At 60.9% G+C, this 56,255-nt stretch carries 57 protein-coding genes and 2 pseudogenes (1 of these 59 running past the window's edge); 46 read left to right on the forward strand and 13 right to left on the reverse strand.

The genetic code is table 11. The features are described 5' to 3' along the window. The first annotated feature begins 247 nt into the window (after positions 1-247). Entirely contained in the window at positions 248-559 is a 312-nt protein-coding gene (rpsJ, locus tag WM40_RS18095) for a 30S ribosomal protein S10 (protein WP_024902011.1), read from the forward strand. Between the two features lie 148 nt (positions 560-707). On the opposite strand, the gene WM40_RS18100 is transcribed toward rpsJ, so the two are convergent. Next, positions 708-1,436 carry a porin family protein gene (locus WM40_RS18100; RefSeq protein WP_046153585.1) on the reverse strand — a complete coding sequence of 243 codons (729 nt, stop codon included), beginning with the start codon at positions 1,434-1,436 and terminating at the stop codon, positions 708-710. Between the two features lie 266 nt (positions 1,437-1,702). Here WM40_RS18100 and WM40_RS18105 point away from each other — a divergent pair, with 266 nt between their 5' ends. The 29 genes from WM40_RS18105 to rplQ all read left to right on the forward strand — a co-directional run bounded on the left by WM40_RS18105 (position 1,703) and on the right by rplQ (position 18,256). Continuing rightward, positions 1,703-3,319, forward strand: coding sequence for an NAD(P)/FAD-dependent oxidoreductase (locus WM40_RS18105; protein ID WP_024902009.1), 1,617 nt, complete (start codon positions 1,703-1,705; stop codon positions 3,317-3,319). A 383-nt stretch (positions 3,320-3,702) separates the two neighbouring features. After that, entirely contained in the window at positions 3,703-4,365 is a 663-nt protein-coding gene (gene rplC, locus WM40_RS18110) for a 50S ribosomal protein L3 (protein ID WP_052738401.1), read from the forward strand. A 2-nt stretch (positions 4,366-4,367) separates the two neighbouring features. Next, positions 4,368-4,988: a 50S ribosomal protein L4 gene (rplD, locus tag WM40_RS18115; RefSeq protein ID WP_046153587.1), complete on the forward strand. Its 621-nt coding sequence runs from the start codon at positions 4,368-4,370 to the stop codon at positions 4,986-4,988. Continuing rightward, entirely contained in the window at positions 4,985-5,302 is a 318-nt protein-coding gene (gene rplW, locus WM40_RS18120) for a 50S ribosomal protein L23 (RefSeq protein ID WP_024902006.1), read from the forward strand. The genes rplD and rplW overlap by 4 nt, the downstream gene beginning before the upstream one ends. 2 nt (positions 5,303-5,304) lie before the next feature. Then, positions 5,305-6,135, forward strand: a complete 831-nt coding sequence (rplB, locus tag WM40_RS18125) for a 50S ribosomal protein L2 (RefSeq protein WP_024902005.1) — start codon at positions 5,305-5,307, stop codon at positions 6,133-6,135. A 9-nt stretch (positions 6,136-6,144) separates the two neighbouring features. Continuing rightward, entirely contained in the window at positions 6,145-6,420 is a 276-nt protein-coding gene (gene rpsS / locus WM40_RS18130; RefSeq protein ID WP_024902004.1) for a 30S ribosomal protein S19, read from the forward strand. 12 nt (positions 6,421-6,432) lie between these two features. After that, complete coding sequence (gene rplV / locus WM40_RS18135; RefSeq protein WP_024902003.1) at positions 6,433-6,762, forward strand: 50S ribosomal protein L22; 330 nt, start codon at positions 6,433-6,435, stop codon at positions 6,760-6,762. Between the two features lie 10 nt (positions 6,763-6,772). Then, positions 6,773-7,549 (forward strand): 30S ribosomal protein S3, encoded by a 777-nt coding sequence (rpsC, locus tag WM40_RS18140; RefSeq protein WP_024902002.1) that lies wholly within the window; start codon positions 6,773-6,775, stop codon positions 7,547-7,549. A gap of 2 nt (positions 7,550-7,551) precedes the next feature. Beyond that, positions 7,552-7,968, forward strand: coding sequence for a 50S ribosomal protein L16 (rplP, locus tag WM40_RS18145; protein ID WP_024902001.1), 417 nt, complete (start codon positions 7,552-7,554; stop codon positions 7,966-7,968). A 12-nt stretch (positions 7,969-7,980) separates the two neighbouring features. Then, complete coding sequence (rpmC, locus tag WM40_RS18150; RefSeq protein ID WP_024902000.1) at positions 7,981-8,175, forward strand: 50S ribosomal protein L29; 195 nt, start codon at positions 7,981-7,983, stop codon at positions 8,173-8,175. Continuing rightward, the gene (gene rpsQ / locus WM40_RS18155; protein WP_024901999.1) at positions 8,172-8,444 is read left to right on the forward strand and encodes a 30S ribosomal protein S17; all 273 of its coding nucleotides are present in this window, start codon (positions 8,172-8,174) and stop codon (positions 8,442-8,444) included. Before rpmC ends, rpsQ begins: the two co-directional genes overlap by 4 nt. 403 nt (positions 8,445-8,847) lie before the next feature. After that, positions 8,848-9,216 carry a 50S ribosomal protein L14 gene (gene rplN, locus WM40_RS18160; protein WP_024901998.1) on the forward strand — a complete coding sequence of 123 codons (369 nt, stop codon included), beginning with the start codon at positions 8,848-8,850 and terminating at the stop codon, positions 9,214-9,216. A gap of 9 nt (positions 9,217-9,225) precedes the next feature. Then, entirely contained in the window at positions 9,226-9,534 is a 309-nt protein-coding gene (rplX, locus tag WM40_RS18165; RefSeq protein ID WP_024901997.1) for a 50S ribosomal protein L24, read from the forward strand. 15 nt (positions 9,535-9,549) lie between these two features. After that, positions 9,550-10,089 carry a 50S ribosomal protein L5 gene (gene rplE / locus WM40_RS18170; RefSeq protein WP_024901996.1) on the forward strand — a complete coding sequence of 180 codons (540 nt, stop codon included), beginning with the start codon at positions 9,550-9,552 and terminating at the stop codon, positions 10,087-10,089. A gap of 7 nt (positions 10,090-10,096) precedes the next feature. Then, the gene (rpsN, locus tag WM40_RS18175; RefSeq protein ID WP_024901995.1) at positions 10,097-10,402 is read left to right on the forward strand and encodes a 30S ribosomal protein S14; all 306 of its coding nucleotides are present in this window, start codon (positions 10,097-10,099) and stop codon (positions 10,400-10,402) included. A 13-nt stretch (positions 10,403-10,415) separates the two neighbouring features. After that, positions 10,416-10,811, forward strand: a complete 396-nt coding sequence (gene rpsH / locus WM40_RS18180) for a 30S ribosomal protein S8 (protein WP_024901994.1) — start codon at positions 10,416-10,418, stop codon at positions 10,809-10,811. Positions 10,812-10,827: 16 nt separating this feature from the next. Further along, positions 10,828-11,361, forward strand: a complete 534-nt coding sequence (gene rplF / locus WM40_RS18185; RefSeq protein WP_024901993.1) for a 50S ribosomal protein L6 — start codon at positions 10,828-10,830, stop codon at positions 11,359-11,361. A 10-nt stretch (positions 11,362-11,371) separates the two neighbouring features. Continuing rightward, positions 11,372-11,737: a 50S ribosomal protein L18 gene (gene rplR / locus WM40_RS18190; protein WP_024901992.1), complete on the forward strand. Its 366-nt coding sequence runs from the start codon at positions 11,372-11,374 to the stop codon at positions 11,735-11,737. 9 nt (positions 11,738-11,746) lie between these two features. Further along, a complete protein-coding gene (rpsE, locus tag WM40_RS18195; protein ID WP_024901991.1) occupies positions 11,747-12,262 on the forward strand; it encodes a 30S ribosomal protein S5 in 516 nt (171 codons plus the stop codon). Between the two features lie 11 nt (positions 12,263-12,273). After that, positions 12,274-12,459 (forward strand): 50S ribosomal protein L30, encoded by a 186-nt coding sequence (gene rpmD / locus WM40_RS18200; protein ID WP_024901990.1) that lies wholly within the window; start codon positions 12,274-12,276, stop codon positions 12,457-12,459. 15 nt (positions 12,460-12,474) lie between these two features. Continuing rightward, the gene (gene rplO / locus WM40_RS18205) at positions 12,475-12,909 is read left to right on the forward strand and encodes a 50S ribosomal protein L15 (RefSeq protein WP_024901989.1); all 435 of its coding nucleotides are present in this window, start codon (positions 12,475-12,477) and stop codon (positions 12,907-12,909) included. A 120-nt stretch (positions 12,910-13,029) separates the two neighbouring features. Further along, on the forward strand, positions 13,030-14,358 hold the full coding sequence (gene secY, locus WM40_RS18210; protein WP_024901988.1) for a preprotein translocase subunit SecY: 1,329 nt from the start codon (positions 13,030-13,032) through the stop codon (positions 14,356-14,358). 10 nt (positions 14,359-14,368) lie between these two features. Beyond that, positions 14,369-14,587: a translation initiation factor IF-1 gene (infA, locus tag WM40_RS18215; protein ID WP_003264140.1), complete on the forward strand. Its 219-nt coding sequence runs from the start codon at positions 14,369-14,371 to the stop codon at positions 14,585-14,587. Positions 14,588-14,605: 18 nt separating this feature from the next. Continuing rightward, positions 14,606-14,722: a 50S ribosomal protein L36 gene (gene rpmJ / locus WM40_RS18220; RefSeq protein ID WP_024901987.1), complete on the forward strand. Its 117-nt coding sequence runs from the start codon at positions 14,606-14,608 to the stop codon at positions 14,720-14,722. A 40-nt stretch (positions 14,723-14,762) separates the two neighbouring features. After that, a complete protein-coding gene (gene rpsM / locus WM40_RS18225; protein WP_024901986.1) occupies positions 14,763-15,128 on the forward strand; it encodes a 30S ribosomal protein S13 in 366 nt (121 codons plus the stop codon). A 27-nt stretch (positions 15,129-15,155) separates the two neighbouring features. Then, positions 15,156-15,560, forward strand: a complete 405-nt coding sequence (gene rpsK, locus WM40_RS18230) for a 30S ribosomal protein S11 (RefSeq protein WP_024901985.1) — start codon at positions 15,156-15,158, stop codon at positions 15,558-15,560. 232 nt (positions 15,561-15,792) lie between these two features. Further along, entirely contained in the window at positions 15,793-16,416 is a 624-nt protein-coding gene (gene rpsD, locus WM40_RS18235) for a 30S ribosomal protein S4 (protein WP_024901984.1), read from the forward strand. A 201-nt stretch (positions 16,417-16,617) separates the two neighbouring features. Then, positions 16,618-17,595, forward strand: coding sequence for a DNA-directed RNA polymerase subunit alpha (locus WM40_RS18240; RefSeq protein WP_024901983.1), 978 nt, complete (start codon positions 16,618-16,620; stop codon positions 17,593-17,595). A gap of 262 nt (positions 17,596-17,857) precedes the next feature. Continuing rightward, on the forward strand, positions 17,858-18,256 hold the full coding sequence (gene rplQ, locus WM40_RS18245) for a 50S ribosomal protein L17 (protein ID WP_024901982.1): 399 nt from the start codon (positions 17,858-17,860) through the stop codon (positions 18,254-18,256). 115 nt (positions 18,257-18,371) lie between these two features. Here rplQ and WM40_RS18250 read toward each other — a convergent pair whose 3' ends face one another. From WM40_RS18250 to WM40_RS18280, 7 genes are all read right to left on the reverse strand, one after another. Further along, a complete protein-coding gene (locus WM40_RS18250) occupies positions 18,372-19,922 on the reverse strand; it encodes a hypothetical protein (protein WP_046153588.1) in 1,551 nt (516 codons plus the stop codon). Between the two features lie 288 nt (positions 19,923-20,210). After that, positions 20,211-21,773 (reverse strand): hypothetical protein, encoded by a 1,563-nt coding sequence (locus WM40_RS18255; RefSeq protein WP_024901980.1) that lies wholly within the window; start codon positions 21,771-21,773, stop codon positions 20,211-20,213. An 81-nt stretch (positions 21,774-21,854) separates the two neighbouring features. Next, positions 21,855-23,390: a hypothetical protein gene (locus WM40_RS18260; RefSeq protein WP_046153589.1), complete on the reverse strand. Its 1,536-nt coding sequence runs from the start codon at positions 23,388-23,390 to the stop codon at positions 21,855-21,857. Between the two features lie 108 nt (positions 23,391-23,498). After that, positions 23,499-23,957: a type III secretion system chaperone gene (locus WM40_RS18265; protein WP_024901978.1), complete on the reverse strand. Its 459-nt coding sequence runs from the start codon at positions 23,955-23,957 to the stop codon at positions 23,499-23,501. Between the two features lie 24 nt (positions 23,958-23,981). Further along, on the reverse strand, positions 23,982-24,494 hold the full coding sequence (locus tag WM40_RS18270) for a hypothetical protein (RefSeq protein WP_024901977.1): 513 nt from the start codon (positions 24,492-24,494) through the stop codon (positions 23,982-23,984). After that, positions 24,476-24,817, reverse strand: coding sequence for a hypothetical protein (locus WM40_RS18275; RefSeq protein ID WP_046153590.1), 342 nt, complete (start codon positions 24,815-24,817; stop codon positions 24,476-24,478). Before WM40_RS18275 ends, WM40_RS18270 begins: the two co-directional genes overlap by 19 nt. A 65-nt stretch (positions 24,818-24,882) precedes the next feature. Next, positions 24,883-25,347: a type III secretion system chaperone gene (locus WM40_RS18280; protein WP_024901975.1), complete on the reverse strand. Its 465-nt coding sequence runs from the start codon at positions 25,345-25,347 to the stop codon at positions 24,883-24,885. Positions 25,348-25,667: 320 nt separating this feature from the next. Here WM40_RS18280 and dsbD point away from each other — a divergent pair, with 320 nt between their 5' ends. Then, positions 25,668-27,890 carry a protein-disulfide reductase DsbD gene (dsbD, locus tag WM40_RS18285; protein ID WP_082102927.1) on the forward strand — a complete coding sequence of 741 codons (2,223 nt, stop codon included), beginning with the start codon at positions 25,668-25,670 and terminating at the stop codon, positions 27,888-27,890. Here the strand turns inward: dsbD and yihA are convergent. Continuing rightward, on the reverse strand, positions 27,864-28,538 hold the full coding sequence (gene yihA, locus WM40_RS18290) for a ribosome biogenesis GTP-binding protein YihA/YsxC (RefSeq protein ID WP_046153591.1): 675 nt from the start codon (positions 28,536-28,538) through the stop codon (positions 27,864-27,866). The two genes, dsbD and yihA, sit on opposite strands and share 27 nt — an antisense overlap. 738 nt (positions 28,539-29,276) lie before the next feature. Here yihA and WM40_RS18300 point away from each other — a divergent pair. From WM40_RS18300 to WM40_RS18315, 4 genes are all read left to right on the forward strand, one after another. Next, a complete protein-coding gene (locus WM40_RS18300; RefSeq protein WP_046153593.1) occupies positions 29,277-31,538 on the forward strand; it encodes a cytochrome c biogenesis protein ResB in 2,262 nt (753 codons plus the stop codon). A gap of 17 nt (positions 31,539-31,555) precedes the next feature. Further along, positions 31,556-32,782, forward strand: coding sequence for a c-type cytochrome biogenesis protein CcsB (ccsB, locus tag WM40_RS18305; RefSeq protein WP_036007533.1), 1,227 nt, complete (start codon positions 31,556-31,558; stop codon positions 32,780-32,782). A 183-nt stretch (positions 32,783-32,965) separates the two neighbouring features. Then, positions 32,966-33,979, forward strand: a complete 1,014-nt coding sequence (gene msrP / locus WM40_RS18310; RefSeq protein ID WP_024901969.1) for a protein-methionine-sulfoxide reductase catalytic subunit MsrP — start codon at positions 32,966-32,968, stop codon at positions 33,977-33,979. A 13-nt stretch (positions 33,980-33,992) separates the two neighbouring features. Continuing rightward, entirely contained in the window at positions 33,993-34,721 is a 729-nt protein-coding gene (locus WM40_RS18315) for a protein-methionine-sulfoxide reductase heme-binding subunit MsrQ (protein WP_024901968.1), read from the forward strand. Positions 34,722-34,779: 58 nt separating this feature from the next. On the opposite strand, the gene lysA is transcribed toward WM40_RS18315, so the two are convergent. Continuing rightward, positions 34,780-36,054 carry a diaminopimelate decarboxylase gene (lysA, locus tag WM40_RS18320; protein WP_024901967.1) on the reverse strand — a complete coding sequence of 425 codons (1,275 nt, stop codon included), beginning with the start codon at positions 36,052-36,054 and terminating at the stop codon, positions 34,780-34,782. Further along, complete coding sequence (gene lptM / locus WM40_RS32540) at positions 36,054-36,284, reverse strand: LPS translocon maturation chaperone LptM (RefSeq protein WP_046153610.1); 231 nt, start codon at positions 36,282-36,284, stop codon at positions 36,054-36,056. The genes lysA and lptM overlap by 1 nt, the downstream gene beginning before the upstream one ends. Positions 36,285-36,420: 136 nt before the next feature. Between lptM and cyaY the strand changes: the two genes are divergently transcribed. Continuing rightward, positions 36,421-36,744 (forward strand): iron donor protein CyaY, encoded by a 324-nt coding sequence (gene cyaY / locus WM40_RS18330; RefSeq protein WP_024901965.1) that lies wholly within the window; start codon positions 36,421-36,423, stop codon positions 36,742-36,744. An 86-nt stretch (positions 36,745-36,830) separates the two neighbouring features. On the opposite strand, the gene WM40_RS18335 is transcribed toward cyaY, so the two are convergent. Next, entirely contained in the window at positions 36,831-39,053 is a 2,223-nt protein-coding gene (locus WM40_RS18335) for a penicillin-binding protein 1A (RefSeq protein ID WP_052738397.1), read from the reverse strand. Between the two features lie 278 nt (positions 39,054-39,331). Between WM40_RS18335 and WM40_RS18340 the strand changes: the two genes are divergently transcribed. The 7 genes and pseudogenes from WM40_RS18340 to WM40_RS18370 all read left to right on the forward strand — a co-directional run bounded on the left by WM40_RS18340 (position 39,332) and on the right by WM40_RS18370 (position 47,742). Beyond that, positions 39,332-40,510: a type IV pilus biogenesis protein PilM gene (locus WM40_RS18340; RefSeq protein ID WP_157684913.1), complete on the forward strand. Its 1,179-nt coding sequence runs from the start codon at positions 39,332-39,334 to the stop codon at positions 40,508-40,510. After that, a complete protein-coding gene (locus WM40_RS18345) occupies positions 40,507-41,373 on the forward strand; it encodes a hypothetical protein (RefSeq protein WP_046153594.1) in 867 nt (288 codons plus the stop codon). Before WM40_RS18340 ends, WM40_RS18345 begins: the two co-directional genes overlap by 4 nt. Next, a complete protein-coding gene (locus WM40_RS18350; RefSeq protein ID WP_046153595.1) occupies positions 41,370-42,971 on the forward strand; it encodes a hypothetical protein in 1,602 nt (533 codons plus the stop codon). Before WM40_RS18345 ends, WM40_RS18350 begins: the two co-directional genes overlap by 4 nt. An 8-nt stretch (positions 42,972-42,979) precedes the next feature. Next, positions 42,980-44,446, forward strand: a complete 1,467-nt coding sequence (locus WM40_RS18355; RefSeq protein ID WP_236693584.1) for a type IV pilus secretin PilQ — start codon at positions 42,980-42,982, stop codon at positions 44,444-44,446. Between the two features lie 185 nt (positions 44,447-44,631). Next, positions 44,632-45,153 (forward strand): annotated as a pseudogene (locus tag WM40_RS18360) (shikimate kinase); the annotation flags it as partial. 223 nt (positions 45,154-45,376) lie between these two features. Further along, complete coding sequence (gene aroB / locus WM40_RS18365) at positions 45,377-46,576, forward strand: 3-dehydroquinate synthase (RefSeq protein WP_046153596.1); 1,200 nt, start codon at positions 45,377-45,379, stop codon at positions 46,574-46,576. Beyond that, the gene (locus WM40_RS18370) at positions 46,576-47,742 is read left to right on the forward strand and encodes a deoxyguanosinetriphosphate triphosphohydrolase (protein ID WP_046153597.1); all 1,167 of its coding nucleotides are present in this window, start codon (positions 46,576-46,578) and stop codon (positions 47,740-47,742) included. The genes aroB and WM40_RS18370 overlap by 1 nt, the downstream gene beginning before the upstream one ends. Before the next feature lie 100 nt (positions 47,743-47,842). Here WM40_RS18370 and WM40_RS18375 read toward each other — a convergent pair whose 3' ends face one another. Continuing rightward, a complete protein-coding gene (locus tag WM40_RS18375) occupies positions 47,843-48,742 on the reverse strand; it encodes an OmpW/AlkL family protein (protein ID WP_082102936.1) in 900 nt (299 codons plus the stop codon). Positions 48,743-48,906: 164 nt separating this feature from the next. On the opposite strand from WM40_RS18375, the gene WM40_RS18380 reads away from it, so the two are divergent. The 3 genes and pseudogenes from WM40_RS18380 to WM40_RS18390 form a co-directional block, all read left to right on the forward strand. Continuing rightward, positions 48,907-49,707, forward strand: a complete 801-nt coding sequence (locus WM40_RS18380; protein WP_046153598.1) for a transposase — start codon at positions 48,907-48,909, stop codon at positions 49,705-49,707. A 205-nt stretch (positions 49,708-49,912) separates the two neighbouring features. Beyond that, positions 49,913-54,598 (forward strand): annotated as a pseudogene (locus WM40_RS18385) (glutamate synthase-related protein); the annotation flags it as partial. 337 nt (positions 54,599-54,935) lie between these two features. Continuing rightward, a protein-coding gene (locus tag WM40_RS18390; RefSeq protein ID WP_046153599.1) for a glutamate synthase subunit beta crosses the window boundary here: on the forward strand, positions 54,936-56,255 show its 5' portion. 156 nt of this gene lie beyond the right edge of the window; the window shows 1,320 of its 1,476 coding nt (coding positions 1-1,320); its start codon is at positions 54,936-54,938; the stop codon falls past the right edge of the window.

A 56,255-nucleotide genomic window follows, 5' to 3' on the forward strand; every position in this document is an offset into this window, starting at 1 on the left:
TTGCCTCGGCGGTGTCGGGCCTGCTTCATGCTGGTTCGGCACCGCAAGCCCATTGTCGCGCGGGTGTGCCGCATGCGCCCCGGTGTTGTTTCAATACCGATTTCACGCATTACGGTGCAGGGAAGCGGCGCGACGATGGGGGCTGTTGTATATTCCGGTTTGCGTTGATACTTTGCAGGGCAATCGCGCAACCCCTCGCTCTTTATTTGATGGCGGACCCAGCCGCCTCGCTCTTTAAGGAAACATCATGGCAAGCCAAAACATCCGTATTCGCCTGAAGGCATTTGATTATCGCTTGATCGATCAATCGGCAATCGAAATCGTTGAGACAGCGAAGCGGACGGGCGCCATCGTGCGCGGTCCGGTACCGCTGCCGACGAGTATTGAACGCTTCGACGTGCTGCGCTCGCCGCACGTGAACAAGACATCGCGTGACCAGTTCGAAATCCGTACGCACCAACGCCTGGTCGACATCATCGATCCGACCGAAAAGACGGTTGACGCGTTGATGAAGCTGGATCTGGCCGCTGGCGTCGACGTGAAGATCAAACTGGCCTAAGCCATTCGATGGACGCGGGCGGTTGGCGGGTATCGCCGCCACCAATGAAAAAAACCGACCTTTCGAGGTCGGTTTTTTTTTGCGCAACAGGGCGACGAGCGAACGTGCGCCTTAGGGCGAGATGATCGAGGCGACCTGCACAGGTGCCCTAGAACGTATAAGCGATGCCTGCGGATATGACCGTCTGGCCATTGTTGTACAGCCCGCGCGAGCGCAGGCCACTTTGAAAAGGTGTCAGACGCGTAATGTCGATGTTTCCGGTGATCTGTCGGAGCAGCGCGACGCGCAGACCTACTCCCAATGACAGGGCGGGCTCGAACTGGGTAGCCTTGCCGGGCCGTGGGGCCTTTTCGGCGTTCGGGTGCGACGCGCCGGGAAACGGTACCGATGATCGCAGCACACCCGCACCGCCGCTTAGCACGAGATCCACGCGACGCGGGATCAGTGGCACCAGGTAAAGGCCTTCGACACCCATAAAATGAGACGTCAGGCCTCCGCGGCTGCCGGTCGTCTTTCCGTTGATCGAAAGCGTGGGTTGCGTACCCAGATACAGATATCGCACCCGTATGCCAGTGCGGTCATGAATGTAGCCAACCGCGGCGCCGAAGCCGAAGCGTCCGTCGTTGGCCAATCCATAAAGCGTATGTCCGTCCCCGCCGCCGAGTTTGCTATTGGCGGCGGATAGGCGACCTGGGCCGATGGACAGCAAGCCATCGGCTTGTACAAAAACACCATTGGTCGCCGCGACCGCCTCGGAGGAGGCGACGAGTGGTGCGACGCTCAGTACTGCGCACGTCAGGACGTGCGCGATTTTTCGACAAGGCGTGCGCCGCGTCCCGTTGCTTTTAGCAAGGTGTGGATAGGCAGGAAGTCGCATGAAGTCGCTCCAAAAGCTATTGCGCGAACAGGGGGCGAGACGGGCATGCCGCGCTATCACTGACCCGTTTGGCAACGATAGAGCGTGGTCGTGGTGAGAGCGATTGGACTGGCCTCAAAGACTGCGTGGACTCGTCCTTGTTTGGTTGGGGGGCTTGTTGGGCCGATGCGACGCCTGCGCCCCCGCGGTCCTGGGGACGCAGGGGCGATTGCGCGGTAGAATCCGCGCATTGGCGGATAGATAGCGCCCTTTGCACACGGATCACCATGTTACGAATCAGTGAAATCAAGCTGTCGCTTGACCACACGGAAGACGCGCTCGCGTCGGCCATCCATGCTCGCTTGGCGCAACTGCACGTTCCTGCTGAAGATTTGCTGCGCTACAGCGTGTACAGAAGGGCCCACGATGCCCGCAAGCGTTCCGATATCAAGCTCACGTATATCGTCGATGTCGATATCAAGGATGAAGCCAAGGCGCTCGCGCATCTGAAGGGCCAGCCTCACGTCGCAGTCACTCCGGACATGCGGTACAAATTTGTTGCGCGGGCGCGGGAAGACTCGCCGGCGACATCGCGGCCGGTGGTCATCGGTATGGGGCCATGTGGTCTTTTTGCGGGGCTGATCCTGGCGCAGATGGGGTTCCGCCCGATTATTCTGGAGCGCGGGAAGGCCGTTCGTGAGCGCACCAAGGACACCTGGGGGCTGTGGCGCAAGAATGTCCTGCAGCCTGAATCCAACGTGCAGTTTGGCGAGGGAGGCGCAGGGACTTTCTCCGATGGCAAGCTGTACAGCCAGATCAAGGACCCGAAGTTTTATGGGCGGAAGGTGCTTGAGGAGTTTGTTCTGGCGGGTGCACCGGACGATATCCTCTACCTGAGCCGGCCGCATATCGGCACGTTCCGCCTGGTCAGTATGGTCGAGAAAATGCGTGCCACGATCCATTCGCTCGGCGGCGAAGTGCGGTTTGAGTCACGTGTCGACGACATTCATATCGAAGATGGGGCAGTCCGTGCCCTGGCTCTCTCGACTGGCGAGACGTTGCGCTGCGATCATGTCGTGCTATCGGTGGGACATAGTGCACGCGATACGTTCGAGATGCTCCACAACCGTGGCGTGTTCATGGAAGCGAAACCGTTTTCCCTGGGTTTTCGTATCGAACATCCGCAAGGTGTGATTGATCGTAGTCAGTTCGGGCGCTTTGCCGGACACAAGCTTCTCGGCGCGGCGGACTACAAGGTCGTCCATCATTGCAGCAACGGTCGCGCCGTCTACAGCTTCTGCATGTGCCCCGGCGGGACCGTGGTCGCCGCCGCGTCGGAGCCGGGGCGCGTGGTGACCAACGGGATGAGCCAATACTCCCGTAACGAGCGCAATGCGAATGCAGGAATCGTGGTTGGCATTACGCCGGACGATTTTCCCGGTGGTCCGCTGGCGGGCATTGCCTTTCAGCGTCACTGGGAGGCACGGGCGTTTGAATTAGGCGGGTGCGACTATCGTGCCCCGGCGCAACGGGTTGGTGACTTCCTTGCGAAGCGGTCGAGTACGCAGTTGGGAAGCGTGGAGCCGTCATACAAGCCCGGCGTCAATCTAACCGATTTGAGTACGGCGCTGCCCGACTACGTCATTGACGCCATCCGCGAGGCCTTGCCCCAGATCGATAAGAAATTACCGGGTTTCGCGATGGCCGATGCGATATTGACGGGAGTGGAAACGCGAACCTCATCACCCGTTCGTGTCCGCCGGAACGACAACTACCAGAGTATCAATGTCAAAGGCTTGTACCCCGCCGGTGAGGGCGCCGGGTACGCCGGAGGCATTTATTCGGCGGCGATCGACGGCATCAAGGTTGCCGAGGCGCTCGCGTTACAGTTAGTGCGCTGTTGATCCTACGCGAGCGGCGCTTTGTCGCAACACGGACGCGCCGTCGGCAGGGGATGCGCGGCGGTTGCGCGGTGAGTGCCGCCGGTGCGCCATGCCCTCGCCGTTTCTCCTTCGCCGATGCCGTCCCGCAACGCCTACGGTATTTCCCCTTGCTGATCAGATAGATGCCTTGCGCGCCCCGGTTACCTAAGGTATAGTGATGAGCTTTTCGTCGCTAAGACGATTTGATTTCCCGTTCAAACGCCGCTTCCCGCGGAAAGTGATCAGGAAATTTGCGCCAAGCCTGCCGCCTGATTAAGGGGTGTGTGGGCGTTTTCCGCTGAGATTTCGCACCCTTTCGGGTGTATTTAAGCCCCGGCCAATCGCAGTCGGGAATGGAGAAAACAATGAGCCTTGGACTCGTGGGTCGCAAGGTTGGGATGACCCGTATCTTTACGGCTGATGGGGATTCGATTCCTGTCACCGTGTTGGACGTGTCGAACAACCGTGTAACGCAGATCAAGACGCTGGAAACCGACGGCTATGCCGCGGTCCAGTTGGCATACGGCGAGCGTCGCCGCTCGCGCGTTACGAAGCCGGAAGCTGGTCATCTGGCCAAAGCCGGTGTCGAGCCGGGTGTCGTCCTGAAGGAATTCCGTGTCGACGCGGAGCGTGCAGCTTCGCTGGCACTGGGTGCCGTGGTGGATGTCGATCTGTTCGCGGATGGCCAAAAGGTCGACGTGCAGGGCGTGTCGATCGGTAAGGGTTATGCCGGTACCATCAAGCGCTATAACTTCGCATCCGGTCGTGCTTCGCACGGTAACTCGCGCTCGCACAATGTGCCGGGCTCGATCGGTATGGCGCAGGATCCGGGTCGCGTTTTCCCCGGTAAGCGCATGACGGGTCACATGGGTGACGTCACCACCACCACGCAAAATCTGCAGATTGCGCGTATCGACGCGGATCGCAAGCTGATCTTCGTTCGCGGCGCGGTGCCGGGCGCGAAGAACGGCGTCGTGTTCGTGACGCCGGCAGTGAAGGCGCACGTTACTGTCGCGCAAGGAGCCTGATCATGGAACTGAAGCTCCTGAATGAGCAAGGTCAAGCGGGCGAGGCAGTCATTGCGTCGGACGCCGTTTTTGGTCGCGATTACAACGAAGCGCTGATTCACCAGATCGTCGTCGCCTATCAGGCGAACGCACGTAGCGGTAACCGCGCGCAGAAGGATCGTGAGCAAGTCAACCACTCCACGAAGAAGCCGTGGCGCCAGAAGGGTACGGGTAACGCTCGTGCCGGTATGCGCTCCAGCCCGCTGTGGCGTGGGGGTGGTCGGATTTTCCCGAATTCGCCTGAAGAAAACTTCACGCAGAAGGTCAACAAGAAGATGTTCCGTGCGGGCATCTCGTCGATCTACTCGCAATTGGTTCGTGAAGGCCGTCTGTCCGTGATCGAGCCGATCACGTTGCAAGCGCCGAAGACCAAGCTGCTCGCGCAGAAGTTCAAGAGCCTGGGCCTCGAGTCCGTGCTGATCATCACCGATGAGCTCGACGAGAACCTGTATCTGGCATCGCGCAACCTGCCTGGCGTCGCTATTGTCGAGCCGCGTTATGCTGACCCGCTGTCGCTGATCCATTTCAAGAACGTTCTGGTCACGAAGGCGGCGGTTGCCCAGATCGAGGAGTTGCTGTCATGACGGACGTTCGCAAAAAGGATCATCGTTTGCTGCAGGTCCTGCTCGCGCCGGTAGTCTCCGAAAAGGCGACGTTCGTGGCGGAAAAGAACGAGCAGGTCGTGTTCGAGGTCGCGAAGACCGCGACGAAGCCTGAAATCAAGGCGGCTGTTGAGCTGCTGTTCAAGGTTGAAGTCGAGTCGGTCCAGGTCCTGAACCGTAAAGGCAAGGAAAAGCGTTTTGGCCGTTTCATGGGCCGCCGCGCACACGTGCGCCGCGCTTATGTCTCGCTGAAGCCGGGCCAGGAAATCAACTTTGAATCGACGGAGGCCAAGTAATCATGGCGCTCGTTAAAGTCAAACCAACCTCCCCGGGGCGCCGCGGGATGGTCAAGGTCGTCAATGCCGACCTCTACAAGGGGCGTCCGTTCGCGGCGCTCGTGGAGAGTGAAAGCAAGACAGCCGGCCGTAACAACAACGGTCGCATCACGACGCGCCATAAGGGCGGTGGGCATAAGCAGCAATATCGTCTCATCGACTTCAAGCGCACCAAGGATGGCATCCCGGCGAAGGTCGAGCGTATCGAATACGACCCGAACCGTAGCGCGAACATCGCGCTGGTGCTGTACGCGGATGGTGAGCGTCGTTATATCGTCGCCACGAAGGGCATGGTTGTCGGCCAAGCGCTGATGTCCGGTTCCGAAGCCCCGATCCGTCCGGGTAATACGTTGCCGATTCGGAATATTCCGGTTGGTACGACGATCCACTGCATCGAAATGTTGCCGGGCAAGGGCGCGCAGATCGCGCGGTCGGCCGGCACCTCGGCGATGTTGCTGGCGCGTGAAGGCATCTACGCGCAGGTTCGTCTGCGTTCGGGCGAAATCCGTCGCGTGCACATCGAATGCCGTGCAACGGTCGGCGAAGTCGGCAACGAAGAGCATAGCCTCCGTCAAATCGGTAAGGCCGGTGCAATGCGTTGGCGTGGTGTTCGTCCGACGGTTCGCGGTGTTGCAATGAACCCGGTGGATCACCCGCACGGTGGTGGTGAAGGTAAGACCGCAGCTGGTCGCGATCCGGTCTCCCCGTGGGGCCAGAAGACCAAGGGCTTCCGCACCCGTCGCAACAAGCGCACGACCAGTATGATCGTGCAGCGCCGCAACAAGAAGCGTTAAGGAGCCGACATGGCACGTTCTCTTAAGAAAGGTCCGTTCTGCGACGCCCACTTGCTGAAGAAGGTTGAAGCGGCGGCGTCCTCGCGTGACAAGAAGCCGATCAAGACTTGGTCGCGTCGTTCCACGATCCTGCCCGATTTTATCGGTCTGACGATCGCGGTCCACAACGGTCGCCAACACGTTCCGGTGTACATCTCGGACAACATGGTAGGCCACAAGCTTGGCGAATTCGCTCTGACCCGGACGTTCAAGGGTCATGCAGCGGACAAAAAGGCCAAGCGGTAAGGGGCGATAGAGATGGAAGCTAAAGCAATTCATCGCGGGGCCCGTATGTCGGCCCAGAAGACCCGGTTGGTCGCTGATCAGATCCGCGGCCTGCCTGTTGCTCGTGCGTTGGACGTCTTGACGTTCTCGCCGAAGGCTGCAGCCGTGGTTGTTAAGAAGGTTCTGTTGTCGGCTATCGCGAATGCGGAGCACAACGAAGGCGCAGACATCGACGAGTTGAAGATCAAAACGATCTATGTCGACAAAGCGGGTTCGTTGAAGCGCTTCACGCAGCGCGCGAAGGGTCGCGGCAACAAAATCGAAAAGCAGACCTGTCACATCTTTGTGGCAGTCGGGGACTAAGGGGTCGACGATGGGACAAAAAATTCATCCGACCGGCTTCCGGCTGGCCGTGACGCGTGACTGGTCGTCGCGCTGGTACGCAGGCAATGAGAATTTTGCGGGCATGTTGTCCCAAGATATCAAGGTCCGCGAATACCTGAAGAAGAAGCTGAAGAACGCTTCGGTAGGTCGTGTGCTGATCGAACGTCCGGCAAACAATGCCCGGATCACGATTTTCAGTTCGCGTCCTGGCGTCGTGATCGGCAAGAAGGGTGAGGATATCGAGCTGTTGAAGTCGGACCTGCAACGCCTGTTGGGCGTGCCGGTTCACGTCAACATCGAAGAAATCCGCAAGCCGGAAATCGATGCGCAGCTGATCGGTGATTCGATTACGCAGCAGCTCGAGCGCCGTATCGCGTTCCGTCGCGCAATGAAGCGCGCGATGGCCAATGCGATGCGTCTGGGTGCCCAAGGCATCAAGATCATGAGCTCGGGTCGTCTGAACGGTATCGAAATCGCACGTACGGAATGGTATCGCGAAGGCCGTGTGCCACTGCACACGCTGCGTGCCAACATCGACTACGCAACTTCGGAAGCGCAGACGACGTACGGTCGCATCGGTGTCAAGGTGTGGGTCTACAAGGGCGACCACCTGGGCCCGAACGAAGCGCCGGCAGTGGAAGAGGCGCCGGTCGAAGACAAGCGTAATCGTCGCAACGCACGTCCGGGCGATCGCCGCCCGCGCCGTGACGGTGAAGGCGGTGGTCCTGGTGCGCGTCGTGGTGCGCCGCGCCGCACTGGAGGGTAATCATGCTGCAACCGAAGCGTAGAAAGTATCGTAAGGAGCAGAAGGGCCGCAACACCGGTGTAGCGACTCGCGGTAACGCGGTGTCGTTTGGTGAGTTCGGTCTGAAGGCTATTGGTCGTGGTCGTCTGACCGCGCGCCAAATTGAATCTGCGCGTCGTGCCATGACGCGTCACATCAAGCGCGGTGGCCGGATCTGGATTCGAATCTTCCCGGATAAGCCAATCTCGCAAAAGCCGGCGGAAGTGCGGATGGGTAACGGTAAGGGTAACCCGGAGTACTACGTCGCTGAGATTCAACCAGGCAAGATGCTGTACGAAATGGACGGCGTTACCGAAGAATTGGCGCGCGAAGCGTTCCGTCTGGCCCAGGCAAAACTGCCGATCCAGACGACCTTCGTTGTTCGTCACATCGGCGCCTGAGGGAGATGAACGATGAAAGCATCTGAACTTCGCAGTAAGGACGAAGCGGCGCTCAACCAGGAACTCAGCGATTTGCTGAAGGCCCAGTTCGGCCTGCGCATGCAGCTGGGTACCCAGCAGCTGAGCAATACCAGCCAAATCAAGAAGGTTCGTCGCGACATCGCACGCGTACGCACCCTCTTGACGGAAAAGGCGAGCCAGAAATGAACGATACCGCTACCAATAGCTTGAAGCGCACGCTGTCCGGCACCGTTACCAGCAACAAGATGGACAAGACGGTGACCGTGCTGGTCGAGCACCGCGTGAAGCACCCGATCTACGGCAAGTATGTCGTACGCTCGAAGAAGTACCACGCGCATGACGAAAGCAACACGTATAACGAAGGTGATCTCGTTGAGATTCAGGAGTCGCGTCCTATCTCGAAGACGAAGGCATGGACGGTGTCCCGCCTGATCACTGCCGCGCGCGTGATCTGATTGCGTACGCCTCCTCGGACTTTGGTTCGGGGCGGTGATCAAAGAGCCGGCTGAAAAAGGCCGGCTTTTTCATCACCGCAACTGTTCGACCTGATGTGGTGAAACGGCGACGTGGCCCGGTTTTTGGCCCTGTCGCCGTGAAGGTATTGCTAAGGAAGAGAAAGCGGGCTATACTCTCGCTCTTTGCTTCAATTTGGATTCGCCCGAAAGGGCGTTTTGGTGCCGATTATCATTCGCCGGGCGGTTTGTGCAGGCTTCGGCGGGTGGCAGTGGCACCAAGGTGATAGTGGTCCTTCAGCTGTCGCCTGCCGTTCACGCCCAAACAGCCGGCTGGCTGACGGGACCAAGACTGACCGATGGCGCCATGGTGGCGTTCTCGGATTAAGTTGGGAAAAGTTAAATCATGATCCAGACCGAATCTCGGCTCGAAGTGGCCGACAACACCGGTGCGCGTGAAGTCATGTGCATCAAGGTGCTAGGCGGCTCCAGGCGGCGTTACGCAGCTATTGGCGACGTCATCAAGGTGACCGTGAAAGAAGCGACACCGCGTGGCCGCGTCAAGAAGGGCGAAATCTACAACGCTGTTGTTGTTCGTACCGCAAAGGGCGTTCGCCGTGCAGACGGCTCGCTGATCAAGTTCGACGGCAATGCCGCCGTGCTTTTGAATAACAAGCTCGAGCCGATCGGCACCCGTATTTTCGGGCCGGTGACGCGTGAGCTGCGCAGCGAACGCTTCATGAAGATCGTTTCGCTGGCGCCGGAAGTGCTGTAAGGAGCCGCGATGGAAAAGATTCGCAAGGGCGATGAGATCATCGTCATTACCGGTAAAGACAAGGGCAAGCGCGGCACCGTGCTGCTGGTGGCAGAAGATCACGTTGTGGTCGAAGGCCTGAATCTGGTGAAGAAGCACGTCAAGCCGAACCCGATGAAGGGTACGACGGGCGGTGTGGAAGCCAAGGCTATGCCGCTGCAGAAGTCGAATGTGGCGCTGGTGGATGCGAACGGCAAGCCGTCGCGTGTGGGCATCAAGGTTGAGGACGGGAAGAAGGTGCGTTTCCTGAAGTCGACCGGTGCGACGATCAGCGCTTGACGCTTGGAGTGACAAATGACTCGTCTGCAAGAGATTTACAAAGAAAAAGTCATCCCTGAGTTGACCGAAAAGTTCGGTTACAAGTCAGTGATGGAAGTGCCGCGTCTGGTCAAGATCACGTTGAACATGGGTCTTGGCGAAGCGGTTGCTGACAAGAAAGTGATCGAACACGCCGTGGGCGACCTGACGAAGATTGCTGGCCAAAAGCCGGTGGTCACGAAGGCACGCAAGGCTATCGCAGGTTTCAAGATCCGTGAGCAGTATCCGGTCGGTGCGATGGTTACGCTGCGTCAAGAACGTATGTGGGAATTCCTGGATCGTTTCATCACCATCGCGTTGCCGCGTGTGCGTGACTTCCGAGGTGTTTCCGGCCGTGCGTTCGATGGTCGTGGTAACTACAACATCGGTGTGAAAGAGCAGATCATTTTCCCCGAAATCGAATACGAGAAGATCGACGCGCTGCGTGGGCTGAACATCAGCATCACGACCACCGCGAAGACCGACGAAGAAGCGAAGGCGCTGCTCGCCAGCTTCAAGTTCCCGTTCAGAAACTGAGGTTAACGTGGCTAAAAAGGCACTGATCGAACGTGAAGACAAGCGGGCGCGCCTGGTTGCAAAGTTCTCGGCCAAGCGCATCGCATTGAAGACGATCATCGACGATTCCAGCAAGACCGACGATGAGCGTTATCAAGCACGCCTGGCGCTGCAACAGCTGCCGCGCAATGCGAATCCTACGCGTCAACGCAATCGTTGTTCCGTCACGGGTCGTCCCCGTGGCACTTTCCGTAAATTTGGCCTCGCCCGTAACAAGCTGCGCGAGATGGCTTTCCGCGGCGAAATCCCGGGCCTGACCAAGGCCAGCTGGTAATAGGAGAAACGATATGAGTATGAGTGATCCTATCGCCGATATGCTGACCCGCGTCCGAAACGGACACCAAGTCGGGAAGACGTCGGTAGTCATGCCGTCGTCGAAGCTGAAGGTTGCGATCTGCAAGGTCCTGAAGGACGAAGGCTATATTGAAACCTACGCCGTGACGACTGACGGTGCGAAGGCATCGCTGGGCATCACGCTGAAGTACTACGCCGGCCGTCCGGTCATCGAGCGCATCGAACGCGTGTCGAAGCCTGGTCTGCGCGTGTACAAGGGTCGTGACGACATTCCGCGCGTGATGAACGGGCTGGGCGTCGCCATTGTTTCCACCCCGCGCGGTGTGATGACCGATCGTGCAGCGCGCGCCGCAGGCGTGGGCGGCGAAGTCATCTGCTACGTCGCCTGACGTCAGGGAGAGAACAATGTCTCGAGTTGGTAAAAGCCCGATCACCGTGCCGGCAGGCGTGGAAGTAACGATTGGCGCGGAACAAATCGTGGTCAAGGGCCCGAGCGGTTCGGTGTCGCTGGCAGCACAACCGCTGGTAAAGGTTGCGCTGGACAGCGGTGTTCTGACCTTCGAAGTCGCGGATGAAAGCCGGGAAGCGAATGCGCTGTCCGGTACGCTGCGCGCACTGACCAATAACGCGGTTATCGGCGTGACGAAGGGTTTCGAGCGCAAGCTGACCCTGGTCGGCGTCGGTTACCGTGCGCAAGTGCAAGGCGACAAGATCAATCTGTCGCTGGGTTTCTCGCATCCGGTCGTGCACCAGTTGCCGGCTGGCGTGACGGCAGTAGCGCCGTCGCAGACCGAGATCGTCATCAAGGGGATCAATAAGCAAGTCGTCGGTCAGGAAGCTGCGAAAGTTCGCGGCTACCGTCCGCCTGAGCCATACAAGGGCAAGGGTGTGCGGTACTCCGACGAGGTTGTGATCCTCAAGGAAACCAAGAAGAAGTAAGGTGCCCACCATGGATAAGAAACAAGCTCGTGCGCGCCGTGCGCGCAAGACGCGGATCCTCATCGCGGACCGCGGCATCCACCGTTTGGCGGTGCACCGTACGAATCTGCACATCTACGCACAAGTGTTCTCGCCGTGCGGCACGCAAGTGCTGGCCAGCGCGTCCACCGTTGAAGCGGAAGTGCGTACGGAATTGGCTGGTAAAACCGGCGTGGGCGGCAACGTTGACGCCGCTACGCTGATCGGTCAACGCATTGCAGCACGCGCCAAGGCAGCAGGCGTCGAGTCGGTGGCGTTCGATCGTTCTGGTTTCCGGTATCACGGTCGGGTCAAGGCGTTGGCCGAAGCCGCCCGTGAAGCCGGTCTCAAGTTCTAAGGGGTCGTGATGGCAAAAACTCAAGTACGCACTCAAACCGAGAGCGAAGACGGCCTGATCGAAAAGCCGATCGCCGTCGTCCGCACCACGAAGGTCGCCAAGGGCGGTCGCGTGATGTCGTTCTCGGTGATTTCCGTGGTTGGCGACGGCGATGGCCGCGTCGGCATGGGTAAGGGCAAAGCGAAGGAAGTCCCGGCTGCGATGCAGAAGGCGATGGAAAGCGCGCGCCGCAATATGTTCAAGGTCGACCTGAAGAAGGGTACGCTGCAACACGAAATCAAGGGCCGTCACGGCGCTTCGAAGGTGTTGCTGGCACCGGCCAAGGAAGGTACCGGCGTGATCGCCGGCGGCCCGATGCGTGCGGTATTCGAAGCGGTTGGCGTGCACAACGTCGTCGCGAAGAGCTTTGGCTCGACGAACCCGTACAACCTGGTCCGTGCGACGCTGGATGGACTGAAAAAGCAAGTGACGCCGGCGGAAGTAGCAGCCAAGCGTGGCTTGTCGGTCGAAGATATTCTCGGCTAAGGATGCTCACCATGTCAGATAAGACCATCAAGGTTCAGCTCGTCAAGAGCTTGATCGGCACGCGTGAATCGCATCGTGATACGGTTCGCGGTCTCGGTCTGCGCCGCATCAACTCGGTCAGCGTGTTGGAAGACACGCCGGCGGTACGCGGCATGATCAACAAGGTTTCGTACCTTGTGAAAGTCATCGGCTCTTAAGCCTGGGGACAGACTATGCAACTCAATACCATCAAGCCCGCGGAAGGCTCGACCCATGCCAAGCGCCGTGTAGGCCGCGGCATCGGCTCTGGCCTGGGCAAGACCGCTGGTCGCGGTCACAAGGGCCAGAAGTCGCGTTCGGGCGGTTTCCACAAGGTTGGCTTCGAAGGCGGTCAGATGCCGCTGCATCGTCGTCTGCCGAAGCGCGGGTTCTCCTCGCTGACGAAGGAATTCGTCGGTGAAGTGCGCTTGAGCGACCTCGAAAAGCTGGGGCTCGACGAAGTCGACCTGCTCGCATTGAAGAAGGCCAAGCTGGTCGGTCAGATGATCGAGCGTGTGAAGGTCATCGCAACGGGCGAACTGAAGCGCAAGGTTGTGCTGAAAGGCATGACGGCGACGAAGGGTGCGCGTGCGGCGATCGAAGCGGCAGGCGGCTCGCTGAGCGAGTAAGCAGTGAACGGCGGGCCTGCCGAGAGACAGGCCCGCCGCAGCGGCAATGAGCGATTAATTAGCGCAGAACGTGGCGATACGTGGCGAAGCAGGATGGCCACGGCTGCATCGGAGAAGGTTTTGGCTACCAGCCCAAGTCTTGCGAAATCCGGAAAGACGGCGCCGAAGTACGGCGACCTGCGCCGGCGGCTGATTTTCCTGCTGCTGGCGTTGATCGTTTATCGGATCGGTGCGCATATTCCGGTGCCGGGGATTGATCCGGACCAACTGGCAAAGCTGTTCCAGAGTCAGGCGGGCGGCATCCTCGGGATGTTCAATATGTTCTCTGGGGGCGCGTTGTCGCGTTTCTCGGTGTTCGCATTGGGGATCATGCCTTACATCTCGGCGTCGATCATCATGCAGTTGCTGGCGATCGTGTCGCCGCAGCTGGAGGCGCTGAAGAAGGAAGGGCAGGCAGGTCAGCGGAAGATCACTCAGTACACGCGGTACTTTACCGTGGTGCTGGCGACCTTCCAGGCGTTCGGGATTGCGGTGGCGTTGAGCGGTCAGCAAGGTCTGGTGATCGATCCGGGCCTTGCATTCCGCCTGACGACGGTGGTGACGTTGGTGACCGGGACAATGTTCCTGATGTGGCTGGGTGAGCAGATCACCGAGCGCGGATTGGGCAACGGCATTTCGATCATTATCTTCGCCGGTATCGCGGCGGGGCTGCCGAATGCGGTGGCAGGGTTGTTCGAACTGGTGCGAACCGGGTCGATGAGCATCATCTCGGCGATTATCATCGTCGCGTTGATCGCAGGGGTCACGTATCTGGTGGTGTTCATCGAACGCGGCCAGCGCAAGATCCTCGTGAACTACGCGAAGCGCCAGGTGGGCAATAAGATTTACGGCGGACAGTCGTCCCATCTGCCGTTGAAGCTGAACATGGCGGGGGTGATTCCGCCCATCTTTGCATCGTCGATCATTCTGTTCCCGGCGACGATCGCAAACTGGTTCAGCACCCGGATGCCGTGGTTGCATAACATCGCGACAACGCTGTCACCCGGACAGCCGCCGTATGTAATTTTGTACGCGTTGGCCATCGTTTTCTTCTGCTTTTTCTACACCGCGTTGGTGTTCAACAGCAGGGAAACGGCGGACAACCTGAAGAAGAGTGGGGCGTTCGTGCCGGGTATTCGACCGGGCGACCAAACCGCGCGCTACATCGACCGGATTCTTACGCGGCTGACGCTGGCGGGTGCGATCTACATCGTGTTCGTTTGTCTGTTGCCGGAATTCCTGGTGTTGCGCTGGAATGTGCCGTTCTACTTCGGCGGTACGTCGCTGTTGATCATCGTGGTGATCACGATGGATTTCATGGCGCAGGTCCAGTCGTACGTGATGTCGCAACAATATGAATCGCTGCTCCGGAAAGCCAATTTCAAGGGCGGCAATACGATGATGCGTTGAGCACGAGAATATGGCCAAAGATGATGTAATCCAGATGCAGGGCGAGGTGCTGGAAAACCTGCCCAACGCGACTTTTCGGGTGAAGCTGGAAAACGGTCATGTCGTGCTCGGGCATATCTCCGGCAAGATGCGGATGCACTATATCCGTATCCTCCCCGGGGACAAAGTGACGGTGGAACTGACGCCCTACGATCTATCGCGGGCGCGGATCGTATTCAGGGCGAAGTGATTTCGAGGGAGTAACATCATGAAGGTAATGGCATCGGTAAAGCGCATGTGCCGGAACTGCAAGGTGATCAAGCGCAATGGCGTTGTGCGGGTGATCTGCAGCTCGGATCAGCGCCATAAGCAACGCCAGGGCTGACGCGTAGCGTCGGTACCAGGCTCTCAGTTGAGGAAGAGTAATGGCTCGTATTGCAGGGGTTAATGTCCCCAATCACAAGCACGCCGAGATCGGTTTGACGGCGATTTTCGGTATCGGCCGTCCGACCGCGCGCAAGATCCTTGAGAAGGTTGGCGTGCCTTTCTCGAAGAAGGTTGGCGAACTGACCGACGACGATCAGGAAAAGATCCGTCTGGAAATCGGGAACTATCCGGTTGAAGGCGATCTGCGTCGTGAAGTCACGATGAACATCAAGCGCTTGATGGACTTGGGTTGCTACCGCGGCGTGCGGCACCGTAAGGGCCTGCCTGTCCACGGTCAACGTACCCGCACGAATGCGCGTACCCGCAAGGGCCCGCGTCGTGCCGCTGCTTCGCTGAAGAAGTAAGCGCAACACTGGTCACAGGAAAAACGAATGGCTAAGGCTCAGAACAATTCCGCCGCTCAGCGCGTCCGGAAAAAGGTGAAGAAGAACGTACCCGAGGGCGTTGCATGCGTCCACGCATCGTTCAACAACACGATCATCACGATCACGGACCGTCAGGGTAATGCCCTGTCGTGGGCGACCTCGGGCGGTCAAGGTTTCAAGGGCTCCCGTAAGTCGACCCCGTTTGCAGCGCAGGTAGCAGCGGAACAAGCTGGCCGCGTGGCGATGGAATACGGCGTGAAGAACTTGGAAGTGCGCATCAAGGGCCCCGGCCCGGGTCGCGAATCCGCGGTTCGTGCGTTGCACAGCCTGGGTATCAAGATCACGTCGATCTGCGACGTGACGCCGATCCCGCATAACGGCTGCCGCCCGCCGAAGCGTCGTCGTATCTGATCGATGCATGCCGGAATGGTGCGAGCCATTCCACCCATAAGCCCACCGTCCAGGTGCGACGCGCGTGGCGACGGTCCAGACATCAAGGACGTCCCCGTGCAGGACATCGGACTCGCCTCAGCGGGTGGGGGTGCGGGGTAAGACGTCTTTTGTGCAGACTTGCACGCCCGATGTCTTGCCGGGACCGTATGCCCAGCCCGTTGTCCGCGATTAATCAAGAAGGAAACTGAAAGTGGCACGTTATACCGGCCCACGAGCCAAACTCTCCCGCCGTGAAGGCACTGACCTGTCGCTGTTGTCGAACCGTCGTTCGCTCGCTGACAAGTGCAAGCTTGACAGCAAGCCGGGTCAACATGGTCGTACCTCGGGTGCGCGGACGTCGGACTACGGTCTGCAACTGCGTGAAAAGCAAAAGGTCAAGCGGATCTACGGTGTGTTGGAGCGTCAGTTCCGCCGTTACTTCGCTGAAGCCGACCGTCGCAAGGGCAACACCGGCGCCACGCTGTTGCAATTGCTGGAAGGCCGTCTGGACAATGTCGTGTACCGGATGGGCTTCGGCTCGACCCGTGCGGAAGCCCGTCAGCTCGTCAGCCACTGTGCAATCACGGTGAATGGCGTGGTGGCGAACATTCCGTCGCAGCAGATTCGCGTCGGTGACGTGATCGCGCTCCGTGAGAAGGCCAAGAAGCAAGCCCGCGTTCTGGAAGCATTGAGCCTGCAAGAGCAGAGCGGCTTCCCGAGCTGGGTTGCGGTTGATTCGAAGGAACTGGTGGGCACATACAAGCAAGTGCCGGATCGTTCGGAAATCACGGGCGACATCAACGAAAGCCTGATCGTCGAATTGTATTCGCGTTGATCGGCCACCTGAATGCGGATCGGTTTCGGGTTTGCATTACGGTAGCGTTGTGGTGAGCAGTGAAGTAGTGCCGGCTGCGTGGCAAGAAACGGCGGCTGACGGTGACGTCGGTGCCGTGGCATGCCACGCGCCGGCTTTTTAGGGTTGTTGCCAGTCAGCCTTATCGGTGTAACGAGCCGAGGGTATTGAAGAGGAAAACCTATGCAAAACAGTTTGTTGAAGCCCAAGATCATCGCAGTGGAGTCGTTGGGTGACAACCACGCCAAAGTCGTGATGGAGCCGTTTGAACGCGGTTATGGTCACACACTCGGCAACGCGTTGCGTCGTGTACTGCTGTCGTCGATGCTGGGTTACGCGCCGACGGAAGTGACGATCGCGGGTGTGGTTCATGAGTACTCGACGCTGGACGGTGTTCAGGAAGACATGGTCAACCTGGCGCTGAACCTGAAGGGCGTGGTTTTCAAGCTTCATAGCCGTGATGAAGTCACGGTCACGTTGCGCAAGGACGGCGAAGGCGTGGTTACGGCGGCGGACATCGAACTGCCCCATGACTGCGAAGTCATCAATCCGAACCATGTGATCGCGCATCTGTCGAAGGGCGGCAAGCTCGACGTGCAGATCAAGGTGGAAAAGGGGCGCGGCTATGTGCCGGGTAACGTACGTCGCTACGGCGAAGACGTCGCCAAGGTCATCGGTCGTATCGTGCTGGACGCGTCGTTCTCGCCGGTCAAGCGCGTGAGCTATGCGGTGGAATCGGCACGGGTGGAGCAACGTACCGATCTGGATAAGCTGGTGATGAACATCGAAACCAACGGCGTCTTGACGCCGGAGGAAGCGATTCGTCAGGCAGCGCGTATCCTGGTTGATCAGTTGAACGTGTTCGCGGCGCTGGAAGGTACCGAAACCACGGCCGAAGCCCCGTCGCGTGCGCCACAGATCGATCCGATCCTGTTGCGTCCGGTTGATGATCTTGAGTTGACGGTCCGTTCGGCAAATTGCCTGAAGGCCGAAAACATCTACTACATCGGCGACCTGATCCAACGTACGGAAAACGAGCTGCTGAAGTGCCCGAACCTCGGTAAGAAGTCGATGACCGAGATCAAGGAAGTGCTGTTCTCGCGTGGCCTGACGCTGGGCATGAAGCTCGAGAACTGGCCGCCGTCAAGCCTCGATAAGTAATAACGCCTGTCGCCTGTCAGGCGACAGCGTGGTGCCGCGACCTTGCACCACGGCGCGGTGCGGCGCGATCTGTTGTTTCGATCGCAGCATGTGCCGCGGGTGGTTGGATCGAAGGGGCATCATGCGGTAAGATGATGCCCCTTCGCGTTGTACGCGGAGTTGCCTTTAAATCAACCCTACCGGACCGCGGTCCGCTGCGCCAGATGGGTGTGGCAGGACGGATAGAAGAGCCGGAGCAAGACTCAATTCAAGGAAAATCATCATGCGTCACCGTAGTGGACTGCGTAAGCTGAACCGTACCAGCGCTCACCGCCTGGCAATGCTGCGCAATATGTCGAATTCGATCATTCATCACGAAGCAATCAAGACCACGGTTCCGAAGGCAAAGGAAGTGCGCCGTGTCGTGGAGCCGCTGATCACGCTGGGCAAGACCGATACGTTGGCAAACCGTCGTCTGGCGTTCAATCGCCTGCGCGACCGTGATTCGGTCACGAAGCTGTTCACCGTGCTGGGCCCGCGTTACGCGAACCGTCCGGGCGGCTATCTGAGCATCCTGAAGTTCGGTTTCCGTCACGGCGACAATGCACCGATGGCGCTGATCCAATTGATGGATCGCCCGGAAGTCACGGAAGCAGTGGAAGACACGAGCGACGCCGAGTAAGCGCCGACGTTGGTTCTCAGTCGGTCTGCGCGAATCGTGGTAGACCGTGTTGGAAGAAAAAAACCGCCCTTTGAGGCGGTTTTTTTTCGCATCCTTTTTGGCTCCGGGTGTTGCGTTATTCGACGTCGGCTTGCTCCGAACCGACTGCGTTGTGGCCGTTATGTGTTTTGTCGGCAAACGCTTCAACGCGTATTGCGTTGAGAAGATGGCACGCCGACACCAGCACGAGGTTGATATGTGTACCAAACGGGCCCTTGATGTGTGGGTGTAATCCGTTAACCAATCCCTTCAACTGGCGCATCATTCCTGCATGATCGTGCGCGACCGGATCGCAGGCCGCCACCGCATCGCTTAAAGTCTGCATCGTTGCTTTTGTCGCTGGTGGCAATAACGCGATAGCGTCCTGCACGCGCTTGAAGCGGACCGAAAAGGTGGGTGGTGCGCCATTCTCGTCTGCCTCCATCTCCAAGACGAATAACTTGCTGAACATGGCGTCGATGGCCTCCGACTTGGCATTGAGCGCAGTGACTTCGGTCATCAGATCTGTCGCGTAGCGACGCATCGTATTCGGGTCCATTAAGAGCGTCGTCTCGGGAACCGGCAGAAACGCTTCCGCACCGCCCGCCTTCAACAGGCGCGCTGACACGCCCGAGCAGTTCCAGTCCGTGCTGAAAATCTTGAACTGCGCCGATTTGTTTCCTTTTATCTCGGTTTCCCAATAGGTCTTGATGGCGCCGCCATCAAGACCGAACGGGGTCCACGTGAACTCCATGTAATTTTCTTCCTTGCCGGCGGCATCGACATACGGTTTTTCGTTGTATCCCGCCATCGGCATTGCAATCGATGCATTCGGTTCCATGCCCCAGGTTGTCGTTGGTAAATTGGTGCTGTCATCGATGTAATTCATCGGCACTTGACCCGGCAATGGCTGCAGCCGCCCCTCTTCCAAACCTTCTCGCGTGCGCTCGGACATCTCCGCGTAGACGTCGTTCGCGTAGTCGCTGGTACGGCCGAGTGCCGTACCCGTAAACGCCAATCTATGGACGATTTTATCCACTACATTGTCGACGAGACTATTGTCGGTTGAGGTGGGCAATTCGTTGCCGGGCCACCAACTGGCATAGGTCTCGGCCTTGTCACCTTTCAATACGGTTCGACCGTGATTGGCGATCGGATGCCGCAGGAGCAGCGATACGTGTCCGACGCGATTCATGTTTTCCCAGTTCCATACCTTGACTTCGACGCGATTCTGGAACCGCTGGTTATGCGTAACCCCTTGGCGCATGGCCGCCACGTCCCGTGCTTCGCGCATCTTCGACAAGGACAGATAGTTTGTCGGCGAAAGGGCTGTTATCGCCACGACCTTGTCGGTAATTTCCGCCCCGTATTGGGAACGCAAGGCACCCACAAATGCCTCGAAGCGCTCCGCGCGCGTCGTATCACTAAATGTGATATCCGCCGCCGCCTGTTTGACGACGTTCGTGTTTCCGATGATCGGCAGGTTGCTTAAAATGCGTACCATGCCACGCCAAAACGGGGAGACGCCATACTCGACGAGGTTCGATCGTCGTTCGGCTTCCGCGAATGGGCGGATGTCCGTGACGGTTGTCGCGTCGGATTGGAAGTCTGTTAATAGACCTCCCTGTGATAAAGAATCGTTTGTCATGATTTTTCCTAAAAGTGTAGTAAGTCTTTGATTGCATGCCGGGTCTATGAAAGCGCCGCCGTTGCGGTCTAGGCAATCGATGCGGTAAGGACGGTCGCTTATCCGTTACACGGCCATGCGACTGCAGTCAAACTAGGGAGGCATGCCGCCACTGGCTTGGCCCGCTTGGCGGCGAATTGGTATTAGCCATCGGGAGCGCTGCCGCCAACGCGCCCGAAGTATCCTTGGACGTCATTCGAAGGGGGTGATCGACTCGGTGTTTGGAAGAAACGTATTCAATACGCATGATCAATTATCAAAAAAATCCGACGGGATATCGGAGTCACTCGCCTCGCGCAGGTAGCCAGCCTCGTGGGCTGCGCCACGGATCGCACTGTACAATTCGTATGCAGACCTTAGCGCCTTATTGATATCCGATCCGAACGGGCCGTTGACGTGGTTGTGCAGGCCGCCCACCATCGCCTTCATTTGTCGCATCATCCCTTCGTAGTCGCCCGCTTCCGTCTTACATTCATTCAAGGCATTGTTTAATGCCTGCATGGACGCTTGTGTCGCCCGTGGCAGTGAAGCGATTGCCTCTTGGGCACGTGCCAGGCGGACTGAATAGGAGGGCGTCACACCGCTTTCATCTGCCCCTTCATCCTCGGTGAACAGCCTGCCGAATGAGGCGTCGACGGTATCCGCTTTTGCATTCAATGCGGTGACCTCCGTCATCAAGTCCGTTGTGTAGCGACGCATTGTATTCGGATCCAGGAAGAGCACCGCTTCGGGAACTGGCAGAAACGCATGCGCGCCGCCGGCCTTCAATAACCGCGCCGCCATGCCCGAGCAGTTCCGGTCCGTGCTGACGAGCTTGAACTGCGCCGCATCATTCCCAATCGCCTCCGTTTCCCAGTATGTCTTGATGGCGTCGACACTGAGGCCGAAAGTGGTCAGGGTTGGAACGACGACCCCGTTGGCATCCGTTCCGGTCCCGCCTGGATGTGGTCTTTCGTTGTAGCCTGCCATCGGCATGGCGATAGACGCGTCGGGTTCTTTTCCCCAGCTCACGTTAGGCGCTTCATCCTCTCCCCCCTGATAGATATTGATGGGAACTTGACCCGGCAATGGCGCAAATCGTCCTGATTCGAGTCCTTCTCGAGCGCGTTGGGACATTTCGCTGTACATATCGGATGTGTATGAGCCAGCGAACCCGCGTTGCGTTTGAATGTCAAACTCCAATCGATCGGATATTTTCGCTTCGAGGCCGGACACTTGCCCCTCGTCGGGCGACGCGTCGAAATCTCCGCCGGGCCACCAACTGGCGTATGTCTCTGCATCCGGGCCCGTTAATTTTGTATCGCCGCCATCTGTCAGCTCATGCCGCATCAGCAGCGCTACGTGGCCGACGCGGCGCATGTTTTCCCAGTTCCACACCTTTACCTCTATACGATTCGTGAATTGCTGGTTATGGGTAAGGCATTCCCGCATGAGCGCCACGTCCCGGGCTTCGCGCATCTTCGACAGGGATAGATAGTTCGCCGGCGACAGCGCCGTCAGGGCAACCACCTCATCGGTAATCTCCGCACTGTATTGGGACCGCAAGGCGCCGACGAACGCCTCGAAGCGCTCCGCGCGTGCCGTATCACTAAACGTGATATCCGCCGCAGCTTGTTTGACGGGATTCGTGTTGCCAATGATCGGCAGGCTGCTCAGAAGACGTACTACGCCACGCCATAACGGTGAAAAGCCATGCTCGATGAGGTTCGACTGCCGTTCCGCTTCTGCGAAAGGGCGCACGTCCGTGACGGCTTCCCAACCGGCCTGCAAGTCCGCAACAGCGCCACCGGGCGCTAAAGGTATGTGTGTCATGACCGTTCCAGATAATGCTTCACGCCCGAGCGGGCCGCCCAGTCACTGAGAAGGGGCGGGCGTCGTATTTAGCGTGCGTGATCAATCATCAAAAAAATCGGACGCGATATCGGACTCCATCGTGTCATGCAGATAGCTAGCCTTGTGCGCTGCGCCACGTATCGTGTCGTACAATTCGTATGCTGCTCTTAAGGCCTTATTGATATCCGATCCGAACGGACCGTTGACATGATCATGCAGCCCACCAACAAGCGCCTTCATCTGTTGCATCATCCCTTCGTAATCCGCAGCTTCTGTCTGGCAGGCATTCAAGACATTGCTTAACGTCTGCATCGACGCGCGTGCGGACGGATGAAGGGCGGCTATCGCCGCTTGCGCAAGGGTCACGCGCTCGGCCTGGGAAATAGGCGCGGCCGCCGCCCCTTCCTGGCCAACGGTTTTCGGCAACGCGCCGATGGCACGGTCCACCGCGTCGGCCTTGGCGTTCAGAGCGGTAACCTCGCGCATGAGTTCGACCGAATAGCGATGCATCGTATTCGGGTCTAGAAAGATCTGCGCAGTAGGGACCGGAACAAAAGCGCCTGCACCACCTGCCTTCAGCAGTCGCGCCGCCATCCCGGAGCAATTGCTGTCGGCGCTGACGAGCGCGAATTGCGCGCTTTCGTCGCCTAGAACGTCTTTCTCCCAATAGTTTTTAATCTGCGGTCCATTGAGGCCGAAGGTCGTAAGGGCGGGCGCGGTTGTCTGTTCCTTTTCCCCCGTGCCGACAGCGACAGGGCGTTCGTTATATCCGGCCATCGGCATGGCAATCGAGAATTCGGGTTCCATGCCCCATTGAGCTTCTTCGCCCTTTTCGGCCGGCAATAGCACCTGCCCCTCCTTGGGTTGGAATTTCCCGCTCATCAGCCCCCGCTGCGCGCGTGCCGAGAGTTCAAGGATTTTGTTCTCTCGAAATGTCGTCGGTACCCCAAGTCGCGGCGCGCGCGTCAAGGAAGTGATCTTTTCCTGCAGTTCGCCTTCCTTGACCTGCTCGCCCTCTCTCTCTTCCTCGGCTCCGGGCCACCAACTGGCGTAGGTCTCCGCTTCTCCGTCAGCCCGCGTGATCTCCCCGCCTTCCGTTTTTTCATGCCGCAGCATCAACGCGACATGCCCGACGCGACTCATGTTCTCCCACGGCCATACCTTCACTTCCACCCGATTCGAGAATTGCTGGTTATGCGTCAGACTTTCGCGCATCTGCGCGACGTCGCGGACTTCCCGCATCTTTGACAGTGACAGGTAATTCGCCGGTGACAGCGACGTCAGGGCGATCGCCTCGTGGCTGACTGCTTCGCCGTATTGGGAGCGAAGTGCACCGACGAAGGCGTCGAAGCGCTCGGCGCGTGCCGTATCACTGAATGTAATGTCAGCTGCGGCTTGTTTGACGGCATCGGTGTTGCCGATGATCGGCAAATTGCTCAGCACCCGCACCACACCACGCCATAGCGGTGAAAACCCATGCTCGATCAGGTTCGATTTCCGTTCGGCTTCGGCGAACGGGCGAACATCCGTGACGGCTCCCCAATCGGCCTTCAAGTCCGCGACGGTGGTTCCCGGTAATGAAGAATTAAATGGCATGGCGGTTCCTGAAAGTACAGTAAGCTCAGGCGGCCCGCCTGACCGGCGAGGACGGTTCAATCGCGTGGGCCGCGATGATCATGGCGGCCAAGGCCACCCTCCTGTCGGTTACACCGCCATGTAAGGACCGCCGAACATGGGTAGCATGCCGCCATCGCTCGCCGCGCTTGGCAGCGGGGTCGTATCGGCCATCGGGAGCGCCGCGGCCAGTCCGCGCAATGTATCGACGAACGTCACTGAAAGGGCACCGATCGAATTGATGTCCGGTAGGTCGTTTGCCACCGGACGGGTGAGGATCAACGTCCGTCCGTCGTGCATCGAAATCGCCGCGCCAGCGGTTTTCAGTGTTGCGGTATTGCGGAACAGCGCGTCGCGCCAGAAAGTGGCATCGTCGAGGCGATCGGGATAAGCGCCGATCATGCCGTGCATGATCAAATGGGACGGGGTGCGATGAAGGGCGACCCAGAGTCCGTCGATCTCGAACATGCACCAACCGTTCGCGTCGAACGTCAAAGGAAGGCCGGCTTGCTGCGCCAGCGTGGTCAGGAGGTCGTTTGCGGTTGGCATGTCGATTTTCAAAAAGGTCGGGTTTCAACTGGGCTGCTTCTGCTTGACCAGTAGTTCGCTATCCTCGTGGGCAGCGTCACGGATCTCGCTATACAACGTGTTTGCCGCGCCCAATGCCACATTGATCGCTGAACCGAATGGGCCGGGGACGTGTTCGTGCAAACCGCCGACCAGCGCTTTCATCTGCCGCATTGCGCTTTCGTAGTCGTTGGGCGGGGTTTTGCACGCTTCCAATGCAGTGCGCAACGTTCGCATCGATTCACGTGTTGCTGCCGGAAGCCTTGCTATCGCGTCCTGTGCAAAGGCGACGCGCGTCGCATGTGGATTTGTGGCTTCCAGCTTGCTCATCGGACGACCGGGTGAGGCGAATGTTTGGATTGTCTGATCCACCGCGTCTGCCTTGACATTCAATGCGGTAACTTCGCGTATCAAGTCGAGCGAATACCGCTGCATCGTGTCCGCGTCCACATAGATCCATGTCGCGGGGATCGGCACGAAAGCTTCCGCGCCACCGGCTTTCAGCAATCGGGCGGCCATCCCGGCGCAATCGCTTCGTTGGTAACGGCTTCGCCGTACTGCGACTGCAGCGCGTCGACAAATGCGTCGAAGTGCGCGGCGCGGGCCGTGTCACTGAACTCGATGTCTGCTGCCGCTTGCTTGACGTGCTCGCTGCCGCCAATCAGCGGCAATGTCGACAGGATGGCGACAGCACTGCGCCACAGCGGCGAAAAACCCTGCTCGATCAGATCCGTCCGACGCGCCGATTCGGCAAGTTTGCCGATGTCGGTGATGCCGCGGAGGTCCCAATGCGCATCCACGCCGATGGCAATACCGTCCGGCGATACAGACATTTCCGCCATAGCGCGTCTCTCACACGGTCCTTGATCACATGCCGCACTCATCAATGATGGGGGCATCCACACGCTCAGACGAAAACAGGCTCCTTCGTCGAAGTCGCCGCGCCACCTGACTCCGGCTCCCCATCTTCGGAAGAAGTGTCAAGCGGGAGCGTCCGGTTCAGCGTGTCGACCAGGCGGCGGGCCTGCGCGATGAAGGTACCAAGGCAGTCGGGCAGGTTGCGCGACGCGTACTGCGAAGCGGGCCACACCTGCGTCAGTGATATCGTATGACCGGGCCGATCAATCGTGATTGCACCGCCATCCGCTACGACCAAGGTGGTGTTCAATGCCAGCAGGTGCTGCCAAAATGGCGCGGGATGGGCGCGTAACGCTGTTCCCAGCGGCGTGCTCAATATCAACACGGCGCCGCCATCCTCCAGCGTGATGGATCGATCCTCTATCGCGAGATCCCACGTCGTCATCGCCGGGTCTGGCGGTGTCATCGAGGTCGCGGTGGCCAGTTGATGCATCAGGTTTCGGGCAAGGCTCATGGTCGATGGCTAGAACGGTATAAAGCGATCGCTTACTGATTGCGATCGAATGTGCGGTGCAATGCTGGTATGCATGCATCACCAAGTCACTTCGCTGATTCAGTGACGACACAAGTGAAAGCGTTCCGTGGCCAAAGCGAAGTCGATGACGTGAAGCGGGTAGAATCGTCGGGCACCCCTGGCCTTCATGCGCGCGCGGATGTTTTATGGCGGGTCGCATGACGTTGCGTGGTGCGCCATTGGTCTTGATGTGGAGGCACGTTTCATCTTGGCGGCGGTGCCCAGCCGTTACAATCTGCTTTTTGATGGCGATCTCGAGAATGCCCGTGTTTTTGTACCGACGGCCGCCGCATGCCGACAAGCGCGGTGCCCGGTGTTTTCTTCTTTTGGACCGTGTGCCCGTACTCGGTACAACCATCCGCACGGCACGCTGGCGCGTGCGTCTGCGCCAAAGCCTGCACCGTGCCGCGCAAGCGATCTTCCGCGGTGGTCTTGCGCTAACGCCACTGCTGCTGTTATTGGTTTTCGCGCTGCCTGCTGTTGCCTACGCCGACGACGGGTTTCTCGATCCGTCTGAGGCGTTTCGATTCCAATCCAGCGAAGTGCCGGGCGCAGTCCAATTGCAGTATCGGATCGCGCCAGACTATTACCTGTATCGTGAGCGTTTCGCGTACACGGTCATTGCCGGCCAGGCCACCCTGGGCGCGGCGCAACTTCCTCCCGGTATGGTCAAGTTCGACCAGACGTTCAACAAAGACGTCGAGACCTATCGGGGGACGCTGCACATCACCGTGCCGGTGACAAGCGCGCAAGGTCCGTTCGATCTCGATGTGACCTCGCAGGGCTGCTCGGATAAAGGCGTCTGCTATCCGCCGATCCATCACCAGGTGCATGTGGCAGGTGTCGCGCTGAAGCCGGCCGCGGAGGGGGAGGCGATCACGGACACCGCAGCCGACCCGGCGTTGGTTGCCGGCGATGTACCTGCCTCGGTTACCGACAGCCTTTACGATCAAGCGTATGCGATGCATGTATTGGAAGGCCGTAGCCTGCCAGCGGTAATCGCGATCTTTTTTGTATTGGGGGCGGCGTTGAGTCTGCTGCCATGTTCCCTGCCGATGATTCCGATCCTCTCGTCGATCATCCTCGGTGAGGGCGCCGCGCTGACCCGATGGCGCGGGCTCGCGCTGTCGGCGACCTACATCCTCGGCATGGCAATTGTCTATACCGTGTTCGGCATCGCGGCCGCGCTCGCCGGGGCAAGCCTGAATGCGGCGTTGCAGAACCCCTGGGTGCTCGGCGCCTTCGGCGTGTTGCTGCTGGTGTTCGCCGTTTCCTTGCTCGGCGCGTTCGAATTGCAGTTGCCGGGGGCCTGGCAGAGCCGTGTGTCCGCCGCGTCGAGCCGATTGCGGGGTGGCCGCGTTCTCAGCGTCCTGGTGATGGGGGCCCTGTCGGCCCTGCTCGTCGGGGCGTGCATGACGGCGCCGCTGTTCGGCGTGCTGGCGTTCATCGCACAGACCGGAAATGTGTTCCTGGGCGGCGTTTCTTTGTTTGCGATGGCTTGGGGACTTGGCGTGCCGCTGCTGGTGGTGGGGTTGGGCGCTGGCGCCTTGTTACCCCGCGCGGGCCTGTGGATGGACAGCGTCAAGCGCGCGTTCGGCGTACTGTTGATGGCGGCGGCGGTGTGGGTCACGGCACCGGTGCTACCCGCCGCGCTCGTACTGCTGGGGTGGGCGTTCGTCGCCTTGGTAGGTGCCTGTTGCCTGGGTGTCGTGCCCATTGGCGGTGCAGCGAGCACGTCGGCCATCGGCTGCATCGCCTGGCGGGTGTTGGGGCGGGCGTTGGGTTGGCTATTCGCGGGCTGCGCGGCCGCATTGATCGCTGGGGCTTTGGCGGGGGCCCGCGATCCGATGCGGCCGTTGGCTGTATTTGCCGGTGTGGCGATGCCCGTGGGTGCTGCCGACAGCGTCTCGCGTAATACGTCGTCGCGGGCCGCTGGTGCCGGCGACAGTGCGGACATGGCGGGATTGCCCTTTGCCAAGGTTCGGTCTCTAAAAGAACTGCAACGCGCCACGGCCGCAGCCGGTCGTCCGACGATGCTGTTCTTCCACGCTGATTGGTGCACGAGCTGTGTGGAGATGGAGCGTCTGGTGTTTCCGCAGCCCGCGGTGCATACCGCCTTGCAGTCTTTTGCATTGTTGCAAGCAGACGTGACGGCGAATAATTCCGACGATCAGGCGTTGATGAAACACTTCGGCATGTTCGGGCCGCCGGCGGTCATCTTTTACGATGCACATGGCCGCGAACTGACCGCGTTACGGGTGATGGGCTATCAGCCGGCGGATCGCTTCGCCGCCACGCTGCAGCGAGTATTGCAAACCGCGCAAAAAGCCGATGCGGGGTCGAACAGGGCGACGGCGGCATCGGTAGGTGCCGACACGCCATTGGCCCGTGCCTTGGCGGAACAATCGGCGACCCAGGCGGCTGACGTAGCTGAGACCAACACCAAGGCGGCAGGCTTATTCAGCGGCAACGGGGGCCGCTGATCCATCCTCGACCGGCGCCGGCGGTTTGATCCAGCTTTCGACCTTTGCGTGTGCTTCCTCCAATCCCACACGCTTGAGCATCGAAAAAAGCTGCACCGTCAGTTGTTCCTCGCCGCTCGCTTCGTTATAGCGATCGATCAGCGCGCGCGTCTTGCGCAGGGCCTGCTGGCTTTCCTGTCGATTCAGTTTGTCGGCCTTGGTCAGCAGCATGTGGATCGGCTTGCCGGTGACCGCAAACCAATCGATCATCCGGACGTCGAGATCGGTACATGGACGTCGCGAGTCCATGACCAGCACCATGCCGCGCAATTGCGGACGGAGTCGCATGTAGCTGCTCAACAAGGCTTCCCAGTGTTTCTTGGCTTCACCCGGTACTTGGGCATAACCGTACCCTGGCAGATCAACGACAAAGCCGGCGCGCTCGTCCTGCGGCCCGACTTCGAAGTAGTTGATATGTTGGGTACGACCGGGGGTCTTACTTGCGAACGCCAATCGACGTTGATTGCAAAGCACGTTGATCGCGCTCGACTTGCCCGCATTCGAGCGACCCGCGAACGCGACCTCGGGTTGCGGGGTGGGGGGCAGGTCCCGGAGATGATTCACGGTGACGAAGAAGCGCGATTGGTGCAGCAGATACGACGACGGCATGACGGACTCCGCGCCGAAGCGCGTTAGAAAACACAAAAAACAGCGATACTGAAGGACTGCCGGTATGGTCGCTGGATACCCATTTCACTTCGAGGGATAAACGGCGAAGGCACCAAGACCCGGACCCGTGATGACTGCGTCAAATTGACGCGGCAGCGAAAGTCGAGGTTCTGCTGGCGGAACGCGGCTCGTCGCTGGCATTGCCGATCGGCACAGGGACCTGACGAACACATGACGAAAGCGTCGTGCGAAATACGCCGGCCATTCCTCCGCCTCGTCACCAGGGACGCGGGCACCGTGCGTGGACCGCCCGACAGGTCGCCATCCCTGCACAATGCCGACGTAGCGCAGTGCATTGAAAGCAGTCGATACCAAGGATGCAGGGCAAATGCAGGCTTGTTGTCGCACCCGTACCGTGGTCTTGCGCGCTTTCGCCAAGGGCCAAACAGTTCGATTATGTCGGGAGAGTGACCGTTACCGGGCGATTACATTGCATTCTCGTTCCGAAGCCCGTCACGACGACCGCCATTGTTTCCCTGCCGCGACATTCCGTCCGCCCCTAACCATTGGCAAATCAAGGGAAAAACAGACTTTATTGTACAATACGCCCGCTTTGCGAAGCCATGCTGGACGTGCGAATACGCGCTTTTTTTGGTAACCGTGGCGTAGGCGCTCGCGGCTTCATGACGCGGTGGGCACGCCCCGTGGTTGCGCCCGATTTTGTCTCGCGGAGTTTGAATGCGTTCCACCCCAGCCAGCGCCCGTTCCTCGCGGTTTGACCGGACGCGGCGTAGCCTCATCGATCTTTTTGCATCGATGCGGTTCGCCATCGCGTTGCTGACGATCCTGGCCATTGCCAGCATCATCGGCACCGTGATCAAGCAGAATGATCCTTATCCGAATTATGTGAACCAGTTCGGTCCTTTCTGGGCCGATATCTTCCGTTCGCTGGACATGTACAACGTGTACAGCGCCTGGTGGTTCATGTTGATTCTGGCGTTCCTGATCATCTCGATCTCGCTGTGCGTCACGCGCAACGGGCCGAAGATGATCGCCGACACGCGCAATTGGAAGGACAGGGTGCGCGAAAACAGCCTGCGCGCCTTCCATCATCACGACGAATACGCGTCGCCGGCCGTCCAGCGCGATGCCGTGCATGCCTGCGAGCAGTTACTTGTTCGCGCCGGTTACAAGACGAGGACGCGCGAAGCGGAGGGCACCGACAGCGGTGCCACGCTGATCTCCGCGAAGCGGGGCGCGTTCACGCGCGTGGGCTATATCCTGGCCCACCTGGCTATTGTGGTCATCTGTATCGGCGGCTTGCTCGACAGCGGCCTGATGGTGCGGATGCAGGTTTGGCTGTTCGGCAAGTCGCCGGTGGTGACCAATGCGCCCATCGCGCAGATCGGTCCCGAACACCGCCTCTGGCCGCAAAATCCGAGTTTTCGCGGCTATGCGTGGGTGCCTGAAGGTCAATACGTTTCCACGGCGATTCTGAATGAAAAAGACGGCATCCTGCTGCAGGACCTACCGTTTTCGATCCAGTTGAACAAATTCATCGTCGATTACTATTCGACGGGAATGCCAAAGCTGTTCGCCAGCGATATCGTCGTGATCGATCGCCAGACCGGTAAGCGCACGCCGGCCCGCGTCGAGGTGAACAAGCCGTTCACCTACGACGGGGTATCGATCTATCAGTCGAGCTTCGAGGATGGCGGAACGACGCTCGAGCTGACCGGCTATCCGATGCAAGGCACCGCCGTGAAGGCCGCGCCATACAAGGGCACCATCGGCGGCACGACAACCTTGCCCGACGGCGATACGATCGAGTTCTCGGACTTCCGCGCCATCAACGTGGAAAACCTGACCGACGGCAGCGGCAAGACCGATGCGCGCGGCGTGGCGCGACAGTCGGGTTTCCAGCATGCGCTGGATGAGCGGCTCGGCTCCGGCGCGAAGAGCGTGACGTCGGAAAACCTGCACAATATCGGTCCGTCCATCCAGTACAAGATTCGCGACAGTGCCGGACAAGCCCGTGAGTTCAACAACTACATGGTGCCGACGTTGGTCAATGGCGCGCCGATGTTCCTCGCCGGCATGCGGGAACAGCCGGATGCGCCGTTCCGATACCTACGGATTCCGGCTGACGACGAAAGTTCGGTGAAGCAGTGGATGCTGGTGCGCGCGGCGCTGCAGGACCCGGCGTTGCGCGGGGCGGCCGCACGCGCTTTCGCCGATCGGTCGGTGGGAGCCGGCGCCGCGCCCAACGCCGCCAATGCGCAACTGGCGGACAATTTGCGCGAGAGTGCGATTCGTGTGCTGAACCTGTTCGCCGGCGTGCAGGCCGACGGCTCGACGCTCGCGGGACAGCCGGTACAGGCAGCCGGCGGCTTTCCGGCCGTTGCAAACTTCATCGAAGGGTCCGTGCCGGCGCCGGACCGGGAGAAGGCGGCAGGCCTGTTGTTGCGGATGCTGGAGGGCAGCGTCTGGGACTTGTGGCAACTCGCCCGCGCAAAGGCAGGCGAACCGCCGCTGCAACCCGACGCGCCGCACATGCGGTTTGTCCAGAACACGATCAACGCGCTTTCCGACAGCTTTTACTACGGCGCCCCGGTTTTCCTGCAGTTGGATAATTTCCACCAGGTGCAGGCGTCGGTATTCCAACTGACACGGGCGCCGGGCGAGCGTATCGTGTACCTCGGTTCGCTCATGCTGGTGCTCGGCATTTTTGCCATGTTCTACGTTCGCGAGCGCCGTGTCTGGATCTGGCTGCGTCCGGCCGGCGATACGCGCACGCATGTGCTGATGGCGATGTCGACCGCGCGGCGGACGATGGATTTCGAGAAAGAATACGTGCGCATGCGCGACGCGGTGCGCCAGACCGTGGCTCCCGACGCGCATGACGATGCGGCAATCCCCGCGGCGACGCCTGATTCGGACACCCCGTCGCATACGCCTTCGGACGCGAGCGATGCGGCGTCCGATACGACAACGAAGTGACCTACCTCGCAGAGATCATGGCCTCACACCCTACCTCCAGTTCGAGCGCACCGCTCGGGCGCGATCAGTCCGGTACCCCGTCGGGGTCACCCTTGAACGATCCGAACCAGCCGCTCCCCTTTGCGCGGGATGCGTTCTGGCGCCGCCTGAGCGTGGTCGACATCGTCTATGCGCTGTTGCTGGTCGCGGGCGCGGGCTTTTCGATTTATCGCTTCCACGCGTACACGAACTACTATGACAAGGCCGTGCTGGTGTGCGCGACGCCTGCCGTCATCACGCTCGGGTGGTTCTGGAAGCCGGTCCGATTGCTGGTCGTGCTGATTGCAGGGTTCGCGTTGTCGGCAATTCAGCTGTATCAGGGCAATCTGGCGAATGCGGACCAACTGTTCCTGCTCAAGTACCTGCTGTCGAGCCAATCGGCAATTCTCTGGATGAGCGCCTTGCTGGTGCTCTCGACGGTGTTCTACTGGCTGGGCCTGCTGTTCCGTGCACCGTCGTCATCGGCGATTGCGTCGCGGATGCTGTGGGTCGCGGTACTGGCGGGTTTTGTCGGCCTGATGGTGCGGTGGTACGAGTCTTACCTGATCGGCACCGATGTCGGACATATCCCCATCTCGAACCTGTACGAAGTGTTCGTGCTGTTCTGCCTGATCACGTCGTTGTTCTACCTCTACTACGAAGGGTTATACAACACGCGGGCGCTGGGTGCGTTCGTGCTGCTGGTGATCTCGGCCGCCGTCGGTTTTCTGATGTGGTATTCGGTTGCGCGTGACGCGGGCCAGATTCAGCCGCTGGTGCCGGCGCTGCAAAGCTGGTGGATGAAGATTCACGTGCCGGCGAACTTCATCGGTTATGGCTCGTTTGCATTGTCCGCGATGGTCTCGGTGGCATGGCTGCTGAAGGCGCGCGGCGTGCTGGCCGATCGCCTGCCATCGTTCGATCTGCTGGACGATCTGATGTACAAATCGATCGCCATCGGTTTCACGTTCTTCACGATTGCGACGATCCTGGGCGCTTTGTGGGCGGCGCAGGCATGGGGCGGCTATTGGAGCTGGGACCCGAAGGAAACGTGGGCGCTGATCGTCTGGCTGAACTACGCGGCCTGGTTGCATATGCGGCTGATGAAGGGCCTGCGCGGCGCACCTGCGGCGTGGTGGGCGTTGACGGGACTGGTCGTCACGACCTTTGCCTTCCTAGGCGTGAACATGTTCCTGTCGGGTTTGCATAGTTACGGCAAGCTGTAGGCGAAACGCAACGCGGCGACCGGAAAACGACACGGTGAACGCTCCCCGAGTGGATGACATGAATGTCATCCATCGACGCGGGCAACTGCGGTAAGCTAGGGTCATTCCGAACTCGCGGCGATGCTTCGGCATCGCCGTTTTGCATTGCGCCGCGCCACGCGAGCGGTGCGAGGAGCCTTGGCCATGACCAGCAGGCGCGACATCGCCGCATTACGCGGCGACGATATTCCCCGCAGTGAAATCACCCCGCAGGCGTTGTTCCAGTCCCGTCGCCAGGTTATCCGGCAGGCGTTGCAACTCGCGGGAGCGGGGGCGTTGACATCCGCTGCAGGGATGCTGCCGTCACTGGCCAATGCGGCGGCGGCCCAAGGATTGCAAGCGAATTCCGGTGCGCAGAAATTGCCGGCGATACCGAATGCGACGTATCGGGTGACGGACAACGTCACATCGTTCAAGGACATCACCAGCTACAACAATTTTTACGAGTTCGGCACGGACAAGGCCGATCCAGCGCGTAATGCGCATACGCTGCAGACGCGGCCCTGGACGGTCAGGGTAGAAGGGCTGGTGGCGCGTCCCGGTACCTATGACATCGACAAGTTGGTGAAACTGGCGCCGCAAGAAGAGCGCATCTATCGGATGCGCTGCGTGGAGGGCTGGTCGATGGTGATCCCATGGATCGGCTACCCGCTGGCGGCGCTGATCAAGCAGGTACAGCCAACCAACGATGCGAAATACGTACAGTTCGTGACGCTGAACGACCCGAAGCAGATGCCAGGATTGAGCGCCGATATCCTGCAATGGCCATATGTCGAAGGGCTGCGGATGGACGAAGCCATGCATCCACTGACACTGTTGACGTTTGGTCTCTACGGCGAGGTGCTGCCGAAGCAGGATGGCGCGCCGGTGCGGATCGTCGTGCCATGGAAATACGGCTTCAAGAGTGCGAAGTCGATCGTGGCGATTCGCTTTGTCGATCGTGAACCGGCCACGTCGTGGCATCAGCTGGCGCCCCAGGAGTACGGTTTCTATTCGAATGTGAATCCGCACGTCGATCACCCACGCTGGAGTCAGGCAACGGAGCGGCGCATTGGCGAGGGGGGGCTGTTCACGCCGAAGCGGCCGACGCTGATGTACAACGGCTATGACCAGGTAGCGTCGTTGTATCAGGGCATGGATCTGCGGAAGAACTTCTGACGCCGGGGGCCGCATGACAAAACAGGAATCGACTCTCGCACCGGCAGACCGGACTGGCGATACACGCGCTGTGAAAAACAGCGCCGCGACACCGCAACGCGTACCGGCTACGCGGCGCGCGCCGTCTCGGACGGATCTGCGCATGCGTTGGCTCAAGCCCTTGGTTTTTCTCTTCGGGCTCTACCCGCTGATGCGACTCGTCACGTTGGGCTTCACCGACGGCTTGACCGCGAATCCCGTGCAGTTCATCCAGTATTCGACCGGCACCTGGTCGCTGGTCTGGATCTGCATCACGCTGGCGGTGACGCCGGCGCGTCATCTCACCGGATGGACCTGGCTATTGCGGTTACGCCGGATGATCGGCTTGTTTGCGTTTTTCTACGCGTTGCTGCACCTTATCACCTACGTGTGGTTCGACGAATTCTTCGATCTCTCGTCAATGGTGCGCGACGTCGTGCAGCGGCCGTTCATCCTGGTTGGCTTTGTCTCGTTCGTGATCTTGCTGGTGCTTGCGGCAACGTCACCGAAGGCGGTGGTGCGTCAACTCGGACGACGTTGGTTGACCTTGCATCGCGCCGTGTACGCGGCGGCAGGTTTCGCCGTGCTGCACTTCTGGTGGATGAAGGCGGGAAAGAACGACTTGTCGCAACCGAAGATCTACCTGATCGTCGTTGCCGTATTGCTGCTGTTCAGGGTGGGATGGGCATTGATGCACCGCACGCCGGGCGCGCGACGGCCTTGATCAAGGCGGCGGCGCAGCGTGATCGCGATGCCATCACGCTGTGCGCCGAAACTGATACTCAGTCCGGCAGGATGTGCTCACCGGCAAATAGCGACTGCACCGTTTCGCGTGCGCGGGCGACGTGCGCCTGGCTACCGTCGACAAGAATCTCCGCGGCGCGCGGGCGTGTGTTGTAGTTCGAGCTCATCGTGAACGCGTAGGCGCCAGCCGAGCGCACCGCAAGCAGGTCACCTTCGGCGAGGGCCAGATCGCGGTCGCGACCGAGCCAGTCACCGCTTTCACAGACCGGACCCACCACGTCATAGCATGTGGTGCTGGTACCGCGCGGGGTCACAGGGTCGATCGCATGATACGCCTGGTACATCGCGGGACGCGCCAGATCGTTCATCGCCGCATCGACGATCGCGAAGTTCTTCGTCTCGCCCGGCTTCAGGTATTCGACGCGCGTCAATAGCACGCCGGCATTCCCCACCAGTGACCGGCCCGGTTCGAACACGACTTCCCGGTGCCCGTGACCGCGTTCGGTCAGACGGTCGAGTACCATCGTGACGAACGCGCCGATATCGGGCGGCGTTTCATCGTTGTAGCAGATACCCAAACCGCCGCCTACATCGATATGCGCGATGCGTGCACCGTCGGCTTCGATTTCCGAGACCAGTGCGCAGATGCGATCGATGGCGTCCAGATAGGGCGATGGTTCGGTGATCTGCGAGCCGATATGGCAATCGATCCCTACCACACGGAGATTCGGCATGGCGCCGGCTTCGCGGTAGACCGCGCGGGCATCGGCGAAAGCGACACCGAATTTATTCCCTTTCAGCCCGGTGGAAATATAAGGATGCGTCTTGGGATCGACGTCCGGGTTCACACGGAGCGACACTGGCGCATGCACGCCCATCGACGCAGCGACCGATTGCAGGCGATGCAGTTCCGGGACCGACTCGACGTTGAAGCATTTGACGCCGGCTTCCAGCGCCGCGCGCATTTCGTCGCGATGCTTGCCGACGCCGGAGAACACGATCCGGTCCGCGGTGCCGCCAGCGGCCAGCACGCGGGCCATTTCACCGGCCGAAACGATGTCGAAGCCCGCGCCCAGGCGCGCGAAGACATTCAAGACGGCCAGGTTGCTATTGGCCTTGATCGCATAATGCACCGTGGCTCGACGGCCTTCGCAGGCGCGCGCATAAGCCTGATAGGCCTGCGTCAGCGCCTGGCGCGAGTAGACATACAGCGGCGTGCCGAATTGCTCCGCCAGCGTCTCGGCCCGGCAGTCCTCGACGTACAACGTGCCGTCGCGCGAGTCGAAACCCGGCGTGAATGTCGCGCCCGCCATTACCGTGCTCCCGTGGGTTGCGCCACCGTGCCGGACGCGCCAGACGTTCCAGAGGCGGATGATCCTGGCTCATCGCTGCCGTCGCGAGCGGCGTTATTCGGCGTGCTGTAGGCACTGTCCTGCGGCGGCGCGGGCAACGGCGGCACCGTGGGCAGGTACAACGGACCGCGCTGGCCACATGCCGCCAGCAGGGGCAATGCCGCAGCGGCTACAATCGCGGCTGATGACATGCGGCGCAGCGCGCCAACGGTTTGCGCGACGTTCAGGCTGGGGGCCTTCGGGGTCTTGGCGGGGGCGGGGAAGCGGGAACGGAACACGGCGGGTCGCATGATTGGATGGTCAGAAAAACCAAGCGTGGAGTGTAGCATGACCGATACCGAATATATGGCCCGTGCCGAGGCGGTTCTGGCGGCAATCGAACAGGGCGCGGACGATGTCGAAGCGGACATCGAATGCGAGCGCAGCGGCAATGTGCTGTCGCTTGAATTCGAGCGCGGCGCGAAGATCATCGTCAACCTGCAGCAGCCGATGCACGAAATCTGGATCGCCTCGAAGACCGGTGGCTATCACTTCAAGTTCGACGGGGCGCTGTGGCGTGATACCCGCTCCGGCGACGAGTTTTTTGCTGTGTTGTCACGTGAAGCCACACAGATCGCCGGTGAGGACGTGTCGTTCCAAGCTGCCGATTAAGGAGCGTGGAGGCGGTTCGGTGGCGGCGGCGTCCCGCCGCGGGCGCGCCGTCGTGCCGCGTGCCCGATGCGTCGATCGGCAACTGATCAGTCCAGCAGATCCGCACTGAACTGTCGTATCACGTCGGCACGTTCTGCATCCGTCGCGGCAGCCGGGGGGGACTGGGCGCCTGCGAACGTGTCCCCGGCGAACGCCGTCGCGCCAGGCAACGGTATGCTGGCGATGAAGCCCGCCCCGGGTACCTTGCCGTCATAGTACAGCTCGCCATGGAGGCGGGTGACGTCCGACGGCATTGGCACCGACTCGGCCGGCTTGCCCCGCAATGCGGCGGCCATGTAGTCGTTCCAGATTGGCAGCGCGAGTCCCGCGCCGGTCGCGCGTCGTCCCAGGGAACGAGGCTGATCGAAACCCATCCATGACACCGCCACCAGCGATGGCTGGAAGCCGGCGAACCAGGTGTCACGCGAATCGTTCGTGGTTCCGGTCTTGGCCGCCAGGTCGGTGCGACGCAGTACATTCGTGCCGGCGGCCGTCCCACGCGTTGCCGTGTCGTGCAACATGTCCTGGATGATGTAGGCGATGCCGGAAGGGATTACGCGAGGGGCGTTGAAGCCCGCGACATGGGGCGCGGCTTGCAGCACGACGGTGCCGTCATTGGTGGTCACTTCGCTGATCAGGTATGGATTGACGCGATAGCCGCCATTGGCCAGCACCGCGTAGGCGGAGGCCAATTGCAGCGGCGTGGTCGCCCCCGCGCCCAGCGCCGTCGACAAATACGCGGGATTGCGCTGCGGATCGAAGCCGAAGCGGGCCACGTACTCCTGCGCCTCGCGTGGTCCGATCTGCTGCATCACGCGCACCGTGACCAGGTTGCGTGACTTCATCAGTGCGGTGCGAAGCGGTGTCTGTTCGCCAAACGTACCGCCGTAGTTCTTGGGGCGCCAGGCCTTGCCACCCGCCTTGTCCGCGACGAGTTCGAATGGCCCGTCGTCAACCAGCGTCGCGGGACCGATGCCGTGCTCCAGCGCCGCCGCATAGATGAATGGCTTAAACGCGGAGCCGGGTTGTCGCCACGCTTGCGTCACATGGTTGAACTGGTTTCGCGCGAAGTCGGCGCCGCCCACCATCGCGCGGATGGCCCCGGTCTGCGGGGTGATCGCGATCAAAGCCGCCTCGACGCCGGGCGGACGCGGCGTGGCGGGCGTTTGCGTGGCCGACTGCTTGGGGCCGACGCGGCCGTCATAGCGATCGACCGCTTTGCGCACCGCCTCGTTTGCTGCTTCCTGGTCGCCGGCAACCAAGGTCGTCGTCACCGTATAGCCACGCGTATAGGCGTCTTGGGGGTAGCGCGCCAACATCTGCTGGCGGATCAGTTCGAGTACATAGCTGGCTTCCACCCGGGTTTCCGTGGGAGCGGGCCGTAAGGCAAGCGGCGCGGCAAGCGCGGCGTCATATCCGCGCTGATCGATGTAGCCGAGGTCGACCATCCGTTTCAGCACCACGCGTTGGCGCTGTTCGGCACGTACGGGGTTGGTGATCGGGTTGGTTGTCGAGGGGGCTTTCGGCAAGCCTGCCAGCATCGCCATCTGCGGCAGTGACAGGTCTTTCAATGGTTTGCCGAAGTACACGCGCGCCGCGGCGGCAAAACCATAGGCGCGCTGCCCCAGGTAGATCTGGTTCAGGTAAAGCTCCAGGATCTGGTCCTTCGACAAGGCCGCCTCGATTTTCATCGCCAGCAGGATCTCGTAAGCCTTGCGTGTGTAGGTCTTTTCGCTCGACAGGAAGAAGTTGCGCGCAACCTGCATCGTGATCGTGCTGCCGCCCTGACGGCTGCCATGCGTGAGATTTGCGACGATCGCCCGCGCGATGCCGGTGTAGTCGACGCCGCCATGTGCGTAGAAGCGGTCGTCCTCGATCGCCAGCACGGCTTCGCGCAGCGGCATCGGGACGTCCTCCAGATGAATGAATTCCCGGCGTTCCTCACCAAACTCGCCCAGCAGCACGTGATCGGCGCTGTAGATGCGCATCGGGATCTTCGGCTGGTAGTCGGTTACCACCTCGAGCGTTGGCAGTCGTTGGACGCACAGCACCACGACGAACGCGCCGATCAATCCCACGATACCGGCGAATCCCGCGAACAAAAGGCCAAGTGCTAGCGCCAGCCGTGCGCCGGCCGATCGACGTGGCGCGCGCTGACGGCCGTGCGGCGACGAGTTGCCGTCCCCCTGTCCCGATCCGTCTGGGCGCGATCTGGACGTCCTTGCCTCGTTCGCGGGACGATCGTCGCTGCGGTCTGAATTATTTGACATTACAAATTGTAAGATTGGAGGGTCATTATAGTCCGTCTTAGGTCAACACCGTCTCGTTTGTGATGGATGGGATGGTCGGGTGACACGGCTGACCCGCTCATGAGTAACGGCGATGCGAATCGCCTCCCATGGAAGCCGTCGCGCGCGGTTCGCCGCGTCGTATCGTCCTATCCCGTTTCGCATCCGCCTTCGGGCCAGCTGTCTTGTTTCCTTGCCGCCCGCGACAATGGCTGCATCGATTGGCGTGTCGATCGATCCACAAGACGGACGGAGGACGTGTGAGACCAGATAGGGGTAAGAGTCGGCGCGATGCGCCGCACTGGCTGCAGGGCGTGCGTGAGCGTGTGGTGCGCACCGCGCGGGTACTGCCGAACGCAGGCGTACGGATATCGCGCGCATGGGGCGTGGAGCTGGATCGCCATGCCTTGCATCTGGTCTGCGTTTCCGGCGCGAGCAACGCACCCGGGGACGGGCCTCGCGTGCGTATCGACGACATACGGCATGTGGCGTTGCCACCGGGCCTGGTCGACGGCAGCGATATCGTTGCGCCGGACGCGGTGGGGCACATCTTGCGGGCAGCGTTGGCGGCGCACCAGGATGGCGACGCACCAGGATTGTCGATGGCGCTGTGCCCCTCGGTCGTGCTGTCGCGCGACGTTCCCTGGACCTCGCTGTTACCGGGTTATACCGTCACCCGTCCGCAAACGGAAGATGTCATCGATGCGTTGGGGCCGTGGGTACGCTGGCATGCGCAGCGGATCAGTGGGCTCGACGACGCCGACTTGCTGGTGGATTGGCAACCGTCGACGCGCGATCGGACGCTGCTGCGGTTGACGGCGGCGCAAACGCATTATCTGGCGGTCCGTGAAGGGGTGGCGGCGCATGCGGGCGCCACGTTGCAAGGTGTGATCGATGCCGGCGAGTCGGCGTTGCGCGCCTGCCGTTTCGTCGTCGGTCAGTGTCTGCGAGGGGGAGACGATCAGGCACGGAGCACGTCGATCGGAGAGGGGGGCGCGTCGGTGGGCGCCGAGTGCCGTGACGACGGCGAGACCGGTGAAGAACGTCCGTTACCGATGCGCATCGCATGCGTGTGGTGCAGCGAGACCGCGGCGGCGGCGTGGACCTTTGCCGCGCATCGACCCGATGTTGCCGCGGTGTCATGCGCATTGCCCGCGATCGATACGGTCAGTGCCGATGCTTGGATCGATGCACTGCATGTCGCGTTGCGGAGCCCGCAACATCTGCCGTCGCTGGTGATCGTCTGCGGGCATGACGCGGCCATGGATGCGATCGGCGGCCTGTCCGCATTGTCCGCGAAGTGCGGCTATCCGGTCATCCGTTTCGACGTCAGCGCGTGCGACGTCCATGCCGCAGTGATGCCTGCGGCGTTGGCCATGGACTGTGCGGTGGCGCTGGGCGCGGCGTTGCACGGTTTGCTCGGGAGCGTGACGTCGTGACGGTGGGGGCGCGGCCGACATTGGCGGACGCCGTGCGTCACCTCATGACGGCGGGGAGTACGGTCCGCAATGTGACGCCAGGCTTGGCCGGCTTCGACCTGCTCGCCTTGCCACGCGCGCGTCGCCTGGCGGCGGCACGGCGGCGCCATCTGATCGAATGGCTGGCGGCGGCGTTGAGCGCCTTGCTACTGCTGCTCGCGTTGGAGGCGATCGGCGCGTGGCGCGTGCGGATAGCCGCGCAGGATCAACGCGACCATCGCGTGCGGTTGCTGGCGCGTGTTCGAGCCGTGGCGCCGGTTTGGCGAGATGCAATGGGGCTGACCGCCATGCTTGAAAGAGAGGCGGCACGCCAGCACGTGCTCGCGGGATTCGATGGGCCGCGTTGGGCGTTGCACGATTTGCTCGATGCGCTATCACGTGCGGGAACGCCGGCGTTGGCCTTGCAACGTCTGCATTTTCATATGGCGGGCCAACCCCGGTGGCCGGCCGACGTGACGCGCGATGGCGCCGCCGCGATGCACGAGGCGCCACGTCAAGCCGACGAGGCACCTGTCCGCTTGACAGATGTCGCGACCACGGAGGAAGGCTTGGCGTCGGATACCGCGGGTTGGGTGCGCGCGATCGACGACACGGTCCCGGGGACGGCGGCGTTTGCGCTTGGTGCTCAAGGGATAGCCGACGACGATGCCGCGTTGCGGGCGTGGATGGCGCGCCTGCAACGTGATCCTCGCGTGGGTGCCGTGACGATCGATGCATGGCGCCTTGGGGCAAGCCGCTTGTCGGCCCCCGCTGCGCGTGCCTCGGCACTGGTACGCTTTCGCGTCAACGTGTTCGCGCGCGGCGCAACCGCGGTGCCGCGATGACCGGGACACCGTGGCGCGATGCTGGCTTCAAAGCCGACATTGAAGGCCAATCATGGTCGACGGCATTGTTGCCCCGATTTGCCTGGTTGGCGGACCGACTGCCTTGGTTTGCCGCGCCGGTAGCCTTGCATGCCTGGCCCTTGACCGGACGGGTGGCGATAGCGAGTATCGCCGCGCTCGCCGTGGCGCTGATGGGCCATGCCTGGATGGGTGGCCGCGCATGGCATCGTACGCCGGCAAATGACAGGGCCGCATTGTCGCTTGACCATGCGGGCGCGCCTGCCGGTCTTGTCAGTTCCTCGTCGGCGCTGTTTCAGGACGAGGCTTTTGCAGAAGCCGGGATCGGCGCTTCTGATCGCGTCCTGACATTAACCGATGGACTCTCCCCGTCTGGTTTGCGCCTGCTGCAAGGCGATACCCACGCGACGACCCCTGGCGCGCGCGCCGCCACGGCGGGGGACGGTGCGGCGACCGCTCCTCCGGAGTGGGCGTCGTTGACCGCCCCCGAGTTGTACGCGGCCATCGCCGCCGGAGAGCGTGCGGCGTTGGCGATGCCCGGGTTGCAAGCACGTGGGCGTTCCCTCGGTATCAACGCGAACGTGGTGCGGCCGGCAGCCAGCGAACCTGTCGGTGAGGCGAATAACGCCGCCGCGTACGATGCTGGCAGTGTGGCCGACGCGACTTCGATGGTGCGCGTGGATGCGGGGTGGTCGCAGTGGATTTCAGAGATCGGGCAACGGCGCGATGTCGCCATCGATCTTTTTGCGATCGACGATCGGTCCGCATCGCAGCGCGACGTACCCACCTTACCTGATGCGATGTCTCGCGACCCCTCGCGCATTGCCTCGGCGACCGACTTTGCAGTTGCGCGCGCCGATGCGACGGCGTACGACAATCCATCGGCTCGTGTTGACGCTGATGCCTTGCCAGGTTCGTCGGCCTTTGGGGGCAGCGAGGTACTGGGGGCATGGCCGCATCGGACGGCGCGGATGGTGGCGCGGGGCGGGTTCGAACCGCTGGCCGCATTCGTTGCAGCCCTGGGTGCCACGCAGCCACCGGTAATCGTGCGGGCGGCCCGGATCGTGCCGGACCACGACAGCAATGGTACGCGGCTGCAACTGCAAGCCATGCTGGTATTCCTCGATCCGGATAAGCCACGCGTGATGCGCGCTGGTGTGCCGGATCGATCGATTGCACGCGCCGGAACGGGGTTGGCAAAACCTGCTTTGCCCGGCGCAGGGGCGCTTGGCGGTGGCAAGGCGGCCGATGTCGCCATGCGCGCCGCATCGGATGCCGCGGTGCCGGCCAATCCATTCCGACGTCGTGGACAGGCGCAAACCGATATCGTCGTGCTGGCCACTTTCGTGTCGGGGGGGCGGCGTGCCGCCCTGTTGGCGCGGCGTGTTACTAGCGGGGCTGTGCAACGCGGGGGCGGATCATCCGGTGGAATGGAAGTCGCATTGGTGCGTCCCGGTGAAACGTTTGCCGACGCGGACCTGATCGCCGTTGAGGGCAGTACGGTGCGGCTGCGACCCTTGCTGGGCGGTGCCGAGCACGTCGTGCATCTGCGGCGGGATGACACGGGGCATGCTCGATGACGAGATCGATGGAACGTCTCTGGTTTGTTGTGTTGCTTCTGGCCGGGTGCGCAGCCATGCCGATGGTATCCGCGCAGCAGCACGCGCCAGACGCGCTGACGCTTGCGCCACCCTTGCCGGGGATCGAGGATGCCGTCCCGTCTCCGAGTTTGCCGCTAAAGGCAACGTCATCGCAAGGACCGCATCCGTCATCCGGCCGCATGAACCTGCATGTCGATCGTGCACCGCTGCGGGAGGTCCTTCAGGGATTTGCCCAATTCGCCGGGATGGACATCGTCACATCCGATGGCGTAAAGGGCGAGGTGTCGATGCATGTGATCGACGTACGCTGGCAGGATGCGTTTGCCGCGCTGCTGCGATCGCGGGGCCTCGCGCGACAGGACGCGCATGGTGTGATGTGGGTGGCACCTGCCGCTGAAATAGAGAAACGCGCCCGGGACCAGGACGACGCGCTGGCCAAACAGGCTGATAACGCACCGCTTGCGAGCCGATTGTTCGAGCTGCATTACCAGCGTGCCGACGACATGCGCAAGCTGATCGCCGGGGACGGTCAGTTGCTGTTGTCCAAGCGCGGGGCATTGAGCGCCGACATGCGCACGAACCGCTTGTTCGTGACCGATACGCCGGCACGCCTTGCGCATATCGCCGAACTCGTCACGGCATTCGATCTGCCGGCGCGGCAAGTGCTGATAGAAGCGCGGATCGTCGAGGCCGACGCCGGCTTTTCCCAGCAACTTGGCGCGCGGCTGCGCCTGGGCGGTGGAGCCAAGACAGATGCGGTCCAGATACCGGGCGGCACCCTGTACGACGCCGGTGCGCTGCCGTTGTTAGGTGTGACGGCAGCCAGCGCGGCATTCACGTTGTTCAAGGCGGGCGCGGACAGGTTGATCTCGCTGGAATTGAGCGCCCTGGAGTCCGAGGGGCGGGGCAAGGTGCTGTCGAGCCCGCGCGTGGTTACCACCGATCGGCACAAGGCCACGATCGAGCAGGGTACCGAGCTGCCGTATCAAGGACGGCGGGCGTCACGACGCGGGGATGACAGTGGTGGGGCGCGGAGCGGCAGCGTGCAATTCAAGCGTGCCTCGTTACGGTTGGAGGTGACGCCGCATATCACGCCAGACCGACGCGTTCTGCTCGAGGTCGACGTTGCAAAAGACACATTAGGCGTGGTGACCGACGCGGGCCATGCCATCGATACGAAGCAGGTACGTACCCAGGTGGAGGTCGAGGATGGCGGCACGGTATCTATCGGCGGTATTTTCTCGCGTGAAACGCGCCGTGATGTCGTCGGAGTCCCGTTGTTGCAACGTATTCCGTTTCTTGGCGCACTCTTCCGGCGCACGACCGAAACAGAGCGCAAAATCGAACTGGTGATCTTGCTGACGCCCACGGTTGTTGACGCCGACATCACGCGTTTTTCCGTGCCCGGAGCGAAACGGGCAAGCGTTCAGGATGAAGCAGATGTGCCCGTTTAGCGACAAGAATGCGGGAAAAGCGCATATTGTGATGGGAAAATAGTAATTTCGCGCGAAAGGCCAGCGTGCCGCTCGACAATTGCCCCTGTTTCCCCGTAAGCTGCGCGAGACGCCGCGAGGCTGCGTGAGCCCGTGGCGGGCTGGATTCACAGGCTGTTGCGCGACGAAAGAATCAGATGAATCGGATGGGACAGGAAAAGCGCCGCGGCAATGTCATTCTGGTGGGCTTGATGGGGGCGGGTAAAACCACCGTCGGGCGCGCGCTCGCGCGTAAGCTGGGTCGCACATTTTTCGACTCTGACCATGAGATAGAGGCTCGCACGGGTGTCAAGATTCCCACGATCTTCGAGCACGAAGGCGAGGATGGTTTCCGGACACGCGAAGCCGAAGTGATTGACGATCTGACGCAACGCGATGGCATTGTCCTGGCAACCGGTGGGGGCGCTGTGCTTCGCCCGGAAAACCGTGTACGCCTGATGTCTCGCGGAACGGTGGTGTACCTGTGCGCCCACCCGCACGACTTGTGGCTGCGCACCCGTCGCGACAAGAGCCGGCCGCTTTTGCAGACAGAAGATCCCCGCGGCCGCCTCGAGGCCTTGTTCACGATCCGTGATCCGATCTATCGTGAGACCGCGCACTGCGTCATGGAGACAGGTCGCCCGTCGATCAACAGCCTTACCGCGTCCATCATCGCGCAGCTTGGTCTGGATGATGAGCGGATCGCCACCGAAGCCGTACATCAGGCCCGCGCGAATCCGCCGACGACGTCCGTGCCCCTTTCCGCGGGCACCGGTGCGGCGCCATTACCGACACCGACGTCGTCCCGGACACCGGTGCAGGCGGCGCTCCCTTTTGACGTCGAGCGCGACGACGGGTCCGTAGATGCCCCCGTTCCCAACGCTGGCGTGCGGTCTGCGCCATAATGCCTTTATGAAAAGCCTCTCCGTCGCATTGGGCGATCGTGCCTACCCTATCCAGATCGGCTCCGGTTTGATCGATCGTAGTGATGTGCTGCAAGCCGGTTTGCCCAAGGTGGCCGCAGCGGGCAAGGGCCTGTTTGTGATTGTCACGAACACAACCGTCGAGGCGCTTTACGGCGAACGGCTGCGGTATGCGTTACGTCCGCTGGGCGCGCGGGTCGAGACGATCGTGCTGCCCGACGGCGAATCGTTCAAGCATTGGGAAACACTGAACCTGATTTTCGATCGGTTGCTAGAAATCCGCGCTGACCGCAAGACGACGCTGATCGCCTTGGGCGGTGGCGTCGTAGGAGACATGACCGGTTTCGCCGCGGCCACCTATATGCGCGGCGTGCCGTTCGTGCAGATTCCCACCACCTTGTTGGCGCAGGTCGATTCCTCGGTCGGAGGGAAGACTGGCATCAACCATCCGCGCGGAAAGAACATGATTGGCGCGTTCTACCAGCCGCAGGCGGTGATTGCCGATACGGCGGTGCTGACATCGTTACCGCCCCGCGAACTGGCGGCGGGTATTGCCGAAGTCATTAAAACCGCCGCGGTAGCCGATGCGGCGTTTTTCGATTGGGTTGCGGAGAACGTTGCGGCATTGTCCGGCTATGACGAGGCCGCACTGGCGGACGCGGTGCTGCGTTCGTGCGCGGTGAAGGCGCGCGTGGTCGCCGCCGACGAGCGCGAGGGTGGGTTGCGCGCGATACTGAATTTCGGGCACACGTTTGGGCATGCAATTGAAGCCGGTCTGGGTTTTGGCGCATGGCTGCATGGCGAGGCGGTGGGATGCGGCATGGTGATGGCAGCGGATCTGTCGGCCCGCCTGGGATTGCTCGACGACGCGTCGCGCGAACGCCTCGAACAGGTCACCGCCAAAGCGATGCTACCAACGCGGGCGCCATCATTGACGCGCGCCGCGGTAAAGCCGGTGGCGGTCCATGCGAGCGCGGATGCGGATGGGGATTCAGCGAATGCCGATGCCGCCAACCGGGTTCGTGCCGATGCCGACCGCTATATCGACCTGATGTTGGGCGATAAGAAGACGGAAGGCGGGGAAATCAAATTCATTTTGTTGAAATCGTTGGGCGAGGCGGTGATTACATCGGTCCCCGATGCCGATCTCCGGGCGACGCTGGCGGCGACGATCGCACCGGAGCAATAATGTCACACACGCCGCCGCTTTCCATCGACAACGCCTTTGAGTCCGGCCTTGCGCCCTATGCATGCCGATCGGCGGAAACGCTGGGAAGGCGATACGCGGAGCCGCCGCCGAATGCGCGAAGCCAGTTCCAGCGCGACCGTGATCGAATCGTGCACTCGACTGCATTCCGCCGTCTTGAATATAAAACCCAGGTATTCGTCAATCACGAAGGTGACTTGTTTCGCACGCGTTTGACGCATAGTCTCGAGGTGGCGCAGATTGCGCGATCCGTTGCGCGTAGTTTGCGTCTCAACGAAGACCTGGTCGAGGCGATCTCCCTGGCGCACGACCTCGGGCACACCCCATTTGGCCATGCCGGGCAGGATGCGCTGCACGCCTGCATGCGCGACCACGGGGGATTCGAGCACAATCTGCAAAGCCTGGCGGTGGTGGACGAGCTGGAAGAACGCTACGCCGAATTCGATGGCCTGAACCTGTGCTATGAAACACGAGAAGGTATTCTCAAGCACTGTTCGCGTGAAAACGCGAAGGAACTCGGTGCGCTGGGCCAGCGTTTTCTCCAGGGAAAGCAGCCGTCGCTCGAAGCACAGTTGGCGAATATCGCTGACGAGATCGCCTACAACAATCATGATATCGATGATGGCTTGCGCTCGGGCCTGATCACCATCGGGCAGCTGGAGGAGGTGACGCTCTGGCGCGATCATTACCTTGTCGCACGAAACCGCTACGGCGAGTTGCCTGGCCGCCGCTTGATTCATGAGACGGTGCGATCGATGATCAATACCTTGATCATCGATCTGACGAACGAAACCACGCGTCGTCTTCAAGAGACAGGCGTGCGGTCCGTCGAGGACGTGCGCAATGCGCGAGCGCTTGTGGGAAGCAGCGAGGCGATGTTGACGCAGGCGCGGGAATTGAAGCAGTTCCTGTTCAAGCACCTGTATCGACACTACCAGGTGATGCGCATGGCAAATAAGGCGCAGCGAGTGATTACCGGCATGTTCGACGCGTTCTCCAGTGATCCGCGCCTGTTGCCGTCGCCGTATCAATCCAGCGACGCAGCGCGGCAGCCACGTCTGATCGCGCACTACATCGCGGGAATGACCGATCGGTATGCGCTGAAGGAGTATCGGCGCCTGTTCGTCGTGGATGATGAACAGGGCTGATGGCACCCGGCCGGTTGTGGCAACAGACCCTTGCCAGTGCCGAGACGTCGTACCGAAGCGTGCCGGGTACGCTGTCGGTGAACCCTCCGGGGCCTGACCGTCAGAAGCGATAACCGATATTGACGTAGGTGACGATCGGATTCAATCTGGCGCGCACCGTTGTGGTGCTGGAGCCCGAGACGCGTGCGCCCGATGGCGTGGGGACATTCCGCATATTGGGCGTATTCATCGTCAGCGTGCTCGCGAGTGGAATGTACGAGATGGAGGCGCCGACGAACCAGTTCTTGTCGACGTTATACGACAAACCAGCATTGAACACCGGCGCGAAGCCGCGACTCGCATGGACGGACGTATCGCCATACAGCTTGGTCCGCGAAAACTCACCATTCGTGATCTGCGCCCCGGTGAACCAGACATAAGTCACGCCCACGCCGATGAAGGGTCGGAGTTTGGCGGTCGGTTGTCTGAAATAATATTTTAAAAGAAGCGTAGGGCTCCACATGCGAGCGCTACCGATCTTGCCGAATGGCGTGTTGGTGCCGGTACCATTGATATTGAATTTGGGCGGCAGGCCGGCGACGGTTTCCGCGGCGATATGGTCAGTAATGAAATACGTCGCGGTCAGTCCAATCGTATTGGCGGCGCTGACGCCGGCGGTCGCCGCGCCGTCGCTACGGCTGAATGGCATTGGCCCTAATGGTGTCGCGAGGTTGCCGTTCGTGTTCATCGGTCCCGTGCTGACCTGCGGTGCGACATGCAACCAGCCTGTGCCAATGATGAGGTCTCCGGCCTTTTGCGCTTGCGCTTGTTGAAGGGCCCCAACGATCAGTGTCGCACCTATCGCGACCGATCCGATCAAGCGCGTTCGCGTGCGTGCAGTCGTCCTGCCCGTCGGTCTTTGCCGGCCTTGCTGCTCGGTGACATCCGCACATGAGGGAAGGCTGTCATGTACGTTCTCATGACGCGCGTGCGAACGCGTCAACGCGTGCTCTTTTCTCATCATCTGTCTCCTGTCTTTTCTCGGTGTGTTTTGTCATGTTGTTTTCACCGATTATCTGGAGCGATGGGACACGGCACCATTTTTAATATAGACCGCGCAATCTAGGACTTATCTCAGTCAAATCGGGCTATGCTTTACCCACACCGCTTATTCGATTTCAGCCGATGGCCCGTCTAGTCCGTCTCCATGTTCCCGGCATGCCGCAGCATGTCATCCTGCCCGTGCGTACTGGCCTGGGCGCCTTTCGTGCGGATGACGATGTCCGGTTTTTCATGGAAACATTACGCGGTGCCGCCCGCGCCCATGGGTTCGCCATTCACGCGTATGCGTTGACGCCGGCAATCGTTCATTTGCTGGGGACGCCGCACGACGCGGACAGCGTGTCGCGCACCGTACAAGCAGTCGGGCGGCGCTATGTCGCATGGTTCAATCGGCGCCATGGCATGGAAGGGGCATTATGGGATGGCCGGTATCGGGCAACCGTAATCGACCCCGACGCGTTTTTGCTGTCCACCAGCGTGTTGATAGAAGCTGCCGCGGAGCCCGGGTTGCCGCAGGTCGCCGCGCATCGGGACCTGGAAACGGCGCACGCCGTCGACGTCCCGCCATCGGGGATGCCTGGCCCACTCAGTGCGTTCGCCGCGCTGCCGCCAGACGCACGCATCGGCCCGCGTCGTTCGAGTTATCCGCATCATGCAGGCCTGGCGATCGATCCAGCGATCACCGACCACGCTTTGTACTGGGCGCTCGGCAACACTCCTTTCGAGCGACACCGCAAGTACCGGGCGCTCGCTGAACAGCCCCTGGATCCCGCTACCTGCGCGGCCGCGTTGAACGCGGCGCATAAAGGCTGGCTGCGTGGCGACAATGCATTCATGCAACGCTGCGAGCGGCAAGCGAATCGCCGGCTCACCCCCTTGAAGCGCGGACGCCCCAAAAAAGTGAACGATGACATTGCGAAATGATGTGACCCTAATTAATGATGCGCCACTTTGGGGCAAATGTATTAATAGGGTCAGATCATGAAAAATCTTTTGTACTCCGGTAGTTGATCGCTTATATTGCGAGTTCCCACGGGCGCCTTCGCGCATCCGGTCCGGGTGTTGATATAAACGGCCGTCCCCGATGATGTTGCTGTGCGCGGCGTCGGCCTCCAATACGGTGTCCCCAATGAACGATCAAACGCAACCGCAGGTCGGATTGCCGACCGCCTCCGGCCTTTACGATCCGGCGAACGAACACGACGCCTGCGGTGTCGGCTTCGTCGCCCACATCAAGGGCCGGAAAAGCCACGATATCATTCAGCAGGGCCTGAAGATCCTGGAGAATCTGGATCACCGGGGCGCTGTTGGTGCGGATGCGCTGATGGGGGATGGCGCCGGCATCCTGATCCAGATTCCGGATGCGTTCTATCGCGAGGAAATGGCGAAGCAGGGCATCGCGCTGCCGCCCGCCGGTGAGTACGGCGTAGGGATGATCTTCCTGCCGAAGGAGCATGCATCGCGCCTTGCCTGCCAGCAGGAACTCGAACGTACGGTGAAGGCCGAAGGCCAGGTCGTACTGGGCTGGCGCGACGTGCCTGTCGATACCACAATGCCGATGTCGCCGACGGTACGTACCAGCGAGCCGTTGATCCGTCAGATATTCATCGGTCGTGGTCAGGATGTGATCGTCACGGACGCGTTGGAGCGCAAGCTGTACGTGATCCGCAAGACCGCAAGCCACCGCATCCAGGCATTGCAACTGAAGCACGGCAAGGAATACTTCGTGCCGTCGATGTCGGCGCGCACGATTGTCTATAAGGGGCTGCTGCTGGCGGATCAGGTCGGCGTGTATTACCGCGATCTGCAGGACGCGCGCAGCGTTTCGGCGCTGGCGCTCGTGCACCAGCGTTTCTCGACGAACACCTTCCCCGCCTGGGAGTTGGCGCACCCCTACCGGATGATCGCCCACAACGGCGAAATCAATACGGTCAAGGGTAATGTGAACTGGCTGTCGGCCCGTACCGGCGCGATTTCAAGCGCCGTGCTTGGTGACGATCTGAAGAAGCTGTGGCCGCTGATCTACCCGGGCCAGTCCGATACGGCGTCGTTCGACAACTGCCTCGAGTTGCTCGTGATGGCCGGCTATCCGCTGGTTCACGCGGTAATGATGATGATCCCGGAAGCATGGGAACAGCACGCGGAGATGGATGCGAACCGCCGCGCTTTCTACGAATACCATGCTGCGATGATGGAGCCGTGGGATGGCCCGGCCGCCATCGCCTTTACCGACGGTCGACAGATTGGCGCGACGTTGGACCGTAACGGCCTGCGTCCGGCGCGCTATTGCATCACCGACGATGACGTCGTGATCATGGCGTCGGAAGCCGGCACGCTGCCGATTCCGGAATCGAAGATCGTCAAGAAATGGCGCTTGCAGCCGGGCAAGATGTTCCTGATCGATATGGAGCAGGGCCGTATCATCGGCGACAAGGAGTTGAAGGACAACCTGTCGAATGCAAAGCCGTACAAGAGCTGGATCGAGGCGGTTCGCATCAATATCGACGAGATCGATCTGAAAGGACCCGCAATTGCCGCGGTCGCCTCCGATGCGCCGGTACTGCTCGATCGTCAGCAGGCTTTTGGCTATACGCAGGAGGACTTGAAGTTCCTGTTGGCGCCGATGGCGCAGACGGGTGAGGAAGCCATTGGCTCGATGGGCAATGACTCGCCGCTGGCGATCATGTCGAACAAGGACAAGACGCTTTATCACTATTTCCGCCAATTATTTGCGCAGGTCACCAACCCGCCGATCGATCCGATCCGCGAAAACATGGTGATGTCGCTGGTGTCGTTCATTGGTCCGAAACCGAACCTGCTCGACACCAACAATGTGAACCCGCCGATGCGGCTGGAAGTGTCGCAACCGGTGTTGGACTTCGAGGATATCGAGAAGATTCGCAATATCGAGCAGTACAGCGGGCACAAGTTCCGTTCGTATGTGCTGGATATCTGCTATCCGGTGGCATGGGGCAAGGAAGGGATCGAGGCGCGTCTGGCGTCCCTGTGTGCGGAAGCGGTGGACGCGGTGCGTTCCGGCTTCAACATCCTGATCATCTCGGATAAGCAGATCAGCGCGGAAAACGTCGCGATTCCGGCACTGCTGGCGACCTCCGCCGTGCATAGCCACTTGGTGGGCAAGGGGCTGCGCACGAGCACGGGGCTGGTCGTCGAAACGGGTTCCGCGCGGGAAGTGCACCACTTCGCGTTGCTGGCGGGCTATGGCGCGGAAGCAGTGCACCCGTATCTGGCGATGGAAACGATGGTATCCCTGGCGCGTGAACTGCCTGGTGAGTTGTCTGCCGAGAAGGCGATCAAGAACTTCACGAAAGCCGTGGGCAAGGGCTTGATGAAGGTCATGTCGAAGATGGGTATTTCGACGTACATGTCCTACACCGGTGCACAGATTTTCGAGGCGATCGGCCTGTCCCAGCAACTGATCTCGCAATATTTCCGCGGCACGGCATCGAACGTCGGCGGTATCGGCATCTTCGAAGTGGCAGAGGAAGCGGTGCGGATGCACCAGAAGGCCTATGGTGCCGATCCGGTGATGGCGAGCATGCTGGATGCCGGCGGTGAGTACGCTTTCCGGATCCGCGGTGAAGACCATATGTGGACGCCGGATGCGGTCGCGAAGCTGCAGCACTCGGCACGCGCCAATTCGTATCAAACGTACAAGGAATACGCGCAACTGATCAACGATCAAAGCAAGCGTCATATGACGCTGCGCGGTCTGTTCGAGTTCAAGGTAGACCCAACCCGCGCGATTCCGCTGGATGAAGTGGAGCCGGCGAAGGAAATCGTCAAGCGCTTCGCAACCGGCGCGATGTCGATGGGCTCTATCAGCACCGAGGCGCATACCAGCCTTGCCATCGCGATGAACCGGATCGGCGGCAAGTCGAACACTGGTGAAGGCGGCGAGGACGAGCGACGCTATCGCAACGAGCTGCGCGGCATTCCCATCAAGTCGGGCGAAACGCTGGCCGGCATCATCGGCAAGGATGCCGTCGTGCGCGATATCCCGCTGCAGGAAGGGGATTCGCTGCGCTCGAAGATCAAGCAGGTGGCATCGGGCCGTTTCGGCGTTACCGCGGAGTATCTGGTGTCTGCGGATCAGATCCAGATCAAGATGGCGCAAGGCGCGAAGCCCGGCGAAGGTGGGCAGTTGCCGGGCCACAAGGTCAGCGACTATATCGGCAAGCTGCGGTATTCGGTTCCGGGCGTGGGCTTGATCTCGCCGCCGCCGCATCATGACATCTATTCGATCGAGGATCTGGCGCAACTGATCCACGACCTGAAGAACGTGAACCCATCGTCGGACATTTCGGTGAAGCTGGTGTCCGAAGTGGGCGTGGGTACGGTGGCGGCGGGGGTGGCGAAGGCGAAGGCCGACCACGTGGTGGTGGCGGGCCATGACGGCGGCACCGGTGCGTCGCCGCTGTCATCGATCAAGTACGCGGGGTCGCCGTGGGAGTTGGGGCTGGCGGAAACGCAGCAGACGCTGGTATTGAACCGCCTGCGTTCGCGGATTCGCGTGCAGGCGGACGGTCAGATGAAGACCGGCCGTGATGTGATGATTGGTGCACTGCTGGGCGCCGACGAGTTTGGTTTCGCGACCGCGCCGCTGGTCACGCAGGGCTGCATCATGATGCGCAAGTGCCATCTGAACACCTGCCCGGTAGGGGTTGCGACGCAGGATGAAACGCTGCGAGCGAAGTTCACCGGCCAGCCGGAGCACGTGATCAACTTCTTCTTCTTCATCGCGGAGGAAGTGCGTGAAATCATGGCGCAGCTGGGCTTCCGCACTTTCGAGGAAATGATTGGTCGCGTCGACCTGCTCGATACCCGCAAGGGCGTCGAACACTGGAAGGCGAAGGGTCTGGATTTCGCGAAGATTTTCACGGAACCGGCAGTGCCGGCGGATGTGCCGCGTCTGCATCGCGAAAACCAGGACCACGGTCTCGACAAGGCGCTCGATCATGTATTGATCGAGAAGGCCCAGGCGGCGTTGCAGAAGCGGGAGCATGTCTCGTTCATCCAGCCGGTGCGTAACCGGAACCGGACGGTGGGCGCGATGCTGTCCGGCGTGATCGCCAAGCGCTTCGGTCACGAAGGCTTGCCGGATGACACGCTGCATATCCAGTTGAAGGGCACGGCGGGACAAAGTTTCGGCGCGTTCCTGTCGCGCGGCGTGACGCTGGATCTGGTGGGTGAGGCGAACGACTACGTTGGCAAGGGCTTGTCGGGTGGCCGGATCATCGTGCGCCCGACCAACGACTTCCGTGCGAAGGCCGAAGAGAACATCATTTGCGGCAACACGGTCCTGTACGGTGCCATCGAAGGGGAGGCGTTCTTCCGTGGCGTGGCCGGCGAGCGCTTCGCGGTGCGTAACTCCGGTGCCACGGCGGTGGTCGAAGGCACCGGCGATCACGGCTGTGAATACATGACGGGCGGTACCGTGGTCGTACTGGGCGAAACGGGACGGAACTTCGCGGCGGGGATGTCCGGCGGCGTGGCGTATGTCTACGATCCCGAGGGCGCATTCCCGATCCGCTGCAATACGGCGATGGTCGCATTGGATCCGATTCTGCCGCGGGGCGAGCAGGAGCGGACGGTGGACAAGGCGTTGTGGCATGCCGACCAGACCGATGAGGCATTGCTGAAGGACCTGGTCGAGCGTCACTTCCAGTTCACGGGTTCACTGCGGGCAAAGAGCCTGCTGGAGGACTGGGATGCGGCGCGTCGTCAATTCGTCAAGGTATTCCCGACCGAGTACCGTCGTGCGTTGGGCGAGTTGAACGCACGACGCGCCGCGGCGGCGGCCGACAAGGCCGACGCGGACGACAGCGCCCCGGCGAAAGCGGATAAGGGTGGCAAGTCGGGCAAGACCGGCAAGTCGACGGTAGTGGCGTAACGTCCGGAGCCTCGACCGGCTCCTGAAGCGATCCCCACGATCCCCCAAAGAAAGCGCGTGACCACTGCGTGCCGGCGTACCGAAAACGGACGTCGGTGCCCTCCGGAAATCCGGGGCAGTCCGGGCGCGACGAACGAGGCAACATCCGAGCGTGTCAGCACGCATCGCCTGTCACCCGTCCTTCGCGCGTGGTGGACCGTACCAGCACAACGCATGACCTGTATTGATTGAGAAAAAAATGGGCAAGGCAACCGGTTTTCTCGAGTTCGACCGACTCAGCGAACACTATGAAGCGCCGCAGGCGCGCGTGAAGCACTACAAGGAATTCGTCTTCGCACTGAAGGATGACGAGGCCAGGCAGCAGGGCGCGCGGTGCATGGACTGCGGTATCCCGTTCTGCAACAACGGCTGCCCGGTGAACAATATCATTCCGGACTTCAACGATCTGGTGTATCGCCAGGATTGGAAGTCCGCGATCCAGGTGCTGCACTCGACGAACAATTTCCCCGAGTTCACGGGCCGCATTTGTCCGGCACCGTGCGAGGCGGCATGTACATTGGGCATCAATAATGATCCGGTAGGTATCAAGTCGATCGAACACGCGATCATCGATCGTGCCTGGGCGGAAGGCTGGGTCGCGCCGCAACCGCCGGCCGTGAAGACCGGCAAGAAGGTCGCCGTCGTCGGGTCCGGTCCCTCGGGGCTGGCCGCCGCGCAACAACTGGCGCGTGCGGGCCATGACGTCACCGTCTTCGAAAAGAACGACCGGATCGGCGGGTTGCTGCGCTACGGCATTCCGGACTTCAAGCTGGAGAAGTGGCTGATCGATCGCCGCGTGCGCCAGATGGAAGCCGAAGGGGTGGTCTTCAAGACCAGCACGTTCATCGGCAAGGACCCGCTGCCGGCGACGATTGCCAACAACGCGCGTGAAACCATCACGCCGGATCAACTGCGCGAGCAGTTCGACGCGGTCGTGATCTCGGGCGGGAGCGAAACGCCGCGTGATTTGCCGGTACCGGGGCGCGATCTGGAAGGCGTTTACTTCGCGATGGAATTCCTGCCGCAGCAAAACCGGGTGGAGGCTGGCGACAAGCTGGCGGACCAGACGCTGGCAACCGGCAAGCACGTTGTCGTGATCGGCGGGGGCGATACCGGATCGGACTGCGTGGGTACCTCGAACCGGCACGGCGCGACCAGCGTGGCGCAGTTCGAATTGATGCCACGTCCGCCGGAAGAAGCCAACAAACCGCTGGTCTGGCCGTACTGGCCGACAAAGTTGCGCACGTCGTCGTCGCATGACGAAGGGTGCGATCGGGACTGGTCGGTGGCGACGAAGCGTTTCGAAGGCAAGAATGGCAAAGTCGAGAAGTTGGTGGCCGCACGTGTCGAATGGAAGGACGGCAAGATGCAGGAAGTGCCGGGCTCCGAATTCGAGATGAAGGCTGACCTGGTGTTGCTGGCGATGGGATTCGTGTCGCCGGTGCAGGCGGTGCTGGATGCCTTCGGCGTCGAGCGCGATCCGCGCGGCAACGCAAAGGCTCGTACCGAGGACGCCGAT

The organism is Robbsia andropogonis, from assembly GCF_000970345.1.
Classification (GTDB): Bacteria; Pseudomonadota; Gammaproteobacteria; order Burkholderiales; family Burkholderiaceae; genus Robbsia; species Robbsia andropogonis.

Bases quoted from the DNA above. Each gene is read 5' to 3' on its own strand.
- WM40_RS18240 (WP_024901983.1), top strand. From the start codon at position 16,618: ATGCAAAACAGTTTGTTGAAGCCCAAGATCATCGCAGTGGAGTCGTTG.
- rplC (WP_052738401.1), top strand. From the start codon at position 3,703: ATGAGCCTTGGACTCGTGGGTCGCAAGGTTGGGATGACCCGTATCTTT.
- WM40_RS18335 (WP_052738397.1), bottom strand. From the start codon at position 39,053: ATGTCAAATAATTCAGACCGCAGCGACGATCGTCCCGCGAACGAGGCA.
- rplR (WP_024901992.1), top strand. From the start codon at position 11,372: ATGGATAAGAAACAAGCTCGTGCGCGCCGTGCGCGCAAGACGCGGATC.
- rplN (WP_024901998.1), top strand. From the start codon at position 8,848: ATGATCCAGACCGAATCTCGGCTCGAAGTGGCCGACAACACCGGTGCG.
- rpmC (WP_024902000.1), top strand. From the start codon at position 7,981: ATGAAAGCATCTGAACTTCGCAGTAAGGACGAAGCGGCGCTCAACCAG.
- yihA (WP_046153591.1), bottom strand. From the start codon at position 28,538: ATGCCGTCGTCGTATCTGCTGCACCAATCGCGCTTCTTCGTCACCGTG.
- ccsB (WP_036007533.1), top strand. From the start codon at position 31,556: ATGGCCTCACACCCTACCTCCAGTTCGAGCGCACCGCTCGGGCGCGAT.
- WM40_RS18275 (WP_046153590.1), bottom strand. From the start codon at position 24,817: ATGGCGGAAATGTCTGTATCGCCGGACGGTATTGCCATCGGCGTGGAT.
- WM40_RS18375 (WP_082102936.1), bottom strand. From the start codon at position 48,742: ATGAGAAAAGAGCACGCGTTGACGCGTTCGCACGCGCGTCATGAGAAC.
- WM40_RS18265 (WP_024901978.1), bottom strand. From the start codon at position 23,957: ATGCCAACCGCAAACGACCTCCTGACCACGCTGGCGCAGCAAGCCGGC.
- rplF (WP_024901993.1), top strand. From the start codon at position 10,828: ATGTCTCGAGTTGGTAAAAGCCCGATCACCGTGCCGGCAGGCGTGGAA.
- WM40_RS18100 (WP_046153585.1), bottom strand. From the start codon at position 1,436: ATGCGACTTCCTGCCTATCCACACCTTGCTAAAAGCAACGGGACGCGG.
- rpmD (WP_024901990.1), top strand. From the start codon at position 12,274: ATGTCAGATAAGACCATCAAGGTTCAGCTCGTCAAGAGCTTGATCGGC.
- rpsJ (WP_024902011.1), top strand. From the start codon at position 248: ATGGCAAGCCAAAACATCCGTATTCGCCTGAAGGCATTTGATTATCGC.
- rpmJ (WP_024901987.1), top strand. From the start codon at position 14,606: ATGAAGGTAATGGCATCGGTAAAGCGCATGTGCCGGAACTGCAAGGTG.
- aroB (WP_046153596.1), top strand. From the start codon at position 45,377: ATGAAAAGCCTCTCCGTCGCATTGGGCGATCGTGCCTACCCTATCCAG.
- rplD (WP_046153587.1), top strand. From the start codon at position 4,368: ATGGAACTGAAGCTCCTGAATGAGCAAGGTCAAGCGGGCGAGGCAGTC.
- WM40_RS18280 (WP_024901975.1), bottom strand. From the start codon at position 25,347: ATGAGCCTTGCCCGAAACCTGATGCATCAACTGGCCACCGCGACCTCG.
- WM40_RS18255 (WP_024901980.1), bottom strand. From the start codon at position 21,773: ATGACACACATACCTTTAGCGCCCGGTGGCGCTGTTGCGGACTTGCAG.
- WM40_RS18270 (WP_024901977.1), bottom strand. From the start codon at position 24,494: ATGGCCGCCCGATTGCTGAAAGCCGGTGGCGCGGAAGCTTTCGTGCCG.
- WM40_RS18370 (WP_046153597.1), top strand. From the start codon at position 46,576: ATGTCACACACGCCGCCGCTTTCCATCGACAACGCCTTTGAGTCCGGC.
- rplX (WP_024901997.1), top strand. From the start codon at position 9,226: ATGGAAAAGATTCGCAAGGGCGATGAGATCATCGTCATTACCGGTAAA.
- rpsE (WP_024901991.1), top strand. From the start codon at position 11,747: ATGGCAAAAACTCAAGTACGCACTCAAACCGAGAGCGAAGACGGCCTG.
- lysA (WP_024901967.1), bottom strand. From the start codon at position 36,054: ATGGCGGGCGCGACATTCACGCCGGGTTTCGACTCGCGCGACGGCACG.
- WM40_RS18300 (WP_046153593.1), top strand. From the start codon at position 29,277: ATGCGTTCCACCCCAGCCAGCGCCCGTTCCTCGCGGTTTGACCGGACG.
- rplP (WP_024902001.1), top strand. From the start codon at position 7,552: ATGCTGCAACCGAAGCGTAGAAAGTATCGTAAGGAGCAGAAGGGCCGC.
- rpsS (WP_024902004.1), top strand. From the start codon at position 6,145: ATGGCACGTTCTCTTAAGAAAGGTCCGTTCTGCGACGCCCACTTGCTG.
- msrP (WP_024901969.1), top strand. From the start codon at position 32,966: ATGACCAGCAGGCGCGACATCGCCGCATTACGCGGCGACGATATTCCC.
- dsbD (WP_082102927.1), top strand. From the start codon at position 25,668: ATGCCCGTGTTTTTGTACCGACGGCCGCCGCATGCCGACAAGCGCGGT.
- rpsQ (WP_024901999.1), top strand. From the start codon at position 8,172: ATGAACGATACCGCTACCAATAGCTTGAAGCGCACGCTGTCCGGCACC.
- rplQ (WP_024901982.1), top strand. From the start codon at position 17,858: ATGCGTCACCGTAGTGGACTGCGTAAGCTGAACCGTACCAGCGCTCAC.
- rpsC (WP_024902002.1), top strand. From the start codon at position 6,773: ATGGGACAAAAAATTCATCCGACCGGCTTCCGGCTGGCCGTGACGCGT.
- rplV (WP_024902003.1), top strand. From the start codon at position 6,433: ATGGAAGCTAAAGCAATTCATCGCGGGGCCCGTATGTCGGCCCAGAAG.
- rplE (WP_024901996.1), top strand. From the start codon at position 9,550: ATGACTCGTCTGCAAGAGATTTACAAAGAAAAAGTCATCCCTGAGTTG.
- WM40_RS18355 (WP_236693584.1), top strand. From the start codon at position 42,980: ATGGAACGTCTCTGGTTTGTTGTGTTGCTTCTGGCCGGGTGCGCAGCC.
- lptM (WP_046153610.1), bottom strand. From the start codon at position 36,284: ATGTCATCAGCCGCGATTGTAGCCGCTGCGGCATTGCCCCTGCTGGCG.
- rpsH (WP_024901994.1), top strand. From the start codon at position 10,416: ATGAGTATGAGTGATCCTATCGCCGATATGCTGACCCGCGTCCGAAAC.
- WM40_RS18260 (WP_046153589.1), bottom strand. From the start codon at position 23,390: ATGCCATTTAATTCTTCATTACCGGGAACCACCGTCGCGGACTTGAAG.
- infA (WP_003264140.1), top strand. From the start codon at position 14,369: ATGGCCAAAGATGATGTAATCCAGATGCAGGGCGAGGTGCTGGAAAAC.
- WM40_RS18380 (WP_046153598.1), top strand. From the start codon at position 48,907: ATGGCCCGTCTAGTCCGTCTCCATGTTCCCGGCATGCCGCAGCATGTC.
- WM40_RS18350 (WP_046153595.1), top strand. From the start codon at position 41,370: ATGACCGGGACACCGTGGCGCGATGCTGGCTTCAAAGCCGACATTGAA.
- cyaY (WP_024901965.1), top strand. From the start codon at position 36,421: ATGACCGATACCGAATATATGGCCCGTGCCGAGGCGGTTCTGGCGGCA.
- rplO (WP_024901989.1), top strand. From the start codon at position 12,475: ATGCAACTCAATACCATCAAGCCCGCGGAAGGCTCGACCCATGCCAAG.
- WM40_RS18250 (WP_046153588.1), bottom strand. From the start codon at position 19,922: ATGACAAACGATTCTTTATCACAGGGAGGTCTATTAACAGACTTCCAA.
- rplW (WP_024902006.1), top strand. From the start codon at position 4,985: ATGACGGACGTTCGCAAAAAGGATCATCGTTTGCTGCAGGTCCTGCTC.
- rpsM (WP_024901986.1), top strand. From the start codon at position 14,763: ATGGCTCGTATTGCAGGGGTTAATGTCCCCAATCACAAGCACGCCGAG.
- WM40_RS18105 (WP_024902009.1), top strand. From the start codon at position 1,703: ATGTTACGAATCAGTGAAATCAAGCTGTCGCTTGACCACACGGAAGAC.
- WM40_RS18315 (WP_024901968.1), top strand. From the start codon at position 33,993: ATGACAAAACAGGAATCGACTCTCGCACCGGCAGACCGGACTGGCGAT.
- rplB (WP_024902005.1), top strand. From the start codon at position 5,305: ATGGCGCTCGTTAAAGTCAAACCAACCTCCCCGGGGCGCCGCGGGATG.
- rpsK (WP_024901985.1), top strand. From the start codon at position 15,156: ATGGCTAAGGCTCAGAACAATTCCGCCGCTCAGCGCGTCCGGAAAAAG.